The sequence below is a fragment of the Niabella sp. ZPM-14 genome, from assembly GCF_055693045.2.
Map to the genome: position 1 here is coordinate 576,717 of NZ_CM181148.1, position 54,337 is coordinate 631,053.

Annotated in this window: 71 protein-coding genes (1 of these 71 running past the window's edge); 16 read left to right on the forward strand and 55 right to left on the reverse strand. The window is 43.1% G+C overall.

What is annotated here, in order from left to right; all coding sequences use genetic code 11:
* On the forward strand, window positions 1-194 hold the end of the coding sequence (locus ACU37H_RS02170; protein WP_472702720.1) for a haloacid dehalogenase type II. 607 nt of this gene lie to the left of the window's left edge; 194 of the gene's 801 nt are visible here — the last part of the coding sequence; its start codon lies off the left edge, out of view; it ends in the stop codon at window positions 192-194.
* A 134-nt stretch (window positions 195-328) separates the two neighbouring features.
* On the opposite strand, the gene ACU37H_RS02175 is transcribed toward ACU37H_RS02170, so the two are convergent.
* On the reverse strand, window positions 329-1,078 hold the full coding sequence (locus tag ACU37H_RS02175; protein ID WP_472702721.1) for a hypothetical protein: 750 nt from the start codon (window positions 1,076-1,078) through the stop codon (window positions 329-331).
* 160 nt (window positions 1,079-1,238) lie between these two features.
* Between ACU37H_RS02175 and ACU37H_RS02180 the strand changes: the two genes are divergently transcribed.
* Window positions 1,239-1,700, forward strand: coding sequence for an NUDIX hydrolase (locus tag ACU37H_RS02180; RefSeq protein ID WP_472702722.1), 462 nt, complete (start codon window positions 1,239-1,241; stop codon window positions 1,698-1,700).
* Between the two features lie 313 nt (window positions 1,701-2,013).
* On the opposite strand, the gene ACU37H_RS02185 is transcribed toward ACU37H_RS02180, so the two are convergent.
* A complete protein-coding gene (locus tag ACU37H_RS02185; RefSeq protein ID WP_472702723.1) occupies window positions 2,014-2,613 on the reverse strand; it encodes an NAD(P)H-dependent oxidoreductase in 600 nt (199 codons plus the stop codon).
* A 61-nt stretch (window positions 2,614-2,674) separates the two neighbouring features.
* Complete coding sequence (locus ACU37H_RS02190) at window positions 2,675-3,673, reverse strand: MBL fold metallo-hydrolase (protein WP_472702724.1); 999 nt, start codon at window positions 3,671-3,673, stop codon at window positions 2,675-2,677.
* Between the two features lie 84 nt (window positions 3,674-3,757).
* Between ACU37H_RS02190 and ACU37H_RS02195 the strand changes: the two genes are divergently transcribed.
* Window positions 3,758-4,120 (forward strand): winged helix-turn-helix transcriptional regulator, encoded by a 363-nt coding sequence (locus ACU37H_RS02195; protein WP_472702725.1) that lies wholly within the window; start codon window positions 3,758-3,760, stop codon window positions 4,118-4,120.
* A 118-nt stretch (window positions 4,121-4,238) separates the two neighbouring features.
* Here ACU37H_RS02195 and arr read toward each other — a convergent pair whose 3' ends face one another.
* The 5 genes from arr to ACU37H_RS02220 all read right to left on the reverse strand — a co-directional run bounded on the left by arr (window position 4,239) and on the right by ACU37H_RS02220 (window position 9,586).
* Window positions 4,239-4,586 (reverse strand): NAD(+)--rifampin ADP-ribosyltransferase, encoded by a 348-nt coding sequence (gene arr, locus ACU37H_RS02200; protein WP_494407622.1) that lies wholly within the window; start codon window positions 4,584-4,586, stop codon window positions 4,239-4,241.
* 693 nt (window positions 4,587-5,279) lie between these two features.
* Window positions 5,280-5,885 (reverse strand): hypothetical protein, encoded by a 606-nt coding sequence (locus ACU37H_RS02205; protein ID WP_472702726.1) that lies wholly within the window; start codon window positions 5,883-5,885, stop codon window positions 5,280-5,282.
* 356 nt (window positions 5,886-6,241) lie between these two features.
* A complete protein-coding gene (locus ACU37H_RS02210) occupies window positions 6,242-6,796 on the reverse strand; it encodes a dihydrofolate reductase family protein (RefSeq protein ID WP_472702727.1) in 555 nt (184 codons plus the stop codon).
* A gap of 212 nt (window positions 6,797-7,008) precedes the next feature.
* Entirely contained in the window at window positions 7,009-8,088 is a 1,080-nt protein-coding gene (gene dinB / locus ACU37H_RS02215) for a DNA polymerase IV (protein WP_472702728.1), read from the reverse strand.
* 22 nt (window positions 8,089-8,110) lie between these two features.
* Window positions 8,111-9,586: an exonuclease domain-containing protein gene (locus ACU37H_RS02220; RefSeq protein ID WP_472702729.1), complete on the reverse strand. Its 1,476-nt coding sequence runs from the start codon at window positions 9,584-9,586 to the stop codon at window positions 8,111-8,113.
* 360 nt (window positions 9,587-9,946) lie between these two features.
* On the opposite strand from ACU37H_RS02220, the gene ACU37H_RS02225 reads away from it, so the two are divergent.
* Together ACU37H_RS02225 and ACU37H_RS02230 are read left to right on the forward strand one after the other, a co-directional pair.
* Window positions 9,947-10,951, forward strand: a complete 1,005-nt coding sequence (locus ACU37H_RS02225) for an aldo/keto reductase (RefSeq protein ID WP_472702730.1) — start codon at window positions 9,947-9,949, stop codon at window positions 10,949-10,951.
* Between the two features lie 8 nt (window positions 10,952-10,959).
* The gene (locus ACU37H_RS02230; RefSeq protein ID WP_472702731.1) at window positions 10,960-11,847 is read left to right on the forward strand and encodes a helix-turn-helix domain-containing protein; all 888 of its coding nucleotides are present in this window, start codon (window positions 10,960-10,962) and stop codon (window positions 11,845-11,847) included.
* Window positions 11,848-11,922: 75 nt separating this feature from the next.
* Here ACU37H_RS02230 and ACU37H_RS02235 read toward each other — a convergent pair whose 3' ends face one another.
* A complete protein-coding gene (locus ACU37H_RS02235) occupies window positions 11,923-12,990 on the reverse strand; it encodes a sensor histidine kinase (protein ID WP_472702732.1) in 1,068 nt (355 codons plus the stop codon).
* 405 nt (window positions 12,991-13,395) lie between these two features.
* On the opposite strand from ACU37H_RS02235, the gene ACU37H_RS02240 reads away from it, so the two are divergent.
* Both ACU37H_RS02240 and ACU37H_RS02245 read left to right on the forward strand, forming a co-directional pair.
* Entirely contained in the window at window positions 13,396-13,683 is a 288-nt protein-coding gene (locus ACU37H_RS02240; protein WP_472702733.1) for a helix-turn-helix domain-containing protein, read from the forward strand.
* Between the two features lie 10 nt (window positions 13,684-13,693).
* Window positions 13,694-13,819, forward strand: coding sequence for a hypothetical protein (locus ACU37H_RS02245; RefSeq protein WP_472702734.1), 126 nt, complete (start codon window positions 13,694-13,696; stop codon window positions 13,817-13,819).
* 253 nt (window positions 13,820-14,072) lie between these two features.
* On the opposite strand, the gene ACU37H_RS02250 is transcribed toward ACU37H_RS02245, so the two are convergent.
* Together ACU37H_RS02250 and ACU37H_RS02255 are read right to left on the reverse strand one after the other, a co-directional pair.
* Window positions 14,073-14,513, reverse strand: a complete 441-nt coding sequence (locus ACU37H_RS02250; RefSeq protein ID WP_472702735.1) for a hypothetical protein — start codon at window positions 14,511-14,513, stop codon at window positions 14,073-14,075.
* Window positions 14,514-14,752: 239 nt separating this feature from the next.
* Window positions 14,753-15,436, reverse strand: coding sequence for a hypothetical protein (locus tag ACU37H_RS02255; protein ID WP_472702736.1), 684 nt, complete (start codon window positions 15,434-15,436; stop codon window positions 14,753-14,755).
* A 765-nt stretch (window positions 15,437-16,201) separates the two neighbouring features.
* Between ACU37H_RS02255 and ACU37H_RS02260 the strand changes: the two genes are divergently transcribed.
* From ACU37H_RS02260 to ACU37H_RS02280, 5 genes are all read left to right on the forward strand, one after another.
* Window positions 16,202-16,498, forward strand: coding sequence for a hypothetical protein (locus ACU37H_RS02260; RefSeq protein ID WP_472702737.1), 297 nt, complete (start codon window positions 16,202-16,204; stop codon window positions 16,496-16,498).
* Complete coding sequence (locus tag ACU37H_RS02265) at window positions 16,499-17,272, forward strand: SOS response-associated peptidase (protein ID WP_472702738.1); 774 nt, start codon at window positions 16,499-16,501, stop codon at window positions 17,270-17,272.
* Entirely contained in the window at window positions 17,269-17,505 is a 237-nt protein-coding gene (locus tag ACU37H_RS02270) for a hypothetical protein (RefSeq protein WP_472702739.1), read from the forward strand. The genes ACU37H_RS02265 and ACU37H_RS02270 overlap by 4 nt, the downstream gene beginning before the upstream one ends.
* Before the next feature lie 149 nt (window positions 17,506-17,654).
* Complete coding sequence (locus ACU37H_RS02275) at window positions 17,655-17,882, forward strand: DUF6965 family protein (protein WP_472702740.1); 228 nt, start codon at window positions 17,655-17,657, stop codon at window positions 17,880-17,882.
* Between the two features lie 46 nt (window positions 17,883-17,928).
* The gene (locus tag ACU37H_RS02280; RefSeq protein ID WP_472702741.1) at window positions 17,929-18,144 is read left to right on the forward strand and encodes a hypothetical protein; all 216 of its coding nucleotides are present in this window, start codon (window positions 17,929-17,931) and stop codon (window positions 18,142-18,144) included.
* 410 nt (window positions 18,145-18,554) lie between these two features.
* Here ACU37H_RS02280 and ACU37H_RS02285 read toward each other — a convergent pair whose 3' ends face one another.
* From ACU37H_RS02285 to ACU37H_RS02385, 21 genes are all read right to left on the reverse strand, one after another.
* On the reverse strand, window positions 18,555-19,040 hold the full coding sequence (locus tag ACU37H_RS02285; RefSeq protein WP_472702742.1) for a hypothetical protein: 486 nt from the start codon (window positions 19,038-19,040) through the stop codon (window positions 18,555-18,557).
* 157 nt (window positions 19,041-19,197) lie between these two features.
* On the reverse strand, window positions 19,198-19,638 hold the full coding sequence (locus ACU37H_RS02290) for a lysozyme (protein ID WP_472702743.1): 441 nt from the start codon (window positions 19,636-19,638) through the stop codon (window positions 19,198-19,200).
* 5 nt (window positions 19,639-19,643) lie between these two features.
* Window positions 19,644-20,681, reverse strand: a complete 1,038-nt coding sequence (locus ACU37H_RS02295) for a hypothetical protein (RefSeq protein ID WP_472702744.1) — start codon at window positions 20,679-20,681, stop codon at window positions 19,644-19,646.
* The gene (locus ACU37H_RS02300; protein ID WP_472702745.1) at window positions 20,678-21,709 is read right to left on the reverse strand and encodes a hypothetical protein; all 1,032 of its coding nucleotides are present in this window, start codon (window positions 21,707-21,709) and stop codon (window positions 20,678-20,680) included. Before ACU37H_RS02300 ends, ACU37H_RS02295 begins: the two co-directional genes overlap by 4 nt.
* Complete coding sequence (locus ACU37H_RS02305; RefSeq protein WP_472702746.1) at window positions 21,706-23,613, reverse strand: hypothetical protein; 1,908 nt, start codon at window positions 23,611-23,613, stop codon at window positions 21,706-21,708. Before ACU37H_RS02305 ends, ACU37H_RS02300 begins: the two co-directional genes overlap by 4 nt.
* Window positions 23,614-23,618: 5 nt before the next feature.
* Window positions 23,619-24,239 (reverse strand): hypothetical protein, encoded by a 621-nt coding sequence (locus tag ACU37H_RS02310; protein ID WP_472702747.1) that lies wholly within the window; start codon window positions 24,237-24,239, stop codon window positions 23,619-23,621.
* A 5-nt stretch (window positions 24,240-24,244) separates the two neighbouring features.
* Window positions 24,245-24,748, reverse strand: coding sequence for a hypothetical protein (locus ACU37H_RS02315; RefSeq protein ID WP_472702748.1), 504 nt, complete (start codon window positions 24,746-24,748; stop codon window positions 24,245-24,247).
* 1 nt (window position 24,749) lies between these two features.
* Entirely contained in the window at window positions 24,750-25,052 is a 303-nt protein-coding gene (locus ACU37H_RS02320) for a hypothetical protein (RefSeq protein WP_472702749.1), read from the reverse strand.
* A gap of 19 nt (window positions 25,053-25,071) precedes the next feature.
* Entirely contained in the window at window positions 25,072-27,150 is a 2,079-nt protein-coding gene (locus ACU37H_RS02325; protein WP_472702750.1) for an SGNH/GDSL hydrolase family protein, read from the reverse strand.
* A 7-nt stretch (window positions 27,151-27,157) separates the two neighbouring features.
* Complete coding sequence (locus tag ACU37H_RS02330; protein ID WP_472702751.1) at window positions 27,158-27,682, reverse strand: hypothetical protein; 525 nt, start codon at window positions 27,680-27,682, stop codon at window positions 27,158-27,160.
* A 64-nt stretch (window positions 27,683-27,746) separates the two neighbouring features.
* Complete coding sequence (locus ACU37H_RS02335; protein WP_472702752.1) at window positions 27,747-30,398, reverse strand: phage tail family protein; 2,652 nt, start codon at window positions 30,396-30,398, stop codon at window positions 27,747-27,749.
* Window positions 30,398-34,621: a coiled-coil domain-containing protein gene (locus ACU37H_RS02340; RefSeq protein WP_472702753.1), complete on the reverse strand. Its 4,224-nt coding sequence runs from the start codon at window positions 34,619-34,621 to the stop codon at window positions 30,398-30,400. The genes ACU37H_RS02335 and ACU37H_RS02340 overlap by 1 nt, the downstream gene beginning before the upstream one ends.
* 196 nt (window positions 34,622-34,817) lie before the next feature.
* Window positions 34,818-35,297: a hypothetical protein gene (locus ACU37H_RS02345; RefSeq protein WP_472702754.1), complete on the reverse strand. Its 480-nt coding sequence runs from the start codon at window positions 35,295-35,297 to the stop codon at window positions 34,818-34,820.
* 58 nt (window positions 35,298-35,355) lie between these two features.
* Window positions 35,356-35,886 carry a hypothetical protein gene (locus ACU37H_RS02350; RefSeq protein WP_472702755.1) on the reverse strand — a complete coding sequence of 177 codons (531 nt, stop codon included), beginning with the start codon at window positions 35,884-35,886 and terminating at the stop codon, window positions 35,356-35,358.
* A gap of 1 nt (window position 35,887) precedes the next feature.
* Window positions 35,888-36,319: a hypothetical protein gene (locus ACU37H_RS02355; protein ID WP_472702756.1), complete on the reverse strand. Its 432-nt coding sequence runs from the start codon at window positions 36,317-36,319 to the stop codon at window positions 35,888-35,890.
* Window positions 36,316-36,789, reverse strand: coding sequence for a hypothetical protein (locus ACU37H_RS02360; RefSeq protein ID WP_472702757.1), 474 nt, complete (start codon window positions 36,787-36,789; stop codon window positions 36,316-36,318). The genes ACU37H_RS02355 and ACU37H_RS02360 overlap by 4 nt, the downstream gene beginning before the upstream one ends.
* Window positions 36,790-37,099: 310 nt before the next feature.
* Window positions 37,100-37,459 carry a hypothetical protein gene (locus tag ACU37H_RS02365; protein ID WP_472702758.1) on the reverse strand — a complete coding sequence of 120 codons (360 nt, stop codon included), beginning with the start codon at window positions 37,457-37,459 and terminating at the stop codon, window positions 37,100-37,102.
* Complete coding sequence (locus tag ACU37H_RS02370) at window positions 37,460-37,801, reverse strand: hypothetical protein (protein ID WP_472702759.1); 342 nt, start codon at window positions 37,799-37,801, stop codon at window positions 37,460-37,462.
* Window positions 37,801-38,889, reverse strand: coding sequence for a major capsid protein (locus ACU37H_RS02375; RefSeq protein ID WP_472702760.1), 1,089 nt, complete (start codon window positions 38,887-38,889; stop codon window positions 37,801-37,803). Before ACU37H_RS02375 ends, ACU37H_RS02370 begins: the two co-directional genes overlap by 1 nt.
* A gap of 21 nt (window positions 38,890-38,910) precedes the next feature.
* Complete coding sequence (locus tag ACU37H_RS02380) at window positions 38,911-39,309, reverse strand: hypothetical protein (RefSeq protein WP_472702761.1); 399 nt, start codon at window positions 39,307-39,309, stop codon at window positions 38,911-38,913.
* Window positions 39,310-39,327: 18 nt separating this feature from the next.
* Window positions 39,328-39,936, reverse strand: a complete 609-nt coding sequence (locus tag ACU37H_RS02385; RefSeq protein WP_472702762.1) for a hypothetical protein — start codon at window positions 39,934-39,936, stop codon at window positions 39,328-39,330.
* 238 nt (window positions 39,937-40,174) lie between these two features.
* Between ACU37H_RS02385 and ACU37H_RS02390 the strand changes: the two genes are divergently transcribed.
* Window positions 40,175-41,305 (forward strand): AbiH family protein, encoded by a 1,131-nt coding sequence (locus ACU37H_RS02390; protein WP_472702763.1) that lies wholly within the window; start codon window positions 40,175-40,177, stop codon window positions 41,303-41,305.
* A 711-nt stretch (window positions 41,306-42,016) separates the two neighbouring features.
* Here ACU37H_RS02390 and ACU37H_RS02395 read toward each other — a convergent pair.
* The 13 genes from ACU37H_RS02395 to ACU37H_RS02455 form a co-directional block, all read right to left on the reverse strand.
* Window positions 42,017-42,379: a helix-turn-helix domain-containing protein gene (locus ACU37H_RS02395; protein ID WP_472702764.1), complete on the reverse strand. Its 363-nt coding sequence runs from the start codon at window positions 42,377-42,379 to the stop codon at window positions 42,017-42,019.
* On the reverse strand, window positions 42,372-42,683 hold the full coding sequence (locus tag ACU37H_RS02400; RefSeq protein WP_472702765.1) for a hypothetical protein: 312 nt from the start codon (window positions 42,681-42,683) through the stop codon (window positions 42,372-42,374). Before ACU37H_RS02400 ends, ACU37H_RS02395 begins: the two co-directional genes overlap by 8 nt.
* Before the next feature lie 264 nt (window positions 42,684-42,947).
* Window positions 42,948-43,145, reverse strand: coding sequence for a hypothetical protein (locus tag ACU37H_RS02405; protein WP_472702766.1), 198 nt, complete (start codon window positions 43,143-43,145; stop codon window positions 42,948-42,950).
* Between the two features lie 189 nt (window positions 43,146-43,334).
* A complete protein-coding gene (locus tag ACU37H_RS02410; RefSeq protein WP_494407580.1) occupies window positions 43,335-43,667 on the reverse strand; it encodes a hypothetical protein in 333 nt (110 codons plus the stop codon).
* Between the two features lie 3 nt (window positions 43,668-43,670).
* Window positions 43,671-44,003: a hypothetical protein gene (locus ACU37H_RS02415; RefSeq protein WP_472702767.1), complete on the reverse strand. Its 333-nt coding sequence runs from the start codon at window positions 44,001-44,003 to the stop codon at window positions 43,671-43,673.
* Window positions 44,004-44,005: 2 nt separating this feature from the next.
* Window positions 44,006-44,275: a hypothetical protein gene (locus ACU37H_RS02420; RefSeq protein ID WP_472702768.1), complete on the reverse strand. Its 270-nt coding sequence runs from the start codon at window positions 44,273-44,275 to the stop codon at window positions 44,006-44,008.
* A 9-nt stretch (window positions 44,276-44,284) separates the two neighbouring features.
* Window positions 44,285-45,766, reverse strand: a complete 1,482-nt coding sequence (locus ACU37H_RS02425; RefSeq protein ID WP_472702769.1) for a phage portal protein — start codon at window positions 45,764-45,766, stop codon at window positions 44,285-44,287.
* 61 nt (window positions 45,767-45,827) lie between these two features.
* A complete protein-coding gene (locus ACU37H_RS02430) occupies window positions 45,828-46,133 on the reverse strand; it encodes a hypothetical protein (RefSeq protein ID WP_472702770.1) in 306 nt (101 codons plus the stop codon).
* A gap of 8 nt (window positions 46,134-46,141) precedes the next feature.
* Window positions 46,142-46,357: a hypothetical protein gene (locus ACU37H_RS02435; protein WP_472702771.1), complete on the reverse strand. Its 216-nt coding sequence runs from the start codon at window positions 46,355-46,357 to the stop codon at window positions 46,142-46,144.
* 2 nt (window positions 46,358-46,359) lie between these two features.
* Window positions 46,360-46,680: a hypothetical protein gene (locus ACU37H_RS02440; protein WP_472702772.1), complete on the reverse strand. Its 321-nt coding sequence runs from the start codon at window positions 46,678-46,680 to the stop codon at window positions 46,360-46,362.
* Window positions 46,681-46,704: 24 nt separating this feature from the next.
* A complete protein-coding gene (locus tag ACU37H_RS02445) occupies window positions 46,705-47,997 on the reverse strand; it encodes a PBSX family phage terminase large subunit (protein WP_472702773.1) in 1,293 nt (430 codons plus the stop codon).
* A 3-nt stretch (window positions 47,998-48,000) separates the two neighbouring features.
* Window positions 48,001-48,522 (reverse strand): terminase small subunit, encoded by a 522-nt coding sequence (locus tag ACU37H_RS02450; RefSeq protein ID WP_472702774.1) that lies wholly within the window; start codon window positions 48,520-48,522, stop codon window positions 48,001-48,003.
* Window positions 48,522-48,971, reverse strand: a complete 450-nt coding sequence (locus ACU37H_RS02455) for a hypothetical protein (RefSeq protein WP_472702775.1) — start codon at window positions 48,969-48,971, stop codon at window positions 48,522-48,524. The genes ACU37H_RS02450 and ACU37H_RS02455 overlap by 1 nt, the downstream gene beginning before the upstream one ends.
* Before the next feature lie 122 nt (window positions 48,972-49,093).
* Between ACU37H_RS02455 and ACU37H_RS02460 the strand changes: the two genes are divergently transcribed.
* Both ACU37H_RS02460 and ACU37H_RS02465 read left to right on the forward strand, forming a co-directional pair.
* Window positions 49,094-49,498 carry a hypothetical protein gene (locus tag ACU37H_RS02460; RefSeq protein ID WP_472703332.1) on the forward strand — a complete coding sequence of 135 codons (405 nt, stop codon included), beginning with the start codon at window positions 49,094-49,096 and terminating at the stop codon, window positions 49,496-49,498.
* On the forward strand, window positions 49,426-49,791 hold the full coding sequence (locus tag ACU37H_RS02465) for a helix-turn-helix domain-containing protein (RefSeq protein WP_472702776.1): 366 nt from the start codon (window positions 49,426-49,428) through the stop codon (window positions 49,789-49,791). The genes ACU37H_RS02460 and ACU37H_RS02465 overlap by 73 nt, the downstream gene beginning before the upstream one ends.
* Here the strand turns inward: ACU37H_RS02465 and ACU37H_RS02470 are convergent.
* From ACU37H_RS02470 to ACU37H_RS02505, 8 genes are all read right to left on the reverse strand, one after another.
* Entirely contained in the window at window positions 49,724-50,011 is a 288-nt protein-coding gene (locus ACU37H_RS02470; protein WP_472703333.1) for a hypothetical protein, read from the reverse strand. The two genes, ACU37H_RS02465 and ACU37H_RS02470, sit on opposite strands and share 68 nt — an antisense overlap.
* A 230-nt stretch (window positions 50,012-50,241) precedes the next feature.
* Window positions 50,242-50,490, reverse strand: coding sequence for a hypothetical protein (locus tag ACU37H_RS02475; protein WP_472702777.1), 249 nt, complete (start codon window positions 50,488-50,490; stop codon window positions 50,242-50,244).
* Window positions 50,487-50,789 carry a hypothetical protein gene (locus tag ACU37H_RS02480; RefSeq protein WP_472702778.1) on the reverse strand — a complete coding sequence of 101 codons (303 nt, stop codon included), beginning with the start codon at window positions 50,787-50,789 and terminating at the stop codon, window positions 50,487-50,489. The genes ACU37H_RS02475 and ACU37H_RS02480 overlap by 4 nt, the downstream gene beginning before the upstream one ends.
* A complete protein-coding gene (locus tag ACU37H_RS02485; protein ID WP_472702779.1) occupies window positions 50,786-51,247 on the reverse strand; it encodes a hypothetical protein in 462 nt (153 codons plus the stop codon). Before ACU37H_RS02485 ends, ACU37H_RS02480 begins: the two co-directional genes overlap by 4 nt.
* Window positions 51,244-51,495, reverse strand: coding sequence for a FaeA/PapI family transcriptional regulator (locus ACU37H_RS02490; RefSeq protein WP_472702780.1), 252 nt, complete (start codon window positions 51,493-51,495; stop codon window positions 51,244-51,246). Before ACU37H_RS02490 ends, ACU37H_RS02485 begins: the two co-directional genes overlap by 4 nt.
* Window positions 51,488-51,790 carry a hypothetical protein gene (locus ACU37H_RS02495; protein WP_472702781.1) on the reverse strand — a complete coding sequence of 101 codons (303 nt, stop codon included), beginning with the start codon at window positions 51,788-51,790 and terminating at the stop codon, window positions 51,488-51,490. The genes ACU37H_RS02490 and ACU37H_RS02495 overlap by 8 nt, the downstream gene beginning before the upstream one ends.
* 1 nt (window position 51,791) lies before the next feature.
* Window positions 51,792-52,193: a hypothetical protein gene (locus tag ACU37H_RS02500; RefSeq protein WP_472702782.1), complete on the reverse strand. Its 402-nt coding sequence runs from the start codon at window positions 52,191-52,193 to the stop codon at window positions 51,792-51,794.
* Window positions 52,194-52,630: 437 nt separating this feature from the next.
* The gene (locus tag ACU37H_RS02505; RefSeq protein ID WP_472702783.1) at window positions 52,631-53,311 is read right to left on the reverse strand and encodes a nucleoside triphosphate pyrophosphohydrolase family protein; all 681 of its coding nucleotides are present in this window, start codon (window positions 53,309-53,311) and stop codon (window positions 52,631-52,633) included.
* A 104-nt stretch (window positions 53,312-53,415) separates the two neighbouring features.
* Between ACU37H_RS02505 and ACU37H_RS02510 the strand changes: the two genes are divergently transcribed.
* Window positions 53,416-53,661: a helix-turn-helix domain-containing protein gene (locus ACU37H_RS02510; RefSeq protein WP_472702784.1), complete on the forward strand. Its 246-nt coding sequence runs from the start codon at window positions 53,416-53,418 to the stop codon at window positions 53,659-53,661.
* On the opposite strand, the gene ACU37H_RS02515 is transcribed toward ACU37H_RS02510, so the two are convergent.
* Both ACU37H_RS02515 and ACU37H_RS02520 read right to left on the reverse strand, forming a co-directional pair.
* A complete protein-coding gene (locus ACU37H_RS02515) occupies window positions 53,662-53,925 on the reverse strand; it encodes a hypothetical protein (RefSeq protein WP_472702785.1) in 264 nt (87 codons plus the stop codon).
* Window positions 53,926-53,934: 9 nt separating this feature from the next.
* Window positions 53,935-54,165: a hypothetical protein gene (locus ACU37H_RS02520; RefSeq protein WP_472702786.1), complete on the reverse strand. Its 231-nt coding sequence runs from the start codon at window positions 54,163-54,165 to the stop codon at window positions 53,935-53,937.
* Between the last annotated feature and the right edge of the window lie 172 nt (window positions 54,166-54,337).

Below are 54,337 nucleotides of genomic sequence, written 5' to 3' on the forward strand. Positions count from 1 at the left end.
TGAACGTTCGTCCGGACGAATGCATGCTGGTGGCCGCGCACGGATGGGACATCGCAGGCGCTTTGTGGGCTAACTGGAGAGGTGCTTTTATCAGCAGACCGGGCGCTCAGCTTTACCCTTTGGCTCCGTCCCCGGAGATGAGCGAGCCCAACCTGGCACTTATTGCAAAACGCCTCCTGGCGCTGAAACAATAAAAGCTCTTGCTTCCTGAATTTCGGGAAAATGCTTCTTAAACAATAGCAGAGAAATATCCGCAGGCTGCATGCCCGCAATAAGGAGGTGCTACCAATCGAATTTATTGAAACTATAACAGCTAGACGAAATCCTACTATCGATCCTCCAGCTGAGACAACGCTTCAATATGTTCCTTCAACGCACCCTCCTTTTTCTTAGCTGCACTTCCGGCGCCCGGCATCAAGACCCAGTTATCATTCGCCTGTTGAAACAAGAGGGCCTCTCCTTTCGCATTGGTGACTACATAGATATCCGGGCCATCGGTGCTTGTGTAGAAAGCAAAGTGATATTCCGTGTTCCCGATGATCTTGTCGGGCGTAATTTCTTCCGCGGGCTCCTGCTCTTCCGGCTCTTCTTCCTGCCTTGCAGTGGACCGGTCGTTCAGGTTGACTTTGCTTTCATCATAATCGGGAACCATCAGGCTGATCGTCCGCGACAAATCTCCGCTCAGCACATCTTCTTCCGTCGTATACTTATCCTTATACTTCTGAAGAATAGTGCCTCCGGAAGTTTGCTTGAACGTAAACCGGCCCCGGAGCTTCTTCCCATAAAGAATAAACGAAAAAGAAGTGTGCTTCATCTTTTCGATGATCTTTTGCTCCACCGCCTTTTTATCATCACCTTGCTTCAGGGCATAATGCCCCTGATCAAAAATGTTTTTCCTCGGGATCTTTTTGGAAGGCAGGTCTGAGATACGATTCACTTTCCTTGAATACCTGGGGTCTAAGGTGGGTGCATAATAGCTGCACCACCGGAAATATTCCTTTCCCACTTCGAGGCAGATATGAAATTCCTTTTGATTAGGCTGGTAAATAATAAAACGAGGCAATTCTTTTTTAGGCATATCTTTCTTTTTCGGGTTTCCTGCGGGGTGTCACAAGAAATGTTCCCGCTTTTTGTTTTACAATAATACTGCCAGTCACCAATGGTAAACATCCTGTGAAAGCTTTGGAAATAGTACTTTTGCTGAGGACCATCCATCTTTAACCAATTCATCACAAACAATGAAAACCAGTGCGGGCATATTGTTGTATAAGAAGCTCCAGCATGACATCTATTTCTTTCTCGTTCACCCAGGTGGCCCTTTCTGGAAGCACAAAGATCTCGGCGCCTGGTCCATTCCGAAGGGAGAGATCATGCCTGATGAAGATCCGTTGGAACGGGCTAAACTAGAATTCAGGGAAGAGACGGGTATGGAAGTGAGCGGCAGTTTTGCCGCCTTGGCTCCTGTTCAACTGAAAAGTGGAAAAAAAATTATGGCCTGGGCCGTTAAAGGTGATGTTGGTAATTCCGGGTTCAGCAGTAATCTTATTGACGTAGAATGGCCACCGAGATCGGGCAAATCGATCCGCATACCGGAAGTGGACCGGTGGGAATGGTTTGGTATTGAGGAAGCGCAACGGCGCATCAATCCGGCCCAGGTGCCCTTGCTCCTTGAAACGCTGCAACTGGCAAACACCATCTAAGCCTGGTCTTCCGTTGATACCTGCATTATTAATGCTACGATCCCGTTGGGACCAGTTAAAAGTATTCAGAAGACTGATCATTTAGTTCTGTTCACGCCTTGGAGCGCCAGCCTGACGAAAGCGATCCCGTCCGATTGATAAAGAGATACAAAAGACGCCTTCTGAGTGACCAGAAGGCGTCTTTACAATGAGTACCTTGCAATAAAATATTAGTTCTTGTTTCTCACTGCAATGGCTTCAGCATCCGCCCCTACCCTTGTATTTACAGCTCTTTTATCATTCTTAAGCTATAAACATAAGCGTTACATCTACCTTACACCGACTCAACAATATATTCAGCTGCTAAGCGGGCTTTGGCTTTCACCGACGGCTGATTGGCGTCCTCAGGATTTCTGTAACCGATGGCCACAGCGAACAATGTCTTGTAACCCTTCAGATCCAACACCTGATCGTACACTTCGTTTTGAATACCTTCCATCGGCGTACTGTCTATATTCATATTGGCACACGCAGACAAAAAATAGCCAAGAGACAGGTATACCTGGTGTTTCAGCCACGCCTTAATCTCCGTATCCCCTTTAGGTTTCAGAAACTGGTTGTAATAAGCTACCGCACCTTCGGGCAGATGTTCCCGGATCTGCTTTTCAAATATAGCGACGTCGTCGATCGCAGCAAAGACCACCAGGTGACTGGCATCATTGATCTTCGGCTCGTTGAAATAAGCCGCTTTGGCTAACTGGCGTTTGATATGATCGTCCGATACAAAAATGAATTTCCAGGGTTGGCTGTTGATGGACGAAGGACTTAACCTCAGGATCTCTTTCAATTCCCCCAGGTCTTTGTCCGAAACTTTCCTGTTTGCGTCGTATTTTTTGGTTGTGTATCTGCTTTGAGCGAGTTCTAAAAAATTCATATTTCTAAATGATTTGCTGTTCAATAATATGCTGTTGCTTTTTGCTAAAAATAGCCTTACGTTAAATAACGATCTTCCCCGGATTGGAAGATGGGTACATCGTCCAGTAATAATCTGTGCCTCTTTTATCGATAAAGCCCAGTCCCGGCCAGGGCAGATGACAAGACATGAATAAAGTGCCCTTTTCAGCACCTTCTTTGATCAATCGCCTTCTTGTCGCTACTGCCTGATCAAAATCATTGTCCCACTGCGTACCCCATTCAGGTTGAGCCACCAGGAAAGGTGCATGAAACGTATCGACAATATGTTTTAAAGATCTTCCCTCTGAATGGATTGTAAAAATAGTGTGACCGGGCGTATGACCTTCTGCCAATTCCGGCGTCAGGCAGGAAAACAGTGGCTGTCCATAATCAAAAAACTGTATACGGCGTTTGATCTTTGACAAGACATTCCTGGCAAAAGCCAGGCTAAATGCGGCACTGGCCTGATCGCCTTTGGATCGCGAAAAGTCCGGATTGTCAGACATCCAAAAATCATACTCCTTTTGCGCGATATGATAGGTTGCTTTCGGAAAGGCGATCTGATCATCAGCATTGAGGACGCCGCCGATATGATCGATGTGCGCATGCGTAATCACAATATCAGTAACGTCTTCCGGTTTCAGGCCGATCGCTTTCAAGGAGGCAGTTAGCTTTCCCGCATTCGCGCCTAGATGGTGACCGCTTCCGGTATCAAGTAAAATAACCTTATCCCCTTTTCGGATAAGCATGATGTTGATTCCTGTCTGAAACTGATCAACCGGAGCATGAAGCTGATGCAGTTCTTCGTTCAACACCGACGTTTCCGCTCCCGGCGCGAAAATCGGCTGAACCGATGGAAGCGATATGATGCCATCAAACAAAACATAGGTCTCTAACTGACCGATGAGTAGCTGCAGTGCAAAGAAGCCTCCCTCCTGCTCTAGATCATTGGGTATGTGTTTCAACTGATTTATCTCCGGAAATAATAAAAGGCCACCCGTTGCAAAAAATCCTGACTTTAAAATCTCCCGTCTGTTCATAATAAATGTACTATACTTTTTAGTGTTGCAAAACTAAGTATAGTATCTTATCTTTGCAAGAACGGATAAAATGGATAGTACCCGATGTATTGTATAGACGACAAGCAGTATCCCTGCAGCACCAGCCTGACAATGAAGTACATAGGCGGCAAATGGAAGGCCGTAATCCTGATTCACCTGATCGAAAAAAAACGATACAATGAATTGAGAAAGGAATGCCCGGTCATAACGGAACGCACCTTAAGCCTTCAATTGAAGGAAATGGAGGAAGACGGCTTGATCAAGCGAACGGTGTATACCAGTAAGCCTCCGTTGAAGGTTGAGTATGAGTTGACGCCTTTTGGGAAAACGTTAGTCCCGCTGCTTCAATCGATCGCGGACTGGGGAAGGAAGACAGCTGAGAGGAATAAGCGTATCAGGTTGGCTAAGACAACCCTGAACGCTTAATGAGATTGAATTAAGATGTCACGATCAAGATGCAATAGCATCAAAGGAATGTATGCCTGATTATTACCTGGTTCTATTGCCAATCAATTAAGTCAGGAATTGTGCTCAGCCAACCACGTTAATTAATGATTTCCCCTTTATTGTCCGCCAGTTTCTCCCGGAACTTTTGTAATTGTTGCGGTGTTTGCTTCACCCAATCGGGCACTTCGCCTATGATCTTCAATGGCGCTTCTGTGCGGTAGGAACGAGTTGGATTGCCCGGAAATTTTTTATTGGTGACATTCGGATCATTCTCAAAATCTCCGGTCGGCTCCACGATATAAACATGTTCACGCCCTTCCCCGCTGGCGAGCGCGGCCGCAAATCCGGCGCCGTTTACCATCGCCGTGAAGTAGATATGATTCATGGTCAGTTCCTGCTGGTAATTGGACCGGCGCCCTGCGGTCAGGAAATCCCCGATCTGCAGATCTGCTTTGGTGCCATGGTAAAACGGCCCCTGGTCGGACGGTTTTTTATCCGCGTATGACGCAGCTAATTCGTAATGATTGTTGGCAAGATCGGTCTCGCCCAACTCTTCATAACAACCGGCAATGCTTGTATACAGAGCAGTAAACGCACTACTTACGGAATCATCTTCTATTTTTAAGGCATATTGCAACGCGGTTTCCAGCCATTGCAATTTGTCAGCCGCGTTGGCCTGATGCCGGGCCACATAATGTGCAGCAATAAATCTTTCAAAATCGACGGTTGCTTCATTCCAGGCCTGAAGGAAAAGCTGAGCCGCCTCTTCCTGGTTACCTTTTTCTTCCATCGCCATACCTTCCAGGCAGCGTTTCACTACTGAGTTGCTTGGGTTAAATTCCATTTGAGCTATTTTGGGGTTAGACATTCGGGTGGCATCGGGCCAGTGCAAAAGTATTATATTTCTTTTATCAGTGGCGCCAGCCATCAGGAGGGGCGCATACTACTGTTAAACTTATTATTTTCATCACAGAGGCCTCAAAGAAAATACACAGGAAACACGAAAAATATCAGGCGCCCACAGGTTAGTATTCAGCTACCCGCAAGATCACTATGATCCGCGGTCTTGCCAGCTGCGAATTTCGAGAATATCACATCGGCATATGATACAATGCCGTCAATCGAATCGCCTCGTCTTTTATTCGATAATTTTCGCTTGTTTCAAAAATTCTTTTAGTCTGGCGATAGTCTTTTCGCTATCCGGCATCCCGCCGAAAAAGCCCGCTAAACGAGTAGACTCCGCTTCCCATATTAAGAACTTATCATCCACATCATATAAACTATATAAATACGTAACGCTACCAATATCTCCCTTTCGCTTTGCGTCTGCACGCGTCATGCTGATCTTAAAAATGTGGGGTTTGCCGCTTTGTTGGGCAATATCCCAAACATTTGGTTCGGTGCCCCTGTAAGCATCCAATGCAATCATGGCTTCTGTAGCTTTCGGGGACATTGTTTTGATTTGTTCGCTTACCATTCCGGTTCTTTTCAACGCTTGATATAGCGGCTCAATGAATGATGACGCTTCTTGCGATAGACTGGCTCGTATCGACCCGCCGGATATTTTTTCCAATTCTTCCTCGTGCCAAAAGAGCGCATCCTTTACAGGCGATGCAACCGGGGCGGATTTAAGAATTTTGAACTGAGGCCCTGCAAAATTCCTGTTATACACAGACATGACCAGTCCGAAAGCTATGACACAAATGAAGACCAACCCGATCAATGTCTGAATCTTACCTTTCATAGTTTGTTAGTTTTAGGTTTATGGATAAAATAAGTTTTAGCAGCAGTGTTATAGCAAAAAAAAATGCTTGCCGGAGAACGGGCGCCATCCCGGTTTAACGGTTGGCATTGTTACAATTGCCGCCCGCACCCGTTGATGTCGATTCGATCGAATATACAGGGTGACAAACATAGGAAAGTTCAAAAGAAATCGAACCCGCGGCATATTATGTTTACATGAATTTGACAGTTCGGGAGTGATTTTTTAACGCAACATCTAAATGAAACCGCTTATCCTTACCCAGCATTGCAACGAAACCACTTTTATCAGATGCAAGCGATTCGCCTAATAAGTTTGCAATGCGCATTAGCCGCAGCTTATGGCTTCACATAATGCAATGCTACGCATCCCGACCCAAGCACTTCCGATCCCGCGAGCTTCAGATGGGATGGCTTCGTCAAATCAATGTTCTCTGATAAGAATCGTCTACCCTGCCCCGCGAGGACCGGATGAATGACAAAATAAAATTCATCCACCAAGCCAAGCGCGATGAGTTGCGCAGGCAGATCCACGCCACCTATGGAAATCTTCTTGCCGGGGGACTGCTTGAGTTGAAGAAATGCTTCACGAAGGTTGCCACGGATCACTCTTGTGTTTCCATCAGCGCTGTGCAATGACCGCGAAAAGACCACTTTATCAATGGCACTAAACACCCGGGCAAATTCCAGCTCCGATTTTGTGCCGGACTGGCTCCTTGCCACATCAGGCCAGTAGGGAACCATTAGCTCGTAAGTTTTACGGCCATACACAAGCAGGTCTACATCCCGCATCAGGTCGGTAAAATATTGGTGGATCGTTTCGCTTCCATCAACCTTCATATGGTCACAGCAGCCATCTGCTGTAAGGTTAATACCATAGATCACTTTTCTCATAGAATCGGTTTTAGGGCAGGTATATTATTGATAATATCAACAGTAAATTAATTAAAATCCCGCATACGGGGAACAACAGGCCTAACTCAACTGTATAAATAATACACTATTTAGTGACTTTTTCATCAGCATACAAATGGGAAAAAGGTCCGTAATCTTATTTTCTATTTAAAGCGAAGATCGATGCATAGCAGGTTTATGCAAGACCCTAACTAGAATAATTTCAATTGACCATCGCCTTCCTTTTTCCCTTCAGCAGGCAATTCAAAATTCGAAAGCCCGATGCCCAGCAGCCGTACTCTTTTCAGCTCCAGTGGCGCTTTCTCGAGTATCTCGTAGGCTGCGTTGCAAATGCTTTCCTGATCGTCTACCAATACCGGGAGAGACAGGCTTCGTGTAATCAGTGTAAAGTCGTGAAACTTGAATTTAACCGTCACGGTCCGGCCTTTTAATCCATGACGTCTGAGCCGTTGTGTAAGCCGTTCTGCCAATATCTTCAACTCTGCCTGCATCGCTGCCGCCGTCGTCAGATCTTCCTGGTACGTGTCTTCCACGCTGACCGACTTCGTTTCGCGATGAGGCTGCACCGCACGGTTATCGATTCCGCGTACGATCTGATAATAAAACCTTCCCGGTTTCCCGAATTGCTGCACCATTTGTTCTTCAGACAAGGCCTTCAGATCAGCGCCGGTATGTAGCCCCATTGCTTTCATTTTTCCGGCAGTTACCTTTCCTACGCCGAAGAACTTTTCGACAGGCAGCTCTTCCATAAACCGTTCTATCCTGGACGGGCCGATGAACGTCAGACCATCCGGCTTGTTGATATCTGAAGCGATTTTGGCTACAAATTTGTTAACGGATACGCCCGCGGAAGCCGTCAGCTGAAGTTCGTCCCTGACAGCCTGTTTGATCAGTTTGGCAATGTCTAACGCTGAACCAATACCTTGTTTGTCCGTCGTTACATCGAGGTAGGCTTCGTCCAGCGAAAGAGGTTCGATGAGATCCGTATAACGGTGGAAGATTTCACGGATATGCCCGGACACTTGCTTGTAGGCATCAAAACGTGGATACACAAAGATCGCATCGGGACAAAGCCGCTGAGCCGTCCTGGACGGCATGGCAGAACGGACTCCGAACTTACGCGCTTCATAGCTGGCTGTGGCCACTACCCCGCCCCTGCCTTCAGGAGAGCCACCCACAACAATCGGTTTTCCGCGATACTCAGGAAAGTCCCGCTGCTCGACCGACGCATAGAAGGCGTCCATATCAATATGAATGATCTTGCGCTGCATCTTTATCTAAGCGACTTCTTGTTTAATACACTTCCACCTTATCGATCGCCACCACTTTCTTGGGGTATTTACAAATGAACGAGATGATCAATTGCATCACATAGTGTGTGCCGGCATAAGGCGTGAGGCTGTCCTTGATATCATCAAGGCCTTGTATGTCTGCATTGTTATCGATATAACCCATTCCGTAGAAGTTGCCATTCTCCACCCAGATGCAGCTTTTCTCACTGCTGGTCCTGCCTTTATCAATGATATAAAATGATCCCGTATCTTGTTGCAGAAAGGCAAGCGCCCGCTCTACCTTCCCATTATACAATGCGGGCGGCTGGTTTGCCGTACAGATGAGCTTATTACTCTTATCGATGAGGCTACACATTTCACAGGTCTTTAAACGGCAAAGCGATGCACAAAGACCGAAACGCCTGGCCAATTCTCTCATTTTATTAGTGGCGCCCTGGTGCGTGGAAAACACCTGCACAGGATCAGGCTCTTTGCCGAGCCCCGAGATCTTTAACCTCAGGTAACCGTCCTTATCTTCACTCACAAACAACCCATATCTGGCATCATACTTTTTAAGTGCATGATTATACCGGGGTGCTATCTTTTTTATTTCCAGGGATTCTAATATGAATGCCATCAACTCTGTACCGCAGGCTTCATAGCTGATGGCGGATACTTCACCCGTAAAACTCCCGCGCCGCTTAGTCGAAGTTTTTTGTTTGAAATGCTGCGCTACACGCTTTTTCAGGTTATTGGCTTTACCGATGTAGAGCACCTCCCCTGCGGCATTATAAAAATAATAAACACCCGGCCGGTTGGGCAACGCTTCAAAGTCGTCTATTAACGCATCGGGCACCACCTGTGTCACACCCCAACGCTTCTCCAGCATCATCGAAGCCATTCCAGCGACATCCCAATGCAACAACTTTTGAAACAACGCCACCGTAGCATCCGCATCACCGCCGGCTCTGTGCCTGCAGGCAACTTCGATTCCGAGCGCGCCACATAAGTTACCCAGGCTATAAGATAGCAGACCGGGTCTGACCACCCTGGCGAGCTGTATCGTGCATAGTTTAGCTGCCTGGTAGCGATACCCGGCATTCTCCAGGTGCTGCCTGACAAACGAATAATCAAACTGAACATTATGTGCCACGAAAATTCTGCCTTCAAGCATAGCATACACTTTCGAAGCAATGGTATCAAAGGGAGGACTGTTTTCGACCATAGCATCGTCAATGCCCGTCAACAGGGTAATGTAGGGCGGTATTCTTTGGTTCGGCTTCACCAGGCTTTCAAAACTATCGGTCACCGTGTTGCCATCGAAAACCCGTATAGCAATCTCCACAATGCTGCCTCCCGACGCGGCATTGCCTCCGGTTGTCTCTATATCTACAATTGCATATTCCATGATCGCGTTGCTAAATTTCCCTTTTTCGATTGTTCCTGATCGAGGTGTTCTTCCTGTCACATCCCAGCGGGGCTTAAATTTGTGATACAATCAGGCAAATTTACGACGATGATGGGAAACGGCTCATCAAAAAGCCAGACAGGGTGGAACATTCCCTCTACGCGGCTATTTATCAGGAACCTGTAAAAATGAGCCTTTCACCTTCCTGATTGTTTAGTGAAAAATAACAATGTAAAAAGATAAACCATTAGCCTGGTCATAGGTCTTCGGTCGTGTATAAGGCAACAGATTAAAATCTGCTCTGATACTACGCTGCCGTCCCGCTTCAGTAACATTAATCTTCTCGGACCTGAACTATTTTATAGCCTTATAAAAACGATTCCTTGATTTGCTTACAAGCTTCAGGGGTTTGCATACATGTGTGCGATGGGGCTTGCCGAACTTTGGGTTATGAAAATAAAACAAATAGCATTGGGCAACCAGGGTCTGGTAGTGCCCGCAATCGGTCTCGGCTGTATGGGCATGACCGGTTTTGAAGAGGGACATATGTACGGTCCTGCGGATGAGCAGGAAGCCATCGCAACGATTCAACGTTCGCTCGAGCTGGGTGGTAATTTTCTGGATACTGCCGATCTGTATGGGCCGCTCAAAAATGAGCAGCTCATTGCGAAGGCCATCAGCGGCAAACGCGATCAGTATATCCTGGCCACGAAGTTTGGCTGGGAAATCGATGACAACAACAAAGTGACCTGGGCCATTAATGGTAAAAAGGATTATGTAAAAAAGTCTATAGAGCGTTCGCTAAAGAATCTCAATACCGATTACATCGACCTGTATTACCTGCACCGCCTGGATAAAAATACACCGATCGAAGAAACGGTCGAAGCCATGGCCGCGCTGGTCAAAGAAGGTAAAGTTGGTTATATCGGCCTGTCGGAAGTTTCGTCTGAAACCGTGAAGCGGGCACATACCGTGCACCCGATCACCGCGGTGCAAAGTGAATATTCTTTATTTGAACGGACAGTGGAAGAACGCGGCGTATTAGCAACATTAAATGAACTGGGGATCGGGTTTGTCGCTTATTCTCCCCTGGGCCGCGGTTTCTTATCCGGGCAGATCAAAAGCATCGATGATTTGCCGGAGAACGATTTCCGGAGGGCGATTCCCCGTTTCCAGGGTGAGGTGTTTGATAAAAATATTGAATTGGTGAAAGCCATTGAAGCGATGGCTGAGGCCAGAAAGGTCACCCCTTCCCAGCTCGCCCTGGCCTGGATCATGAGCAAGGGGATTCTTCCTATCCCCGGAACGAAACGCAGAAAGTACCTGGAGCAAAACATTGCGGCTACAACCATCGAATTATCAGAAGCAGATGTTTCGACATTAGAAAGCATCGTGCCCTTGGGTACGGACACGGGTGCGCCTTATGATGAGTTCAGTATGGGGTTACTTGATTAATTTTGTTTATGAACTCAATCCATTCCATATCAGCCTTTCACCGGCTCCTGTCATTACCCGAACCCAGCCATCCGCTGGTCAGCGTGATCAATCTGGCGGATAGTGTTTTCCTGGAAGATGAGATCTGGAAAGGTTTCGTGAACCGCTTTTATTGCGTGGCACTGAAACGCGAAGCTAAAGGTAAGATCAGGTACGGACAGCAGCACTATGATTATGACAAGGGCGTATTGAGTTTTACCGCGCCTAACCAGGTGCAACAACTAGACCTGCAAAACGTTGAATGCGGCTCCGGTTATCTCCTGATCTTTCATCCCGACTTCCTGTTGCAGCATCACCTGGCCAACAGCATACATCACTACGGATTCTTCGATTACGCGGTTCATGAAGCGCTGCACCTGTCGGCCGAGGAAGAAGATGACCTAATCACGATCCTCCATAAAATTGATAAGGAATGCCGGCATATCGATAAGCATACGCAGGAGATCATTCTGACGCAGATCGAGAGCCTGCTCAAATACTCGGAGCGTTTTTATGAGCGGCAATTTCTGACCCGGAAGAATAATAATTCAGCGCTGCTGACCCGGTTCGAGCGGTTGATCGACGACTACTACAACAGCGACGTGCACGGCTTGCTCACGGTGCAATATATTGCTGCGCAGATGAACCTGTCGCCGAACTACCTGAGCGACCTGCTTCGCATTCATACCGGTCAGAACACTCAGCAACATATTCACGAAAAGCTCATTGCGAAAGCCAAGGAGAAGCTTTCCACGACCCGTCTCTCAATCAGCGAGATCGCCTATGCGCTGGGGTTTGAGCATGCGCAATCCTTTAGCACGCTTTTCAAAAAGAAAACGAATTTATCGCCACAGGAGTTTCGGCAGTCTTTTAATTGATGACTTGTTATAAGATGTGCAGGGAAGTGAGCAAAATGGAATTCTCCATCCAAATTAATGACTGCCGGCATCTTGCTATTCGCCCGCCGGTACACTATTAGGTATGGTGAAAGAGAATACGGAGCCAACCCCTTCTTCACTTTCAACGGAGATCGCTCCGCCATGCTGCTGTATGATCCCGGAGCTGATGTATAATCCAAGGCCGACACCTGATGATACTGCCGTTAAAGAATTACGTACCCGAAAATACCGCTCAAATATCTTCTCTTTAACTTCGTCCGGCATCCCGATACCAAAGTCCTGGACAGCAACTTTTAAAGTATCATCCGATTGAAGAGTGGTCACGATCACTTGTCCCCCTTTCGGAGAATACTTAACGGCGTTTGAAATCAAATTGGTGATCACTTGTCCTATTAATTTTCTATCCGCGTTGATCGGCCGCAGGTGGCCCGGGTTAAAAATAATAGTATGGTTTTGTGACACCAGCTGCAATATCTCTATTTGTTCTTTGATCAACATATCCAGATCAAATGGCTCCAGGTGAAGCAGGATTTCGCCAGCAGCCAGCTTAGTCGTATCGAGCAGGTTCCTGATCAGATCTATAAGCCGGTCTACCTGTTTGTCAAGCTTTGCCGCCAGCACAGTGCTCGCCTCATCTTGCAGGCATTCGAGCCGCTCCAGCAAAAGTTCCGAATACGCTTTTACACTGGTAACAGGTGTTTTCAGCTCGTGGCTGGCGATCGCAATGAATTCATCTTTTTGAACCTCTTGCATTTTGCGAATGGTGATGTCGCGGGCAATTGTCGACACCCCGATAACAGCACCCGAAGCATTTCTGACAGGCGACAGAAAGATTTCGAGATCAGCTTCTCTGCCATTTTTATGCAGCCTCACCGTTTCATACATGGGAACGGTCAACTCATGGATAATATCATTTACCTTTTCAATTAAGTCCTGCAGATCTTTTGGCAGCATAACCATTGACAATGGGCGCCCGATCACCTCATCGGCCCGGTATCCATATAAATTTTCTGCGCCCTTATTCCAGCTCGTAATGACCCGGTTCAAGTCGATTGTTACTATCGAGTCCTGGGAAGATTCGACAACTGATGCCAGCAGATATTGTTCTTTAGAATTCATCATACGTAAATTAATTGTCCCGCTGGATATCATCAGGCGATTTCGGGAAGCTAAATCGATCTGCCGCTGCGGAATGCAAACAAAACGCATCACAAATATTAAGCCATGATGCTCAGCTGCCCATATTTGTTCGTCTCGTTTTCGCATGATTTTCAAAATGTTGATGAAGCAGAACATCCGACCGTTATGATGCGTTTTGGAAAGTGTTGGTTCGATGGACCCGGCCGGCAGGTAAAAAGAATTGCACAAAAAAACGGCATCGCTTGTGTCCAAAATGGTGCCGCTTAATTTTTTTTGCGCTAAGGTAAGCGACCAGGTATCTGCGTCCGGGTTGCACACCACGAGCTGGTAGGTTTCTTCGCGCGGTCGCTCTGCAATAATGTGATATAATTAAATTAGATTTGCCCTATGATTACTACAATGAGTAACGCTATGCCAAACAGTAAAATACACGAAGGCCGCAACCTGAAACGTTTCCGCGAAATGCTGGGTATCAAACAAGACGCCCTGGCCGCCGACCTGGGCGATGATTGGAACCAGCAAAAGATTTCCCTGCTGGAACAAAAAGAAACCATTGACACTCCCCTGCTCCAACAGATCTCTGCTATACTAAAAGTGCCGGTGGAAGCTATTCAGAATTTTGATGAGGAACAGGCGGTGAATGTGATTGCAAATACATATTCCTTCCAAGATTAAAGATAATGCGGTGGCATCCGGATTTAGTTATCAGCCCTCTTTTAATCCGGTTGACAAGATGATTGAGTTGTACGAGCGTATGTTGCAACAGCAAAGGGAAATGATCGAGAAGCTGGAAAAGCTGATTAATAAATAATTTCAGGGCGTTCGTTACGCCCTTTTACTGGCTTTATCTTTTTGTGAGCATAGGTCGGACTGTAAGAATTAAATATAGTTGCCAGCATTTTTATCGACGATGAGGCGGCAATGTTTATTCCTCAGCCGCGTTTTGAATGAAAGCTAAATAGAATTCTACGTTTGAGCCTATTTGCTTATCCGGCCACTGATTGAAATAGCATGTTTACGATTCGTGCTTCCAATTTTTTCTTTGATCTAAAATATTTTCCGTTCTATTGTGAAATGGTCAGGGAACCGCCAGATTGTTTTCGTCCATTCAAAATGTAGCTGTCAAGCACATTGTATTTGTCAGATTTGTAATTACATTCTTCCTCCCTTATTTCAAAGTTTGACAGATTGTAAACTTGTCCAGTGCTCAACAACGTAATTTTATATTCATAGTTCCTGTTGATTTTTTCGGGCATAAAAATCATCAATTCTGTATCTCCGGCTGCCCTTCCACGCGCAGTTGTAAATAAACTGTCCATTCGATTAGTAAAATTTGAACCACCCGGAAAAGTTTCAACTGTAATACTGTCCACATCGCCAGCTGAAAAGTTGACAAGTTTTATTTCTTGAAGGTCGTCAAAGCCTGTACAGTATTTTTTTGTGCAACAATAGTTTGTTGCTACAAAAAATCCAACAATCAAAATGTAGAAGATCATTTTTTTCATAGTCGTTTTATTTAAGTTGTCAGTTTGTATTTGCGTTGCATATCTTGTTAGGAGTGAACTGTCGTCAATTTATTACGAGTAACGTTTTTCGGGCTTTTTGTCAGGGCCGGTTTCGTGGGATAAAGTTAGCAAATAAGGGCTAAACCTGAATACAAGCACAAAACTCAGGTTTGCATGTCACCCGCGAGGCAAAAGCGGGTTATGAAGCGTCTTTCCTTTCATACAGTTCTTTGTCCACTTCAAATTTTGTCGTAAACGGTTTGTTTTCCGTTAAAAAACGGCTGTTTTGCCAATTGTCTTTGATAGCCGTATTCTGTCATAAAAGGCCAGACGTCAAAGTTGCCTAACTTTTGAAATTCTAAATAAGATTTTTTTTGCTCGCTACGTTTGCTTCTATAATATTGTCCAAGTGTTAAAATAGAAATGACCAGTTCCTTAAATGAAAATCTTAATATAGGATTATTCGCGTGAAAGTATGGCCATTTATATTCCTGGTCTGAATGGAGAAATAAAATGCATCTTGCTATAACTTTTAAACTTTCATCAGGTAGTTTGTCAGAGTCCTTTAATTTATGGTTTCGTGTGTCATCATACAATCCCCAACTAAGTTCTAACATTGTTTGAATAATAGGGTCATCAAACTTTGCTTCATTTGCTCTGTAATATTGTTCAGGTAACCAACCATTGGTTACGTCGTCCATAACGTCGCTCTCAAAGTCATCATTAGAAATTAGTCCCACCGATAAGTGTCGCAAATGGAATGCAAGGTTCTTTCTTCGTTCTCTGTCAACCATAGTTAATATTCGTAGGGTGTTCGTTAAAGTGACGTACAACGTTTTGGGGCTTTCTGCCGTTTGGGAATTAGCATCCCGACCGCCAATAACCGTTGTTGATTGGAAATCTATTATTGAAGTTAAGTACAAAAGCTGATAGTTATTCTTCTGCCGGAACTGAGGCTACACCGGATAGCCATTTCAAATAACACCTCCCTGCTTTTCAAAATCATTAACAATTATCCGTGCCGCAAAACAACCTTGTTGGCCAGCGCACCTTTTGCCGGGCCGTTAAGGTCTGCAGTTTGAAGCTAACATCCGCCGCTGCGCAGCACATTTATCCGCGGGCCCAGCTCCTGTTGCGCTCATTGGAGGGTGTTGCTGATGGCCTTCATGCCGACCGTTTGCTCTGATCAAAAAAAAATCTGTGACAAAATTTTTGTGACAGTTTCAAATTGTCACAAAAATTTTGTCACAAATCCGGTTGATAATCAATCGCATAACGGGCGTCTGAAAAAACCGACCGGCTATCGGTCAGGCGGATCGCTCCTTGTTTATCTTTTTCTTTGAAGGCGTCATGTCCCTCAGCACCTCACTCTTAGCACCACAATACGTCACGACCTCTCCATTTTAACGGAACGTCATTGCACATTTCCCTGGTGAAGGCTGATTAAAGTTTGGACGATTTGAACAGAAAAAAATAGTAATTGACCGGCGCTAGAGCCAGCCGGGCGAGAAAAGGAATTAAACGAAAAAACGGCATCACTTGTATCAAATGATGCCGTTTAATTTCTGTCGGGAAGACAGGATTCGATAATAGCTTATTATAGTGATGTATATTAGATTCTCTAAACTTTATGCATTTTTTTGCCGATATTTTGGCCCATAAAGTCACTAAGGTAGTAAATTAGCCTTATGGACAAAATAAACCTTCGGAACCACGGCCACTTATATTTCGAGCTGGCTGACAGCGAATATGCCTACTACGCCAGTCTCAATTACGATTACGGAAAAGACATTGACGGCATTATGCCCACTGGCCTAATTCACGTTTACCTTTTGCACCCAAAAAAAGGATCGATCGTCACCATGCTTATTGAAGACCACGATACCGGCATGTACATTGTTGATGACGATTTTCCTGAGATTGATAGCGAGATTCTGGATGAGATTAACCAGCAGCTTTTGAAGCATATTCAAAACATCAAGTAAATGTGTTATTACAATTCCTATCATAGCCCGCAAACCTTACAGTTGGATGATATTGAAATAAGATCCGTTGAGTTCAATAGGCCCGTTGCCAGCGGATTCGACTACCCCGAATGGCCGGTTGTGTACAAAGGCATAAACGATGAGTATATTAACGGACTCATGGAATGGGGCTTTCTTCCGAATTATCTTAAAAACTATGATGACGTAAGTAATTTCAGAGGAGGCTACAAGGACACAAAAGGAAAGTATCACCCGCCGGTAACAACGCTGAACGCTATCGCCGAAGAACTCCAGGAAAAGCCGATGTTCAAGAACCATGTCGCCAACAGGTGCCTGGTGTTATCAAGCGGGTTCTATGAGTGGAAGCACGTGCCTAAAATTGGTAAGAATGGACAACCCCTCAAATCGACTGACAAAGTGCCTCATTTTATTTATTTAAAAGACCGGCCCTACTTTTTCATGGCCGGAATCTACAATATGTGGGTTGACTACCAGACAGATGATGTCGCTGTGACGTTCGCAATCTGTACAACGGCAGCGAACGCTTTAATGGCAGAGATCCACAACAGCAAAAAGCGAATGCCGCTGATATTGGACGATGACCTCTCTAAACTATGGCTTGGAGATCTGACGGATACACAAATAAAACAAATCGCTCATCATCAAGTCCGTGAACATGAAATGGATGCATACGTAGTAGACAAAAACTTCCGGACATCTAGTGACCCCAGCCGCCCAGCGCCTAACGAGAATCCTCTGAATCTACCATTATGAAAGAAATCCCAGTAAAGATTACATACGAAGGCAAGGAATATGACTTTGAGTTGTCTGACGTAGTCGGAGGCGGGGCCGAGCAGTATCATCTTATGAGAGAGCAGACAAAGAACGGAGTAAAGGGGATGTACTATGTTGGCTGCCTGATCAAAGTTGGCGAGACATGGCAGTTTTCAACTCAAAAAGGATATAATCAGGAAGTTGCTGACCAGTTGGTGAGGTATTTGGAATAAAAGAAAGCCCCGGCAAGACTACCGAAGCTTAACATCTAACTTTTTTATGAAAATCATTTGAATAAATAGCCCCCGGCAAGATTACCGGGGACAAGTTTTAAACTTTAATTTCCTATCACTAAATTAGCATTTTCAATTGTTTTTTCAAAATGAGACCATCGCAAGTAGAAATATCTCAGCTCGACAAATTCTTTTCAGGAATCAATATTCCGAAAACAGTCAAGATCGACGCGGCTACTACACACAATGATGCACCCAAGTTCGTGGCCGATAATATCGAGTTGCTCAAGAACAAAGAAATGAGCGACCTGGTAGCTAGTTGCAGGTTTGATATGCTGGTGGCGCTGAGGAAGGCGATTTTGGAGCCAGTAAAATGACGAGATATTGATTATAAATATTTGTATTCTTGTAAAAACAACCAACATGAACAGAGAAATAATTATCCATGATCTACCGGGTGTCATCCTGGCTATGCAAAAAGGATCGTTGTCAACTTATGAAGTAATGATAAATGGTAAGCACGAAGCCATGGTCACAAAAGGCATAGGCGGCTGGCGGATCTTCCCTATTGAAAATAGCGACATTAGCGAAAGTGTAAGTAGCAGAATTTTGGAAGCGGTTGTAAACGCTGAAGGTTAAAGGAAAAACCATCTTAGCATTATTATCGACGTCACGAATCCATTTTAGATTTACAAATCGGCGAACAATAATCTTCAATTACTTGTAAATTTTTCCGCATAGTCTTAACAACTTTGTGATCAATCTCATAATCATGATATCTGGAAGTATGAGCCGTATCTTTAAGTTGCTTATACCGCCACCCAATAGTACCGTGATGCTTTTTAACTAGAAATAACGTCATGCTATGCTTTGTATCTGTCTGTCTTTTATGCTTGTGAAAGTATGTTTCCAAGTCAGGGTATTCAACACCCGATTCTGTTAAAGGGAATAGCACAGAATTACAGTAATGCATGACACAATAAAAAGCAGTCGTAACAACCCAATCTGGGAATTTTTTACTCTCGAAAAGGTAGTCGCAGGCGTCTTTATTATGCTTGGCGTGCAATAGGTGGTTCATATTTATATCTATATCCGTCAGTAATAAGTTTGCCTATATTTATATCCTCAGAATGATAAGTTATTGCATAAGACCAATTAAAGGCATCATCATTATATTCTTCGCATAAATCGAAAGCCACGTCAAAAAGTCCTTCAATTTTATCGTCGGCGTAATCATCAATGTTCACGGTGATAATACTAGACACATCATCCCATGAAGTTATCTTAAGGTGAAATGATTTAATTTCAATGTTCAAGCTTTCAGCTTTCTTCTCCAGGGTTTTTGTTATTTTAGTAACGTTCTCAAATGCCCGCTTATAAAGAGCCTGCGCCATTTTCATTCGATCCGCCTCGGCATCGGCTCTACCTTTTTTATAAGCTTTTTCCGCCATTATATACATCTCTCCTTCGTCTTTAGAATAATTTGCGAAATCGATAAGACCGCCGCTAGTATCAATATAAAGATTCGAGAACATAAGTTATTGATTATTAGATAGGTATTTATTTTTCACACGCGACTATTTGCTTTAAAGACGTGTAAAAATAATAAAAAGAGAATAATTAGATAATAAATAAACAAAAAAACGTACCGTTTAGTTGCATAAAGCATAAAAACAGTGATGTTTAGTACACTTATGAAAAATATAATTTCGCCTCCCTCACCCGCCTGTTCAATAATATCGGTTTACCACCCGCATTGCGCCACATCTTAAATGCGTCCTCAATGGTGCGATCGCAAGGGTTTGCATTCACTCTTTTGACGACCGTGCTGCCAGCAAAGCCAGCAACGCCTATGTTATAACAAAGACTTACTAATGCGTCGAATTGATTTTGATTAATTTCCCTGGTAATTGCTTTATTAACCCCGTCCTCGTATTTTACGAGGGTATTTTTGAACAACTGTATTGCCCGGTCTTTTGTGATCGCCGGATCTGTGATTTTTACTTTTTGCCCATTTTCATACATGGTTGAGCCGATACCGATGGTCGGCACTCCAACACTATCGTAGTAAGGCTTCAATCTTAATCCTTCCTCGTTAATGAGGAAGTCAATCCCTTTTTGAGACGTTTTCATAATAATTAATTATACTGTCCTGAAATAAACATCCAACTGCGCCCTTTAACGTCGGTTACTTTAACACACACCTTCAACCCTTTTTGCGCCGGCACGCTGGATGCCGTGCTGATCATTTTCTGATTCCCCAAGCCCGAAACCATTTGCCACCATTGATACTCCACTTTACTTTTATCTTCTGCAGCGGTTCCGTTGTATGTGTAATAGGCCGACAAGGTGCCCCTGCTGCCTATAATCCTGATGTCCGATGCGTAAGGCAGATCAGGGATTGATCCGATTTTGTATTCGCGCTCGATGGTTTTGAAGTATGTCTCCCTGGCTTCATCCTTCATCCCGTTATCAATAAACATCGTAGCTAACCAGTTGTAGTCTGTTGAGTTCGTCTCAATACCTACACCGTAGCCCAGGCGCTTGCTTTGACTGCTGGTTCCAATTTTGCCTTTATTGACACCGTTCAACCAAATCGTAACCCCGTCTGTATCAAAACGTGCATGGATATAAGACAGCTCAAAGTAGTTCGGAAACGCTTTCGTTTTCAAAGCTGCAGCAGAGTTTCCGCCTCTTATGTTATCATCAGTAAAGGCGATGTAAGGAATACCCCACCCGCTCATTATAGCCTCGAAATTTGTTCCGGGCATTTTTCGAAAAACAATTGTGGCCTCGTGAGGTTCCGGGAATGGATTGTTATTGTCCCGCGTCAGCTTCTTATAATTGGCGTTTGGCTGGTTCAGAAAAATCACTTCTTCGTTATTTACAAACGGCATCGCTAAGGTAGGTTTTGAGACGCCCACATAAGGCAGATCAGGGCCTTTAATGCCTTTGATCATCACCACCCCGTTGGCGTCACCTATAACGTTCTGAGAGTTATAATAAGCGTCTACAAACGATTCAATGCCTTTATTATCCGGCTGCTCGATTACCGGATCGGCCTCAATGATCGGGCCGGGATCTATTACTGGCGGTTTCTCCGCAACCTCGTATTGCTTTAAAAAGCTCAGCACATCAGCTAGCGATATTTTTTCAGTGTCTATTGTCAATTTCATGACCAATTTGTTTTACGTTTTGATAAATTAATAAGCCCGGTGCCGGAATTATACGATAGGCTGTAGTTGTTATCGGAACACGTTACTGTTTGTATCCGGCCAGCTGGGAGTGTTAATGATATGTCCTGCCAGCTGAATGCGTCTGGAATGGCCGTGTAGTCAATATCTATGTTCAACTTACTACCTGATTGCTCCTGCGTCACTACTGCATGGTTCTTCACGTACACATATTCCAGGTATTCCCGGAGCGAGCAAAAGATTAGCGTGTCACCTAGCTGGGTTTTTAGAAGGTTAACCCAATTTAAAAAAGCTACCCTCCTATCATCCCCCTGGTTGAACTCGTGGCACCCGATGATTAAAAGATTAATCGATCCTGTTATTTTGTTAGTGTAAACTGAGAGATCATCCGTCAGCCAATCATTAACGAAGTCTCTTTTTACCACATAGAACCGCTGATCTGGAACAGTGTTTATGTTTCCGTCTGTGTATTCGGTGGGCCATTCGGTATAACCGTCCCAATTACCAGACTGACCGGCATTTTGTGTATCGGAGGCGATATAACCCAGGTTTTCGAAGGCTGCATGATACCCGGCGTAATTCGTCGGAACTACACCCGCGCCAAAGCGGTAACCGGTATCGTTTAGTACTTCATTGTGAACCCCCAACACGCTACTTTCATCGACATAAGGTTGATGCGTTGTTGAATGGTTCGATAAATCCCAGCCGTCAGCGATCATCTGCAGCAATGTGGCGGTCGGAACAGTATAATTTCCGTTCATAGCTAATGCCCCGGCAAATAGCCGGTTATTTCCGGCGCCATCCGTAAAAGTGATGCCCGAGGCTTTCAAAGCCTGCCAGCCACCATAGAGCGCATCATCCCAATCAATAATTACTACCTTTTGCTTATTGTATTTCATTGCGGGGATAGCCGCAGTAACAGGATCGCTGCTACTGAGCGTTACCTTGAGTAAGCTGGTTTGCGGCGCTCTCGCGCTCAATAATATCTTTCCTGGTTTTACTGGTATCATGGTTTAGGCACGGAGCTTTCCTCAATGATTAATGTCTCAACGAAGTTGTTGTAAAAATCAACCGCCTGTAGAGTGATGTCAATGTTTCCGCTGCTCGGTTGCTTATTGTTAAATATTGAATATAGTACGCTGGAAAACTCATTCTCTCCGCTTGTGCCCCACGTCTGATAGTTGGGTTTGACCTTGTTTTCTCCCGCAACCGTAATGCTCGCCTTTTGACTTGCGTTACTATTACTCCACGACCCGACATAAATTTGATAGTACTTTCCAGTGGTAAGATTACTCAACCTGAGCGTTGCGCCTCCTGATTGGAACTCCCAACCTGTATTGATAATTTCTGTAGCGTATAGTGGTGATGTTGGGCTTCCTACGCTCGCCGTACCGCCATTAAAAGCAGATTGTTGGCTAATACCTATCGCTCCGGTTCCTAAAGAGGGATTCACATTCACAGGGCCAGTTTGATCAAATCTAACGTTACTCCATGGTGCAGCAGCGTCGTTGCCAAACTGATGCCTTAGATTTACGTACCACCTTCTTTCAACCACATAACCACTATCCGCATCGGTAGTAATAGTTGTCGAAGCTACCGGACTGTCTATTGCGCCTGATTTAGTAAATCCGGCTGTCACCTCATATGGCGTGGAAGGCGTTAAACCCGACTTCGATAAAGGTGTACCGGTTTCAGCTTCAGCAACATCATTCACCGTCCAGTTAACTATCGCCCCATCCGGCACATTGGTTATGGGTAGGCTAAAAGAAGTCGAGTTTTTTGTTGCTGTTCCAAATTCGGGTGTAGGTAACTGTTCGGGTGAGTTTCCTTCAATACCTCTACTTGCAAGTTGTTTCGTTAGCCAAACTTCCAAATTCACCCCCATTGCCTGGCTGCCGTCCGGCGCAAGTATAGGCGCATCGTTTTCGTCGACCATTGGATAGTATAGTTCCAGATCATTTTGATTTATGCCATCCAGGAACAAATAAGCTGCAGATAAATCTGATTGTACGATAATGTTTTCTGGTTTATTTTTAATATCAGACCACTCCCCTGTTCTACCCACCTGACTAACGGTCAACTTCTGTACGCCCTCCTGGGTTAAACTCGCAGCGCCGTTCTCGTCGATTTCTACCAACAGGCTAAATTCACCTAAATCTACCTGGTAAGCTTGCCCTTCGCTATCAGTGAGGGATAATATATTGGTCGCAGCATTGTAATTGACGTCATTGATATGGATATCGTTAGTCACTAATCCGGAAAGGTCAACATTTCTGCTTTGCTGAACCCCGTTTTCGCCAGTGTACCTGATGGTAAGCACATTGTTAGATAAAACAGCAGAATCTAAGGAGGTTAGCGTTTCCTGTTCGATCTTTTTTGCCAGCTCCGTCGCCACAGCGGTAGAAACGGGCTTATTAGCATCGGAAGTATTGTCGACGTTAGCCAGGGATATATCGGCTTTGTTCAGCAACACCGCGCCAGTTTTCCCGTTTACGCTACTCACAGCGCCCGAACCTCCACCGATAGCCGTAGGTGTTATTTGAAAGTCTAAGGCCTCCCCTGCGGTAATCGACACGTTAATATCAACTCCGGGTATATTATTGACAATATTGGAGTTGGCCGGAACCACTTTAAAGAATCCCTCAAATGCCGTGGTCTTGAAACCATCAGGAGAGGTGAATGTTAACCTCAACGAATAATCTCCGGTCGGAAATTCGTAAATAAAGGGATCAATCCTTTTCTCGGTTCCGCTCACCTCAACTAACTCCAACGTCTTAAAATTGGTGATGTTGAGGTAAAGGATCTCAGCAACAATTTCCCAACCCGACATATCGTCTTCACTGATGATATTAACCAAAGGGAAGCTGTCGCCCTTATGAATGTCCGGAATTCTTCCTACGCTGTATCTTGCCATTGGTTTTAAAATTTAACGTAAACACCACCCTCGTATCCGGTCCGGCCAGTTTTGACGTCGGTCATGATCTTCGCACCTACACCCACATTTTTAAGATAAATGCCGGCACCAACGCCCGCCTGCTTCATTGTGTTGTAAGACCCGGTAACGAAAGGCGTAAACGTTCTCTTGCGCTCTACTACAGTTTCTTTATAAACCGGCGTGAACTCATAGCCCAATCCTTGAAGTTTGTTATACTGGACAGTTGAATTGACTTTCAGTCGCCCTACTGTATCGTTATCGAAAAGGGTATTTGAATACTTATTTTTTGTTGCAAATTGGCTGATGATCGCTGACGTATCAACTTCTCTCATGACCTCCCTTATACTGTCTTTTCCAGGCAACCACCTTATAATTTCTTTTGTAGGCAGGTTCGGGTTATCCGGGGTTAAATCTTTCGGCTCTGGGATTTCTGAATGATCAGGCTGCAAGACTTCAAACGGAATGCTATCCACGATCGTCGCTCCTTTAACGTACTTGGTCTCTTTAATCACTTTACTTTGCGAACGACCCATAAAGAAGCCGATAATCCAGGCAACAACTATTGCCAGGAGCCAAAGCCAGTTTTTTTGTATAAATGGTCTCATCTTGATTATTTTATTACACCTAAATCTTGCAGGTATTTTTTGTATTTTTTCTCCGACTTCTCTCCTGTCGCTTTTCTCCACTCAGAAAATGTCAGATACCTGACTTCTCCTGAACTATAAACCGGAGGAGCTTTGTAAATCACGACAGGCTTGTCAACCCCAACGCCATTACTGACGAAAACTGAATCGCGATAAACCGTATCGACGCGGGTTTTAATGACGGGCACTTTCTTTACAACCACTTTAACTTCGGTCTTCATGGTTTTTTTTGGCGGCCGGGCATCAGGTTTACTCGCAGCCTCCATACCCTTTACTATGTCCGCATTACTCTCGGCCGTTTGAATAAGATCTTTTGCCTGCTCAATAGTCATTGCTGTGTCCGGTTGGCCTTTGTCTTTAACCGGAAAGTGCTGTCCATTACCTACGCCGGGTGGAAATATCGAGTTGACCAAAAGTCCTATAAGCGTTATTATAGGGATAACCAGTACTTGAACTAATGCTTTTTTCATATCAATTCTTATTTATGATAGAGTCTAACTTTTCCTTTGTTTCCGCAATTTGCGGTGCGACCTGTTTCAGCGCTGGCACTACTATGGTTTGCCATTCCTTCAGTTCTTTTTTTAATTCGTGTATTTCAATGTCTTTTTTTGCTATCAATGCATCCTTGTCTTTATCTCTATTATTAAGGGTAACCCAAGTGCTGCCTATCGAGAATATCATTATTACAAATGCTAATGCAAGTGGATTCCTTTGCGCCCAATTGCCGGTTTTTATTGCTACATCTACCCCTTCTTTTATTCGCCTCACTTGCATTCATTTTTATTTTTCACTTTTATAAAGCTCCTATCTTATCAAACTCTGACACCCATCCGGCATCCAGAATTAATGTATATCCGAAATCATTGGGGTGTAAACCGTCTAAGGTTGTTATGTCCAGGTTTTCGTCATTAATGCGCGCAAACCTATACTGATCAACAAACCGCCATTTATTCATTTTTGCGACTGTTAGTATGGCTTTTTCATAATCCAAAAGTGTGTGACCTTGTGTGTTGGCAGATGTGGATGTGTAACCGTCGTTGTCTCGCCCTAATGCATTAGTGCAGATTACGATTGCGTCAGGAGAGATAACTTCCAGCCTATCTGCATATGATCTCAATGCCCCATAGTAGGTTAGGTTACCGGTATTGTTATTGTAATCATCAATAGTGCCTATTGGAATGTTGCGTTTGAAATCGTTCGTGATTGTGTCCAGGATAAATACAGCATCACTGACGGCTATCCAAGAAGACATTTTTGATTCAGCGATAGAAGATGCGTCGCCTATCGTTAACGCCCCTAATGAGTTACCCGAATAAGCATACTTGGTGTAAGAATCGAATTCAAAAATCTCCTGTAATAGCGTTTGAATGCCCCTGGCATTATCCCCGCTGCCTCCGTAAGGGTTTCCGTCCTGCCACCATATAGAATGACCGGTAACCACGAGATTTTTATGAATAACTTTTTTGCCAGTAGCTACTATGCTTCCCTTTAAAAAAGGCTGTGAGAGATCGAGAAGCTGGAGCGGCACAGTCAAATGTGAGCACACCCTAATTTTCGTGACGCCGGCCGGAATGACAATATTAGTACCCGATGTTGAGTCAGCAAGCTGCGGCAATAATTGAGTTGTTACACTTTCGTCTTCATTATATCCCCATGCGGGATATGCAGCGTTATTACCACTTATGTTGTTGTTGCCGAATAGCCTGTAAACACCACCTTCAACCACGGGGACGAAACCGGAAGTCCGCCAGTTTGCCGAAGTAGCGAATACGCCCGCATTGTTTAGATAGCCGTTTGAAATCGACAGCGGTATAGAATAATAGTCGAAAATATCGTCTGGAGCAACGAGCTTAGTTTTGCCGACCTCAGTTATACCTACCTCATAATCCACAACATTGAATTCCAGCAGGAGATCAAATGCTGATTGAGAAACGGGGAATGTAGTATCATTCAAATCGGACGACGTTGAAACAGACGGAGCAGCGTACCCGTTGGCTGACGTGAACAATGCCGCCGGGGAAACGCGTTTAAATGCGAATGGCTTATTGGCTCGGATCTGCACCCACATATCCCCGGTATATAATACCGGATCAATATTTAACTTATGCGACGCCGTAGTAGCGGCTATACCGGTTACTGTTTGTCTATGTGACAGGATTAATTCGCCGCCTGGTGACTTTCCTTTGAACAGCTTTATATCTATCTCGGTTACTGGATTTGATGAACTCTGCATGAACGTGAATGTTACTTCGTTAAATTTCTTAGGCACTACGCCAATAGCAGCGCTTACCCCGTGAACGCTCCCTAATGTACCATTACCTGCTGTGGCAGTGGTCGTCTTCTGAATCTCCCCAGTGCTGTATAAAGCTTTGCTGAACATTACATCCTGCGCAACGACCCGATCCGTAACGTAATCAGACACTGATTTGCCGGTCTCCGCTTTGTCAGTGCTTTCCGCATCCAAGCTTTCACTAAGTTCTAACCCGTTCTTAATACTCTTGCTCCATGTGTCTGTTGAGGAATTATAAACCAAAAATGGAAAAATCTGATTACTCTCAGCCTCCGTGATCGTAATTGAAGGCGCTGCGCTACCATTAGCCAGTTTCAGGTTCGAAAATACCAAGTCACCGGTTTGGCTGGTTGCCCTCATTGCCTGGTAAGTCACGTTATCTGTCGGAGCCGTTGTTGTGTCGGTAGTAAAAAGGGGCTTCAAGCTATCTCCTGGGTCGCCTTTATCTCCTTTAAAAATAGTGGCCGGAGCTAAAAAAGTGCTGCCTGTTGCTGGCAAATCATTATTGTCGACAATAACTTTTAATTGTTCTAGTTCGACTCCGCCAGGCAAAACTGGTATATCTTTGGTTGTACTTGCCATTATAGTTTTAGTTTACGAACAACGGTTCATTCTCGACCTCTAAGGTCTCCCCGTTTATTTTGAAGTAAAAAAGATCGTTTGTCGGAAGATCAGTTCGGCTAAATCTGCACGTGAGCACTAGATTAAACCCAAAAGCAAGAAGAGTTGAACCTTTTATTTTTCGTGGCCTGTTCGGGTCAGTCATATTGGTGTAAAAGACCTCTGTCACAGCATCCAGTTCGCTACATTTTAAGACTCTCCAACCGGGTTTATCAAACGCCTCCTTTAAAAGATTATACCTACGCCAGAATTGATCATATGTCGTGGCCACAATGAAGCATTGAAGCGTTATCGGCTTGTCCTTGTACTTTGGATTTGCAAGGTCATATTCAAGCCCATCCTCGTCTAGCCAATCATGAGAATAAACCTCTTTTCGCTCCGCCCACCGTAGAATATCATTGCTTCCACCGCCCACTACCACACCATATTCTATAAACATATCCTTGTCATCCAAAAAATACATACCTTGGGCTATGTTAGAAATGGTACTCATCAATGCAAATTATTTTGGTATCTATCTATAAGAGATGTTTATTTCATAACGATGTAAAAAGTTGTTACGATAACTTGTTTCGCCCAGTCATCATAATCCACATATCCCCTTCCGTAATGTCATTTACGTCAACCTCGAAATAATTTTCTGTTATATTGAATACTATGGGGTATCCGTTCGCGTTCTGAGAGCTTCCCATAACCACCATAGGGCAATAATCCAGATGTCCGAGGTTGTGATTGAATCGGAATATGTCGGCACCGGTATCTATGTTGCTAATGGTTGGGTTGAGATTTGAATTTTTGAACATATTCGTCATAGTGAGGGCGAACGAAGGGCCGATCACTATTCTCACGTGTATAAGAACGCCTGGAGCATTCCAATACTCTCCAACTCTCTGACCAAAAACATGACCACCAAAAGATCTAAGTGCGTAACCATTTGTTAAACCTGTATTGGCAGTTATGTGCAATCCCGTCGCGTTATTTCCATACACCTGGATATGTTGTCCAAACCGGCCTTCCGTGTCTGTTCTGACCGAAAGCATTGGCGCGTTTTCATTTTCATTTATTCTAACATAACCTCCATTGCCGTTCAGGTTTTCGAACTTTAGAGAAGTTTCACCATCTGCATTGGTAAGGGAGTTTTCGCCGAGTATTAATCCCCCTATAGCTCCCTTAATCGCGAACAGACCGTCGTCATCGAGGATCACGGCCCCGTCAATCGTCCGTAACATTCCACCAGTTACCACACCAGAAATGAAGGCGTCGACTAGCTCAGCGTTCTCGGCATGTAGCACGCTATTATCCAAATCGAAATACGTTAACGTGTCCGCACTTTGAATTCTACCCGTAGTGATATTGTCGCCAACGATAGTTGTAACTCCGGACACCATGTCAAGAGATCGGTGACCTTCGGAATCAACTTCGTAAATAACACCTGCCAACAGATGAAAATAACCCGGTTCGTCATTTGGCTGAATTTGATCAGTTGAAATAACCCATTCGCCTGTCAATGCATTTTTTGACAATTTAGCGTACAGGTAATAATACTTCGTTGGATCTAAGTCGGCTGTCGTTGAAAAAGAAGCCATATCCCATATGTATCCAAGATCGATAGAAAGTTCCATGTGAATTAAAGCCCCTGGCGTAATTTCTACATGGTTGGGGTTTCCTTCCTTGTTCAACACGAATACAACGCCGTTCAGCTTGAAGTTAGAGGCTCTTGACCCAATGAGTAGTGCTATGTCCGGATCAAATAATATGTCGTTTACTAATCTCCGTTGTCTATCATAGAAGTTTCTGAAGGAAGTGATCCTTTTCGGGTTCAATGCCTTGGCTTGGTCAACTACAAACTTGGTTTCTTTGTAATCGATGTTATCTTTTGATATCTTTGATATCGATGGAATGTTGCTTATCTCCAACGTGTAATCCCAGGGGCGTTGCAGGTCTCTTTCGACTTTGTTGATCCGGATATCGTTATCTATACCCATAGAGCCATCAGTGATGTGAGCCTGCATGTGTATCGTAGGATTTATGCCGTTATCCCTTAAATAAAGTGGATCACAAACAATATTGTATTGAACCCTGTTAGCCGGGTTTGCGTTGTTATCGTAATATTCCTGTCCTTTTTCCAGTAATTCATTTTCAGCGGCTGTAACATATGACTCTGGCATCGCAATATCATAAATGAAATACTTGTCTCCGACTGCTGGCTTGAATGATTCGCTGGGCACGGTAATGGCCTTTTCGTCTTGATTTTGAGAAAGAACAAATTTCTTAGTAGCGTGATCATAGCTAACTTCAAACTCCCACCCGGCCAGTATCCCTGTCGTGAATGTAACTTTAGGAACCAAATCAAGACCATGGTCGTTGATGTCAAAGTCCAGGGTTGTGTCAAAAAAGGTGAATTCGTCCCCTACGGCTGTAACCGTGCCTTCTCTTTTCGGGAAAACCTCTTCAAATACCTGGTCTGCTTCAATTATCTCCGGGGAGGGAACTATTGGATCTATGTAATCACCTTGGGTCACGGGCATTAGCAATCGCTTCCCTCTATAATCTTCTGGAAGGTTTTTATCCGATCCATACACGAAAAGGCGATTAAACGGATTGCTCGCGTCTTTATTGACCCGTTGAATTGAGTAAAGGCCTTTGCCTTTGCCGTACTCAAAATATAGGATGGTAGGCACCACCCGGTTTCCGAAATTTATTTGAGTTCCATCAAACCAGTACTCCATCTTGTATTGATCGGCCAGGCGCTGCAAGGCTTCCATACAACTTATAGAATCGAAGTCAAAAAGGGCTACCTCAGTCGCATCTACGGTGCCCACAGTCCACGTCTCACCCCTCCGGGCCATATTAGTGCAGATTAACGAGATTAAATTTGCCGCATTGTCCATTACAGTAAACTTAATCTCGGTCGGATTGTTCGACGCGTCCAATCCTTTGAAGCGACATTTGGTGAGATTATAAAATGAAGCCTCGAACTTTAATGAATAGTCATAATGGAACCGGCTGCGCTTAGTAGGTTCGCTTAAAATGTTTAACGAATACCATCGACCATTATAATCTATCTTATCCCCTACCTGAAAGTCGAAATAGTGATTTAGGAAAAACGTGCAGTTTATGACATCCTCGCCCATAACTCCTGCGGTATGTTTTCCTTCAGGTTTTATGGTCGCTATGACGACCCCGCCTCTATAAATGCTTAACTCCATTATATTGCCCCTCCTGCGCGCTGCACATCAGTAACGCTTTTTATTTTTTGGTCTAAAGATTGTAAGTAGGCCATTGATCTATATGTATTCCTTTCAATTTTGGTTAAAGTGTCCAGGCTCTTGAATGCCAAGTCAATTTTGGTTTTGTTGCTGTTGATCATTTCAAGCTGCATCCCTTTAGTAGTCGCCCCCAAAATGTCCGCCTGCTCTTGGGTTATTGACTTAATCCCGGACGAAATTGATTGAGGGGAATTAGTGCCATTTGTGGGGCTGAAAAGGTCAAAGCCGTATTGCTTGCCTTGCTCCTTTGCTGCTTCGAGAAAATCAAAAAACGCTTGTGGCGCTTGACCGGCGTTCTGATAGAACCGTGTTAGATCATCTATCCAGCTTTGATCACCTCCTAATTGATAACTTTCCTTCATTTCCTTCTGAAGATTCTCTACTAACGGCTCGAAAATGGCAGCGTAAGCGGCTTGGGAAATCAATTCCTCTATAATCTGTGAGACTGTTTTTTTAAAGACATTTGCCGCGTCTTCACCAGCTTTGAAAGCTTCAACTAACGCGCTACGCAACTTATCACCGATATCTACAATAACGTCATCAATGATTTTCACTATCTCCTGGTAAGCGTCCTCATAGGCTTCCGCCTGGTTTATGATGTTTTGCAGGATAACTTTACCTTTGTCATCTATTAAATTGTTAGCTATTAATTGCTTAGCCAGTTCGACATTAAGAACTTTAGCGCCGTCAGCTGTTTGCATTATCAACTCGGGCCATTCCTGCATAATACCACCCCAGACATCTTTTTTCTTTTTCCCCCCAAATAATCCTGAGAAAAAACCAACCACACCCCCAACTACAGCCCCCACAACAGTACCGATCACGGGCACTACGCTTCCGATAACAGCTCCGGCTGCGGCTCCAGACAGCGCATTGCTGCCCACCTTAGCCCAATCAACTTTGTTCCGTTGTCCAAGTTTAGCTTGTATCTTATCAATGTCTTTTAACGCATCTTGGTACGCCTTGAAGGAGCTATCCCTTAAAGCTACCGCATCCTTCATGTCTTGAGCGAAATCCGTAGATATGCTCAGGCGGTTCATTTCTTGCCGTATTTTCAGTTCTTCCAGCGTTGCGTCAATCATTGCATACTGGAAGTTCATTCGATCTAATTCATATTGCTTTTCAGCAGCTCGTCTTTGAGCGGCTGAACTTACAATTGTGTCGATGGTTTGAAGTACAAATTGAGCCGCTGCAGCTATAGCATCAAACGACGTGACACCTTCTGTTTTAATTTTTTGAAACGTAGAAATCAAGCCTCCCATCTGGGAGCCAATCCCTGATAATAATGATCCTAAGTCAGTCAAGGCGCCACCATCACCTCCCAACTCTTGCAGTGACTGACCTAAATCAGAAACCGATGGAGCTAAACTCGCTATCGCATCAAGCTTTTTGTTGAACGCATCTAACTCTTTTCCGGCTTTAGCAACTTCAAGGGCGCGAAGTTTCGCTTTAAGAGCATCGAGTACCACACCCGTCTTTATTCCTGCTTTTTCCGCTTCTTTAAGTTCCTCCTTTGTTTCGGATATTTCCTTATTGATTTGCTCAAGTTCTCGTCGATCTGGAGACTTATTAAGTAAAGTTTTGGTGAACTCAAGTTTTCCCGTCAGAAACTCTCGTTGTTGATGGGTTAATGTAGAGTTTTGAAGCAGATACTCAATATCTTCTATCTGCTGCTTTACAGATTCCGTCGTAATCAGAACGATATCATCGAACATCTCCCTTGTGCGTGTGATCGCATCCAGGTTATCGGCATCAACATTTGCCAACTCATTGTTTCTCGCATTCTCAATCCCGGCTATTAAATCATACCGACCTTCCGCCTCTGCTTTCCTTATTTCTTCATTGTAACGTTCAGTTATCGATAGTCTTTGCTGTTGGAACGACTGATACTCTCCCAATGCATCTGCCAGCCATTTGGTTTGATCAGACTTCGACTGAGCGTTCGCGTCAGCCAACAGGCCGGTTAGTTGTGAAAACAATGCAGATTCAGCGGGGTTCAATGAACCCTTTGCTTCTAGTTTATCGTACTCAGCCTGAACTCTTGACAGATACGTAGAATATTTCGCCGTTAGCCCTTTGTAAAGATCATCGGCGGCCTCTTGTCCATACTGTTTTTTGAAGTCCTCGTAGTCCTCATAAAGTTTCTTCTGTTCTTCCAGTTGTTTGATAAGAATCTCCCCAGCCTCTTTATCATTTGCGAGAGTTTGCGCATATGCTCTACCACTCTCGATATCGGCAAGGGCTTTTTGTTGTTGCTTAGGGGTTAATTTAATTTTATTATTAGGGTCGTCATTAAACTTTTTAACTTTATCGATCAGGTCGTTGAAATAATTATCGATCTTTTTTTGTTCACTTTCCTCATCTGGTCCGAATTGAATCGCGTATTTATCTTTAGCCCCAGCAATTTCCTTTAACAACTCGGCCAAGCGCTGAATGTCTTTAAAGGTGCTTTTCCCAGAATTTTTTATTCCGTCGAAGTTGAACCCCTTTGATAGTTTATCGAACTCGGATTCAAGCTCCTTGCTGGATGCCAAATATCGATACATAGAAGCGAAACCTTCTGAAAGAGTATCCGTTTTGTTTACAAATCCCTGATCTAAAAAATCCTTCTTATACTGTTCGGCATTTTTTTTCCAATTGTCCCCAAACGGCAATTTGGCAAGAAAGTCATTAACTTTTACCAGCCCTTTATCGAAGCCCGAAAGAAAATCTATAGGCGCCTTTGCTTGGTTAATTATATTTTCTTTTGCCGCCTCTATTGCTAGTTCCATCGCAGCAAATGATTTCGCTCTTAGTTCTAAAGCCTTGATGAACCGAGGGCCGCTATCTATTATAAACTTTTCTGCTTCCGAATAGCTATTTGCCTTACCAATCGAATCACCAAATGCTTTATTATAGTCATTTACTATTTTTTCTTTTTCCTTAAAGCTTTTACCAGATTTATTAACTCGATCTGTTAAATCAGTCAATTGCACTTTTTGTCTAACAAAGCCGTCAACAGCCTTCTCGGTGATATTGACCATGTCTTTTTGTGCCTGTAGAATAGGATCTACGTTCTCTTTGAAAATCTTTAATGATTTTACGAGCTCTATTATTCCTTCAGCAAGGAAACCGATTAAACCAGCTAAACCTAAACCCGGTAAAAAGTTAGCAATATTCTTGAGACCGCTCCACAGGCCGTCAAAAGCTTTTTTTATACCACCGGTATAATTCCCTACTTTACGTCGGTGATCTCCAATAGCTTCACCTGACTTTATTAAGGCTTCGTTCGTCTCTTTCAGCTCTTTGGTAATTTCTTTACCTGCGCCAGATTTTCTGGCCTCTTTACCAAGCGCATTGTATTGTTGGGTCAATATCGCCGCCCTTGCCTTGAGCTGATCCACGCTTCCGGCAGCGGAAAACATTTCCTGCTTTTGTAGTTGTATGGCTTTATTCGTTTCGGAAATTTTCGCTTTAAGTTCCGCCTCACCAGCTACTAGTTGCGATGAAGATTTACCAGCCGCCTTTTTTTCTATTTGCAGCTCAGCTAGTTTATTCTTATATCCTGCGAGCCGCTTTTCATTATCTTCGAGCGAGCTTTCGTGAAATAGCCATTGATTGGCCTCGTCAGCTACACTCTTAGATAGTTCTTCTGACGCTTGAGCAAGCTGCTTCTTTTGAGTCTGCTGTCTCTTATAAGCTGATGATACATTATCTATTGCGACGGCCTCATCTTTAGCACCACTTGAAGTAGAGTCCAATGGAGGCTGGTTGTTTTTTTCAAATGGACTTCCAGCATCCTTGACCCTTTTTTGATAATCTGCCAGGCTTTCCTTTTGTTTCGCGGCCGCCCTTTCGCGCTCCTTGTTGATACGCTGCTCCTGCTGGTATTGAAGAATCGCAGTTTTTACGTCCAATTGTCTTGCCCTGGCGAGCTCGGTCATATTTTTGGACTCAATTAACGCAGCCTTTGCCACTTCAGCCCTTGCTTTTGCCTCCTTAACGGTCTCGATAAGGACGGATTTATTAACCGTTAACGAAATTGGCTTAATCTTGAGTATCTGCTTATTCGCGTTATTAACCAAGTCGCGGATTGTCATATCCACAACCTTTGCGTCTTTCTTTATCCCGGACGTGTTAATCCCGGAATCCCACCATAATCCACCGTCTATTTGTGAAGCCATTAGCTATTTCTTTGCATTAAGGAATGTGCCATCTTCTCAGATGGCGTTCGGGAGTCTTTTTCTTGTGAATAGTCGGGAATTGTAGCCAGAAGCATGACGATGTTCGCCCAGCTCCGTTCATACATTATTTCATCCCACGTCATTCTGAAATACTTCATAATGCCGCCTATCCTTTCCCAGGTGCTATAATTCTCACCTAGTCCATGGGGTTCGTCTCGATCCTTATGCCTTTCATCAAGACTATACCATTCAAAAAAGGGTTTATATTCATCTGTCTGAACCCCGCCTCCCATATCTTTTGATAGTCGTCATTATCTAAATCATTTTCAACCAGATCTAACAGCCACTCAGAAGGCTCCTCTCGCGCAGGCGTAAGTAGCACGGCGATACAATACACCACATCTTTAAAGTGCCTAGCCATCATCTTGTGGTACACCTGCATTATCGAGTCTTCATTATGGAATGGCGATTCATCTAATTCAGCCAATCGGTTGATGATGCGGTACTGCTGCGCACCCTTCAATGGGTATACTTGAAACTGATACTTAACATTTTTAGGTTTACGCCAAAACTGCCATTTAGGTATGGTTTCCCGGCCTATCAGGGAGACAGTAACGGCCCTCTCAAGCAACATTTCCGTCTCCTGTTTGTCGATATACTCTTTCTTTATATCCATGGTAAAAAAAAGAGCGGCGACATTATCACCGCCCTATAGGGTTAATTTTGGTTTACAATTACGCTACTGGCGGCTGAGTTTCGATCACATCCTCAAATCCGGTATCAACGGCCGTTGCAGTCGCGGTGATTTGCCATTCAGGAAGTCCAGATTTTTGCTGAATGCTGTTTTCAACAAAAGAAATGCTGGCATTGAAAATCTCGGTAGTCTTGTTGAACTTGTCGGTCAACTTAACGTATAGTTTTTTGTTTTGCGCCGATTTTGGTGGCGAGTATTTCGCGCCTACCGCGGGTGGCCCAGCAGAAGCGGCTGTATAAGTACCACCTTCAAGTAATGCCTTCAATTCGAAGTCATTTGAGTAAGTAGTCCATTGGAAAGCCCTGGCGCCAGGTGTTGAGTTTAGGCGCTCCAGAGGCGTATCCTGCTCTTCAATAGGAATGTCTGTGAAAGTGTCCTCAGCCTTGCTGTAGACTGCCGTATCAACCTTAGTGAAAGGCACCTCTTTTAATTCTGCCGGTGCAGTGTTGTTGGTAGTGGCTGTTCCCACTTCTATTTTTTTAAGTCCGTAAAACGGTTTCCAAGTAGCCATTTTAATTAAGTTTTATGTTTTGGTTCTGATTAAGGTTTACTGAGAAAATATTAACTCTTTGATTGTATAATGAATAGGGTTTGCCCTCTTCGGAGAGTATTCGGACGATACCTAAGTCGGTGGATACGGTTTCTGTGGTTGCATCCTCTAAAAGCGGCTTTATTGCTAAAAGAATCTGATCCATGGAGGTGATGTCCCGATTGCCTGAGAGCAAATCTGGAACGTAAATATTGACATTAACGGTTCCTTCCTGAACCTGTGCAAAACCCTGTTGTAGAATATTGATGACAATGAACTTTTGTTTTGCGGCCATTACCGCATCCAGCTCCTTTAAATTAGGCTCGTCGATATAGATTCTACTCACCAATGACGTAACCGACGGGACGTTAATTAACGCTCTTACTTCTTCTATAGCTCTCAACGGTGTGATCATTTCCTTTTCCTGTTTATATCCTTCATTAACTGAGCAATCCTTGTTTTTAGGAATGCTGAACCTTCCTTTGATCCGCCTGTCAACACATCGCGCCCTTTTGCCTCTACATATGCCGCATATCCCATCGCCGCTGTAACCACCAGGAGGTAACCTTCTTTAATAGAAAAGTCTCCAACTTCGTTTGCCAGTGTTTTGCCAACTGCCGCGCCATCAAACAGAGAAAACTCATTCGGTCTCGCGTCGTTTGGATAGTATTCAAAGATGTTCTTGCCATCTTTAAACAGGATACACCCCTCTGAATTTCTCAAATTTGCCGTCCGGTTCTGGTAGGTGTCAAGTGATCTGATATAATCAACCGTTTCTTTTCCGGCAATTTTGAAAATGTCTTCCAGCGCCTTCTCGTGTTGATCAAACCGCCGTTGGATAAATTCATCCGCCCTTACGACCGGTTTCATGGGTTTTAGTGGCATAATACGTAAGCGTTTAATAGACCCTTATTGTACTGCTTTACCACCCCGGTAAATGTTAGCCCCGAGCTTGCGTCTTGAACGCTTAATTCGGTTTCAAGAGGGATAATCGGCGCGTCCAAATCCATGTAAAAAACGAACTTCGGGGCTGTGAAAGAACCATCGGTGCCACGCTGAACGAATTGCGATACCTTGGCATCATACCTACCCACTACAGTGACAGTTTGAGAAGAGGTAGGATTAGGCATACCTGTATCCGGATTGTAATCCCCTCCGGAAATAACCTGGTAAGTCCCTATATCGTCTCTTGGTATCATCTTTCTAGTAAGTGAGACACATCAGTGATCTTGGCAACGCCGCTATATTTCTCAATCAAAGAGCTGCATCCGCTATCAGCCGCCCATCCTTTTATTTTGCCTCGCAAATAAGGAGATGCCGAGTCGTATGTGATCGACATACCGCCTTCTGTTATAGACTTAATGCCTGTTGTAGCATTAACGCCTTTCAAACCTTCATCGATTAAGGCACCGTAGAAAGAACAGTTGATAGGGTTCGATTTTGACTGCACCCAAAGACCTAAAGGATCTATTCCACGCACCATAAGAACAGAAGCTATACGCTCATCGCTCACATTGCCGTCAAGTAAAATCCTAAAGGCCTCCAGGTTGGTCATCTATTTTTCTTTAATAAGCTCTTTTGCGAGCAAATCTTTTATTCGATCAGCAGTAAAGCTTTTTGGTACATCTTGCCCTTCTTCGTAGGAAATACTGAAATTATCCTTATCATTAAAGCCCGATGCAACAACGTACTGTTTAGCTTTCTTGCTTTCTTTTGCTTTTTCCTCATCTTTAGGAGTAGTAATCAAGCCGTAAATAGTAGCGATCTGCTTTTCAGTATAGCCTTTCTCATCGGCAGCTAGTGCTGCCGTAATTTCCTCCTGCGTTTTACCTTCTGTATGAAGAGCGGCGTAATGGTCAGCAGCCGCTTGCAACTCTTCTTTTTTAAGTTGTGCCATTATGCTTGTACAGTTTTAGTGTCAAGAGTTACGATTTTGGTCGCGCTATTAATGACAGGAATTACTTTTGCCTGAGCTTTAGTGTGCTCGGTAAAGAAAGGATCTTGATCCCTGTAGAATGATGTGAGCGTATAGCTATCTGCTGTGCCATATAGAATCCCCTGCACCGGCCTTTGGGCTTCGGTTAACATTGACCATTGCAAATCACCTACATTAGATGTCGGAGTAAATACAATCGTCCCATCTTTCCAGGGCGTTTTTATAGTACGTACACCATCGATCTCATACATAGTTTGGCGGTCTACGACAATAACATCATCAAGCTGAAACTTGTCTTTAAGCACGTTTTTAGCGGCTTCTAAATTTAAACTTGGAATATTAGCCACACCTCCTACAAAACCACTCATGAATCCAAAATAAGCTCGAGCGGCGTCGTTGCCGTAAATGCCCTGCAAGGCCGTCTTGTCTATCCACATCACCCGGTTATTCGGTTGCAGCTTCATTGCATTCTCGATATCCTCTAACGGTTTTGCAGTAGCAGTACTAGACCACAATACACCTACACCTATTTTGTTTTCGGTTTTATATCCATAGTCTATCCTAAGACCTACTCCTACATTATCGGTGTCCATTAAGGCAATGCCGTTTGATAAACCGCTGAGGAAAGTATCTTCCAGTCTCTCATTAACTCCTGCAATTACCCGAGGTAAGTCTTGAAGCAATAGCCCTCTCACGTCTTCAACTGATCGCGCACGATTGATCATTAAAAGAACATTGTCCAATTGCTCTTCATCCAGCCATAGATGTTGCCCAACCTTAGGGATTTTACCGCCTGCAGATGCTACTGAGTCACGGCTTTTAAGGGGCAAAGAGGAGTTGGTAGACACATAGTCTGCCATGATTAATGCATTATCCTTGCTTTTGCTTTCCCATCTCCCGGTTAATGATTCAGTAACAGTTAGGTGCTGTTTATGCAAGTAGCCCGGTTTTGCCTCCTGCCCGTTGAATAGTTCCGAAATGTCGGTTGTTTGTTGCGCAAATATGTCCTTATTGACATATTCTATAAATTGTGTTTGTTCTGCTGCCATTTTCTTTGTTTTGGTAGTTTATTAGTCTTTGTCGGCCCTAAATGACACTCTTGGCAGCACGGTTTTGATGGCTGACAGAATATCGACATAATCATGATAGGCCGCCTTGTGGTTGACTTCTCCCGCGGTAAGGATACCTACTGTAGGAAGGCTTGTCAGGGTTGTCTTGTTGCAAATACCCTCAAAGGTGTGCCCGGTTGGAAGCGCTACGAATTTAGTTCCGTCGTTTCCCAGGGGTTTATACTCTCCTGAGGACGTCTCCCTGATAATTGGATTTCCAGCATAAATGATTTTATCCGAAAAACCAGTGACATTAAGTGTTTTGCCGCCGCGTACAGTCAGAATACAGTCGCGGATGATTATATTATCTCTTGACGTGTTGACTTGCACTTCGGCTGTATTTAAATCTGCTACTGCCATTTTGCTTTTTTTAGCTTGTTAATAGATGTTTGATACCAGCTTTTTTGCTAGTGCTTTACTTTCGTCGTCGGACATTTTCTTAGAGCTGTGTCCTCCAACGATTACACCACCGGTCTTTAAACTATCTTTCGCCTGATCTGCTAAAGCTGTTTTCTCGGCTTCCAGGAATGAATCGAAATCCTCATCATCCTTGAAGGTCAACCGATCAAATTTTGCCAACTCTCGCTCTTTTAGTTTTTCGTCCTTACCTGAAAACAATTGGGCATATGCCGATTTGCGGCCATTCACAATCTTTTCTGTTTTCAGAGCTTGCACTTCACCCATGAGGGCTTTAGCCCATTCTGGAGTATCATCCGGCTTTGGTTCCGATGATGGTTCGGGATTTGGAGTTGGTTCAGATTTTGGTGTGGGAGTTTTTGCTTTTCTTTGAGCCTCGGCTAATGCATCGTCTTGCTTGGCGATATCAGCAAAAGGAAAATAAGAATCGAACTCTTCCACCTTAGCATCTATTTCGCTTTCGTCTGTAACTTTCGCTGCAATTCTCGCCGAAATCTCGTCAAGCCTTGTTTTGCGAATGTTTAAAGCCGGGTATTTAGCCTTTATAGCTGCTGCAACTTTTTCATTCATGCTTTATGATTTGTTTTAAAGAACTTACTAGCTAAAAACAGCTAGTTTCGGTTGTGGACATAAAATTGGCTTAAAGCGAATGGGTGTAAAACCGCACGGGTAGAATTATTGCAATAGTTATAGGATAGGCTTTTGTATGCAGAATTTACCGGTCTACCTTCGTACTGGTAATCGGTTAATTGTTTTCCCTTTTCAGAAATGGAAGGGGTTTTTTATTTTTGGGTAAAAACGATTGTTTATGAACCGAATTATTCTGGCCGGCAACGGCTTCGATCTGGCCCATGGATTAAAAACCGCTTATTCTCACTTCATCGAGGGGTATTTAACAAACATCAAGAAGTTGTTTGATTCTGGCCAACTTCCAAATGACGCGATAGCCGGGATGGAATTTCTTCCTCAAACTTATAAATATCACCATTATATTTTCAATATCCTTAAAACAGCTAAGCTCGAAGACATGGTATCCATACTCAAAAATAATTATGGATCAACCAGCTTAGCTCGTCACACAAACGACGTTTCAGGACGATTAAGCAGCGTAATAAGAAACAAACTATTTTTTTCGTGTCTGACCAACTACAAAACGACTGGGTGGGCTGGAATAGAACAGGAGTATTATCGGACGCTTATTGGAATCGCCAAAGGGAATAGTCCTGTCGATACGTTAAATAAATCTTTACAGGAAATAATTGAAATGCTCTCAGATTATTTAAAGAAGAATAACAATGCCGCGCGTTTGAACACCATCGAAAGAATCATTTTCAAAGATTTCGATCCATATCACTTTTCCATGGAGAGTCGATCTCATTTCGATGAATTGCTCGTCACGGACTCAATGAGGTATGAGCCAGAAAGTATACTTTTATTGAGCTTCAATTACACAGACACAGCATTGCTATACACTGGTAACGATAAGATAACATCTATCAATATACACGGCAAACTGTATGGGGAAGATAATCCCATAATCTTCGGTTTCGGTGACGAGATGGACGACGACTACAAGATGCTTGAGAGGAAAAACGACAATAGATACCTCGACCACGTGAAAAGCGTAAACTATCAAAGGAACGATAATTACACTCAACTGCTAAACTTCATGTCATTGGGGCCGTACCAGCTCGTCAATATGGGACACTCGTTTGGGTTAAGTGATCGAGTAATGCTCAATATGCTCGTAGAAAATGAGTTTTGCAAGTCTATTTTATTATACCATTACAGGCATGACAAGAAGGGTTCTACCTACGAGGGAACAGATTATAAAAAGATGGTTCAAAGTCTCTCGAGGCATTTCAATGATAAGGCTAAGATGCGGCGCCTGGTAGTTCCTTACGATATAAACGATCGCATGCCGCAATACGATGATTAAGTTAGGTAGTTGTATTTTTTACGTCTCCAAATGAGATTTAAAGCAAATGCGAACGAAAAGTATCCGTAGGCTATGTGCGCCATTATCGACAAGGTGCGAAATGTCCTATTCTTAAGGTGTTCCCTGAATATGGGATAGCTCCGGTTCATCAAATAACCCACAAAGCGCAGGCTTCCAATTATCTGCTTATAATCCACGAGGATATAACCTTTTCTTACTTTCTTGTGGCTGAGTAAATATTCAACCTCCGACAACCAGACTATCGGCTCTTTATCTGCTTTCCATTGGTTGCACTCTCGGCAGCACTGCAATATGTTTTCTCCATTTACCCCCGTTCTGCTGCGCGGCACAAAGTGATCCCTCGTGCATTTGTTCGTGTCGCTGAACGTCCTGCGACAATAGCAACAATGAGTGTGTTGGATCCTCATAAACAGCATATTTAATAAGACAAAAAGCCCGATTCATCCGGATCGTCCGGTTTGTTCAGGTCCTTTAACACCCAAAAGAAAAACGCAGCAGAAAATAATACGTTTATCCAAATAATGGCAAAAGTTTTAAAGTTGGATCATCTTTCACCCAGAAAGCCCGTATCTCGCGGGCAGCCGTTTTTCTGGGTCAGATACTGTTACATAACTTTTGATTTAAGGTGATAATATCTTTCACCGGAAAACCCCGCGCGAGGCGGGGCACATAACTAAATATTCATGGCAACTATTTTTTATGAGATGCTATAGCTTCATCAACCAGCACCTCTATTTCAAATTTTGATTTACGCTTCTGCTTCTTAATCCACTCTAATACATCCGACTTGTCGAATAGCACTTTTCCGCCCATCTTGAAAGATGGTATATCTCCCGCCGCAGCCTTCACATACACAGTATGCACATTAAAGCCTATTAATCTGGCTGCCTCTTTAGCGCTAATATTCTCTGGTTGATCTTCTGTTGGTTCTTTGGGCTGGGTTTTAACCGGCATTAGTTCTTTCAGTGACTTAACCTCTGAAATCAACTGAATTACTAATAATTTTAACTCCTGAACCTCGTTAGGTAATTCATCAAAAGATGGTTTATTCATAGTCAAAAATTGTGTCTGAAAAACTAGAATCTGCAAAATCAGTAGCCCCATACTTTAACAACTCATCTTTCGACTTAAAAACCCTAAAAGATGGCAAAGTAATTATCTTCTTATTTGCTCCCTTATCGCCATTATAATAACGGGGGCAACACAACTCGATTTCCTCACACCAGAAACGCCCTTTATTTTGACCTATCACAAGTTCATACACACACCCCTCTACTATCATTGTATTCCAAAAGAAAAAAACTATATCTCCAGGCATTACATCTGGGTTCTCCATTTCAATTTCTAATTGTGGCATAATTAATATTTTAAACAAATGTATTTACATTATCCATACATTCCAAATATTTTCTGTATTTTATTTTTCCATACATTTGCACTATGGATAAAACATCGACAATACAGATGAGGATTAGCGAAAAGTTAAAAGAGGAAATGACAAAACGAGCTAAAGAACTTAACATGAGTTTGTCAGCTTATATCGTTTACCTTGCGCAAAAAGATTTAAAGAAGCTGTAAAAATCCCCACGTAGAAGCGCAGGGACAAATAATGAAAAAACCTCTATGAATTTATAAATGCGGCAATTTTCCTTGCTGCATCACGAGTAATTTTTATCTGTAAACAATTTTCCGAATCGGGTATGTCGGCTTGAATTACTAACCGTCCGTCCACATCACCAACATATATCGCTCCTTTTTTTCGCTCAGCCTCTGCTACAATCTTTTCGGCAGAACCTGTCAAAATTAGCATTGATGTCATATATTTTGTTTTTATTGACTTAATTCATACTTCTATTTGTCGAACTTGAAGTATTCGGATATTGATTTGATGAAAACCGAAGGCTCCACGTATTGATCACCTTCTTTGATCTCCTTATAAGAAAATCTTCCGTTTTCCTCCTATATCAAATTTGTTGTCAATGACCATCATGAATCATGAGTTAAGACTTTATTGCCTAGTCTTGGAATTATTATCATCTGTATAACTACAGTCGGAATCAACTATTAATCGAGAACCATTAATAGACTGATCGTAGACACGCTTTGGCACGTAAACATCTTCTATAACAGCCTCACCTTTATAAGTACCGGAAATTCGCAATATGTAATCTTCATCATCTGTAACCACATAAGGTATAAGTATCGTAGTCTTACCTGTGTATATTGGCATCAGCATTACATACTCTTTTTCTGGCTTATAAATGCGATCAATTACAACCCCCTCTTTCAGTCTATTGCAGGATACTGCTATGATTATTAAAAATAACAGAGTAAATCTCATAACCTAATTCTTATATCGTTCCACCGCATTCACCAGGTGAACGCGAATCAACCTGAGTGTCCGAATGTGGTCGGGCTCCTTGAAATGTCTTGAAATAGCTTCTATTGCGCCGGTAACATCCCGGTTGAAAATAGCGATATGAAACTGCTCAGATGATCTTTGAGGGACACCAACGGCCCGGAAATAGCTGCGATAATCGACTTTACTGCGGAATTGCTGTTCATTTAACGGCGTGTCCTCCATCTTGTAGGTGTCGCCTATATTTGCGCTGCTTTTTGTTTCTCTCGCAATTACCGGAGCGTATATAGGACGGTGAGTGATCGGTGGTGTGGTCATGCTTACTTTTTATTGGTTCTTTTGTGGGTGCCTTTACGAACGTAGTGCATTCCGTAAATCTTAGGCGGAATGCCGGGATCGTGAAACTGATATCCTGCAAATGGGTTTAATTTGGTTACGGGGCTCGTAGTTTCTGTAATAGCGGCTTGTTTATCCTTTTGGGATTGAGATGTTTGATTGGTTGGCGTCGGATTGCTTTCTGCAGGGGTTGCGATTTGACCGCTGGCCATAAGCGCCGCTGCTACACCAATGAGTGCTACTGCTTTTTTCATATTGTGTGTTTATTGATTTTGATTATTGCCCTCAGCTTCAAATACCTCTCGCTTTTCTTCATTTTTCTCGATCTCGGGATCCGGAGGTGCAGCCGCTTGCTTTTCTGCCATTATCTTTTTATACTCGGTCAGTGAGTCCTCAAAGAATGGGTTTAGCTTGCAGGCGGTTTCCAGGGAAATCATGTCAGCAGTGTACAGGTCAATTAGCATCTGTACCCGTTCTTTGTCCTCACCCATCATATAAGGAATGACTTTGATGTCGATTTCTACATTATTCAGATCGTCTTTCCATGATGGATTAAGAATCGCCAGAATCGCCTTAATGATATTGTAACGGCGAGTGAAGTAGATATCAAAATCCTCCATCTTATTCATTACCTCCAAGTGAGCATCCATGAACAGGGTTTTAACACCCTCGCCAGACGCAGCATTGCCCATGCCTTTCATTTCTTCAAATGAGGTTTTCGGAGTTCGGGTCAAGGAATATATCTTATCCTCATTCCGGTTGAATTCAGCCTCTAAGCTGTCGGTCGCATTATTCCATGCTATATAGTCCAGTTCGCCTTTTTCCCCTTCTATCTGAACAAAGTCTTCAATTTTATTCGATACGGTAGCGTTCTTAGCTACGAGAATGGGAAGGGCGTGCCTGTCGTTGATATCTCCGTGATTGGAAGCTAAAGTATCCTGCCGGTCACATATCCTCTGCACCTTGTAATATTCGGTATGAGGCTGCCAACCATATGTAATGGGGATTTTACCCAACTCCTTTACGTAGGCATCCATAGCTTCGACATCTTCACTAGCGTCAATCTCCCAATCTTTCGTTTTAACGAGCCGAGAATATCCGTCGCTTGTCCATGTTTCCAGGTATTCCGTTTTCTTGCCCTCTAGATCAGTAATGATAAACCCGCGAGAAAAGGCTTTCAAATCGCCCATCCGATCATAAAAAGGATAAAGCACATCCCCCTCATCTGGCCGAAAAACAATAGTCTTTATTTTGGAATCAGTATCGAATCCGTATTTATTATGGCTATCAGCACCGGTCACAAACCAGTATTCGGCAACCTCGTAGAATGAAAACTTAGTTCTCGCAACCTGCCGGTTGATGCTATCTATCTTTACATCTTTGTTTACCTGGTTGATGGCATTAATAATAGCCTTAGCGCTATTGTTTTCCGATGCGGTAGTAACCTGCAAGGGGTTGCCAAACATGAACGAAACTCGCTTATCGACAATATCACCTTGATAGCTGAATGGTATCCGGTTTACTTCCTTTAGTTCGGTACTTTTCTTTTCAATATCCTGCTCATCTTTGGTGATCTTAGTAACCTCCCTCTTCTTACGCAGGACAGGATCAGTAACCGCATGCAGATTTGGATCGAGGGATTTTTTCGCCTCTTCGATCATTTCGTTCGTTACCTTCCGTTGTGATTGTAAGTATTTAACCCGCTTGTTTAAGTCGGTCTCGCTAATTATTTCCTCAATCTGCATGACTGCAAGTTGAGAAATAGGTTAAAGGGTAGCGAAAATGAAGTTATAAATATTGAAGTATTTATAGGATATGTAACTCAACCGTTGTAATAGGTGGTGCTCCGGATTCGTCAATTATATCATTTACACGTATTTCAGCCTTGGGCTGACCCTCAACATTAATTGTCAATACTTGTTTTCGATTAGCAACGGATCTATCAATAAGAACTTTTTCTATTTCTTCACGACTACTTTTTTCTAACTCCTTCTTAAAGTATGCTAACCAAAAAGCTTTGAAGCACACATCAATCTTCACATTCACTTCTGATAAATGGTTTGCTGTAGCGTCCGAAATCGCAGACATAAGATCAGTTATTTTAGATGGCATTTCAAATCTCATTTTATTTCCTCCAAATATTGTTTTAGATAGTCGATCCAGATTTCCTGGGCGCGGGCCTTGGCGTCATCGATAGTGTCGCTTTGATCAGCGTACTTTGATTTAAAATACACTAAGAATTTGGAATCTTGCCTTATGATAGCAAAGAAATTAGCCTTAATAGAGTTGATTCCATTCTCTTTCCATTCAATCAGCTTTATGGTGTATTGTGTCATGGTTAAATAATGTATTTTTCTAAATTCTTTTCAATTGTGTTTAAGTTTTCCCCTAAAAGAACCTTCATTTCCAATATATCAACAGAATATAAAAAAACCTTTAAAAAATCCTTCTTAATTACAAACTTATACACCATCCCCCGATCGTATTGTGGTTTAAATCTATCTGTAAACTCATCAATTAAAACAATGTCGCCGATTTGAGGCCTGAAACCCAAATCGATGACATCCGAAAACCCTACACCTTCTTCGGCATAGTATTTTTTGTAGTCAGAATCGTCTAAAAAATCGGCTGGATCGTGTAATTCAAATACTACTTTCATATCTTTTTTTACTTTTCAAATATACTAAAACCCTCCTGCAAACACTTTGGAGAGGTCTTGCGTTTTGATGCCTATTTTTTTTACGACATACCTTAATGGGTCAATCGCATGGTTCCAGGCATCCACCGGCACACCAGCCTTTTTGTCGCTCCATTGGTAATTTCGCAGCTCCTTTTTCACATTAACACTTTCGGAGGTAACAATGATTTCGTACTGCTGAAGTTGTGAAATACCAGCGGTAACACTCCCTGCACCTTTTTCGCACTCTTCGATATTAAGTCCTTTCTTTTTAAGATCGGCTATTAACCTTGGTTCCGCTGCATCTGCTATTATTTTATCATTAGGCCGCTTTAATCGGCTTCTATTCATTAGATACAACCCATCTGTACTAAGCTGGCCCCGTTCGTAGTATTCCTCATGTACATAAACCTTCATTCGCTTATTGTCAACCGCTACACGTATCAACGTATCAGGATCAAGACTAAACCCGTAGTCCTGCCCGTAAGCGTAAGGCAATGAATTATCGAACTCTCCTTCCCTCCAGTTGGTGAGTATAGCCCCCTCTGGCGTATCTGTCCACCTGCCTATTACTTTGGTCGCGTATTTGGTTAATTGAAACTTTGCTTTATCAAAAACGCCGTTAACCGTTACCTCTTTAATGCTCTTTTCTTTGATCTCATTAATAACCTGCAGGAATTGATCTGAAAGGTTGTCGATATTATCTAAGTAGGTCGTGTGAATGTGTAATACATCTGGATGAGTGCTGATCTGAACATCTACTCCGTCGATTGTTACGATCTTATGAGTGTTCTCAATGTATTTTTTATAAATGAAGTGTTCCGCGTGGGTCGGGTTAAGTAGCAGCATTACCCGTAATTGCATATTCTTTTGCCTGATGGACAATACAAGTTTCTCGTAATCGTCCTCACTTTCCCACTCCTCCATCTCATCACCCACGAAAGTAGTAAGACCCTGTATTGACTTTAGATTGGCTGTCTGGTTACCTGATGATGTTTTTATGCCTCGAAAGAGGATTTTGGAATCAGATACGCAGTTTAGTATCTCATTGTTGGTAATTGTGAAGTATTTACCAAACCCCTCTAAATCGATCTTCTCTTTAAATTCAGGAATGATAGAAATACCGGCTGCAGTCATTGTGTACCTGCTGAATAATATTTTATGTCCCTGCTCGAATGATAGCCTGGAAATAAAAACAGATCCGTTAAAAGACTTGCCAGACCCTCTCCCCCCTGTAAGTAGGATAATAAATTTCTTTGTAGTGTATAGTGGAATGTATGGCGGCTGAACGGTGATCATTCATTATTTAGTTGCCTCTTTTACCCATTTATCAATCGGTACTGACCCTTTAATAGTCATTTCGCCTTGAGTTGGCGCATCTAACCCTAACATCTTAGCAGCCCTCTCCATGGCTTGAATCTTATTATAAACCTTCACTTTCTTCGTGGTTCCTAAAACCATACCGCTATCAGGTTCAACGACATCAAATGTTTCCAATGACGCAATAGCTGCCGCTTCATCGTCTCCTATGTCGTGAATGTTCTTTAACCCACCATCCACAGTATACATCTTTCTAATATCCAGGAAAGCCAACCTTTCAAGCTCCTTGAGTATACGATCTTTGGTAATATTGTGCTTATCGGCTAGGTCTTTTTTTATATTTTGGAGGAAATTTTGAATTTCAGGTTTATTAAGGTTTTCGTGCCCTATTGATCCAGCAGTCCTTTCACTATATCCCGCACGAATAGCAGCCTGAGTAGCATTAAAGTCTATCAGGTACTCTTCGCAAAATCTTTGCTGTTTTTCTGTTAATTCATTAGCCATCACATATCAAATAACGTCGTCTGACAAGACTGGTATCCCAGGATATTAAAGGTCTCATCAACGACTTTTCTTAAATCGGAATCTTTGAAGCTCAAATGAACCCTTACCGCCTTAAATGCTTCTGAGAAGTTTGGAGGTTGCATTCCTAACGCTTCACTCATTTTCTTCGTAAATCCATCAGTGAAGGCAAAGTCTTTCACATCTTCCCGGTAGGCGTCAGGATAAATCAATTTGAAGCCCAATCCAATAAATAACCAACGATCCTCCAGCCTTATTTCCGTGTATTTAGCCTCAAACCTTTCTTTTAAAGTGCTGATACTATCGATACTATTAGCCGGCTTTCGCTTCGCTATTTTCCCCATTACGTCGGCATATTGCACCGGCGCCACACGCTGCATAAGCCGTAGACTATTGGTTAAATCGCTTCTTCTTAATGCTCCGTAGCTCAAAGTTTAAAGTTTGATACAAATATAATAAATACTCTTCAATATATTTTTCATATTTTATAGACTATTTTTTATAATTACTTTTGACTATTGGTGAGGATCGATCAAGCGGTTACTTTTGTGTCTTGTTGCCGGACGTTTACGATACAAAAGACCTTGTGCCGTTCTTAGGGATTAGCAAGGCGGAGTTTGAGCAGAAACCGACCAAGGAGTTAGCAATGCTGTTCATGCGCGCCGGGTTCGTCCACGACACAGAAAAAAAGCAAAAAGACATAGCACTTCCCCTTTATTATGTCGGGATGCAGATGGCGTTGAAGTGCAACATGGAAGTACATAAATGGGCAACGCTGTTCGCCCGGGTATTGATCATCCTGAGAAAAAATAAAAACTATCAAACTGAACTCCAGGTGTTGGACGAGGTCATCCCTCGGTACGACTACCTGGCTAAATACCATAAATGGGAGGACAGAAGAAAAAAGGTACTGCAGTTAATCAGCAAAAGATCTGGACTAAAAGGATCTTTGAGCTAATAGCAGAGTACAATTTATTAACAGGAACAACCGCCAAGGACGCCTTCGAGCTCCTCGGTATTGGGTATTCCGCATACGGGCAGTTAAAGGCCGGATCTCGGTCTTTTACGGTCGAACAAGTCATAGCGGCTTCAAAAAACTTCGGAGTAAGCGCGGATTGGATCCTCGGTTTAAAGGAGGATCGGAGCGCAGTCAGCGCCCCTTACTCCCCGGAATTTGAAAGGTTTATGCGCCTACGTTCAACAAGTGCCTCGCCCAATCTTCCTGACTCGGAAGAGGCAAGCTCTGGTTAGCGGCACGTAGAAGCTTGAATTTCTCTTTTTGGCGCTTGTACCACGGTAAACCTTCAACATCGTTGTATTCTCGTTCAAATTCAATTTCCGAGAAATATGCTTTTTCACCGCTTTTCGGATGAGGCACACTTAGCTCGATCCAATTTTTCTTATAGTCTGTTACGACCCACCCGTAAGCATCGAATGACGGTATATACAGAAGTTTTGAAATATATTTCATCTTATTATTTTGAGTTTTATGGGGTCCAACCTCGGTACACCTTCTCTATATAATATAATGATTTTCTTCGAATTAACCAAATTTATAACAAAAAAACTTTATAAGTTATTTTCAAGGGTTATCTTCTTTTATTCAAGCCCTGACGCTACCTACCCGCAATTTTTGGAACCTCTCCCGGTTTTTTTGGATAATTTTCGGCCAACCCCCACCGCTTAACCAAATGAAGGCGGTTAATTATTTCCGGCTACCATCTTAACTCCGATAAACTCGACCCAACCGTATGTCTCGATCCCAAACGTTGGCACGTAACCATATGCCGCACAAGCGCTTTTTATTACCTCTTTATTTTCGATCCTGACGGGAAACCCATCATTTTTTACGCATTCGTCGCCCCGATCCATTCGGGCCAGTAATCGACCGAATTCTACGCCGTGCGTGAAGCTATGTGATTGGTCGGTGAAGGGAATTAGTAAGTTCATTTTATTTCGATTGGATTGTTAAGAAACTCCTGCTTCTGTGCTTCCAAATCTGCACCCGTCCTCCATGTAGCGTTTATGCAAGCGAAGTCGATTACTTCATCGGCGACGGCTTCCAGGATCGGGGCGAGGGGTTGACACCTTTTATTGAGTAAGTGATCTATAAATCGCCACTTGTCGTAGTCGCCAGCACTTGACTCACCACTATCTATCCTGTCTTGAAGTCTTTTTAATTCCCTTGCCAACCACTTCTTGCTGACAACCAGCGCATCCGATGGGTTTATCTTAACAGGCTTACTCATACTTCCAAATTTTTAGGGTCGGTGATTGATGATTTTTTAATGTTGATCTGTCCCCATTCGCCAAACTCCTGCTCTGCATTCTCCGCCGCTTTTTCCAGAGCCTTGTTTGCTCTCTGCAATGCAAACTCGTTGGCGCGGGAGTTGAGATATGCTACAATTCTAAAAACCGCCGTACCATCATTTGCATATGGATGTGGCATATTTTTGTTAATGTCGTCCACCGTAAAGCACTGCTCGCCGCCTTCCAGCTTCGCCTTTTCTTCTGCTTGCTTCGCCGCGTGGTAGGCTTCCGCGTACTCCTGCATTGCGGCAAGAACGAATTCGGAAGTTTCTGGCGCATCCTCTACTGATTTTAGCCACGTTTTATACGGATATTTTTCAGTGATCGCTTTATATTGCTTGTCCAGAATCATCTTTGCGTCCACATCTTTTACTTTTTGCAATAATTCGTTATTCATTGGTTTTGTTTTTGAAGCTCATAAAATGAGTTTGAAAGCCGCATAGGTGCTGCTTTAGAATGGATGCCGGATTTGATCCAAATGGTGCCTCTGGTGTATGTCCTAATTAACCCTTTTTTACTAAGTTTACCCATGATGGCTCCAACCTGCCTGTTGCTTAAACCGAATCTATCCGCTATTGAATGAGTTACCGCTCCATTCCATTCCCTTGTTTTTAAATATTCTATTATTTCGTCTTGCTTACTCATTGATCTCAATTTGTGAGTTAAGAAATTCCTGTTTTGCTTCTTCTATATAGTTTACTCTTTCTGACTTTGGGATCATACCTACCACACACACCGTTTTCACAGATTCCATAAACGCCACCTCACACACCTTTGATAAGGGGGTGGAGATTTCAACTATTTTGTCGATAAGCTCAAATCGACCTTGATCATTGGCCAGTTCAAATTTTAAATGCAGCTCCTTTAATGTATTTTTCACAGCCTCCAGCCAATCAAGATCAACCACAATAGAGCGCTGAATATTTATTTGCTTGCTCATTTTACTTCTGTTTAAGTTTGAAAATTCCAGCTGCAACAAGTTCTTCGACCGACCAATGTAGGTATGGCAGGGCGTAGCCGCGAGAGCGTAGAAAATCCACACACACCCATGTGACCCAATTGTGCTTTACCTTAACTATTAATTGATCTCTAATTTCTCTAAAGTCATCTCTTGTTACTGGCAGTTCCCAATCCATATATTTTGCCACCTCAATAGCATCTTCGTCCGTTATTTGGGATAAGGGTGTTACCTCAAGATAATTATGTTTACTTTTTCCGTGTACAATATCGCCCGTAACCTGTGAGTATACTTTACCCATAATAGGATGTTGGCAGACAGATACCATTTGTCCCCAATACAAGGCAAATATTCTTTCTCTAATTTCTGGTGTTATCTCTTTCATTTTAATAGTGATTAAGTGATTTATATTTAATAACCAGAGGAATGAATAAAAGCCAAAGAGTTGTTTTTAATTGTGTTTCTTGATGCACTTTTTTGCCATTTTTACCGTCGGTACTTTTGTACACCTCCACTATCTGTTGAGTTATTCGTATCATATCATTTCTTTTTAAATAAAATAATTGGATTGCGGTACACTTGTTCTTCGGCGGCTTGCCAGGCTTGCAAATCTTTTTCAAAACATTCATACGCTGTTGGCGATGCACCGTATTCGGTTAACTAAGTCAAACTTCCCTCCAAGTGCTTTTATTATGTAATCTGGTGTCTGTAATAAATCGTTCGTCTTCATATCTCATATTTTATAAACGTCCCGCCAGTTGTAACCGTGGCGATCTTTAATAGTGTGATAGGCGACTTGTAAAGCGTGACGCAGTGATATAGTCACCATTTTTTACCTCCCTGCTTGATCCTGTTCTCAATCTTATGATCCGCCCGGTTAGCATTATAATCTAACTTTTCAACTATCGCGCCTCCTAAGTCATAACCCCATCGTCCGGCATAATCGCAAATTCGAATAACCGCGTCCGCAAGCTCCACTTCAGCCATAAGTCTGTGAGGTAGCTTATCATCCATTAAGCCCTTTCTTTCTCCCTCCATTGCTTCAGATATTTCGGAGTGAACAAGGCAAAGCATTTCGCCTTTATTACGGTCTAATAATTCACCTGTTTCAATATCGGTGTGCCATCCAGCCTTTGTTGAGGCTCCGAAACAGATTTCGACTAAAGCATTTACGGCTTGTGTCATATCCCCAACTTTGAACGGATTTTCCCTCGGCTGTGCGTCAGGTTGTTCAATGGTTGTATTCAGCTTAATAAATTCTTCGGCTGGGATGACGTCATAGCCGTAAAATCCGAGAGAAGCTGTCCCGCAAAGCCCATATTCCAATGAATAACAGGCTCTATCTCCTAAACTATCCCATCCATCGTTCTCATACATCTTCTGACCCCCTGTCCACCACTCTCTATCGGCAATCCTCAACACCTGCTGAGCTAGCTCCCTTGTAGGGCAATGAACGACCGTATTGTTTGATTCACGGCCAGGACCGTAGTTTAATTGTTTCATGTGGTTGACTTTATCTATTGATAAATAGTAGCTTTTAGGCTACAAATATACACTACTTTTTAATACAATGTAGCTTTTGAGCTACTTTTATTTATCTTTGTATTATGATTGATATTTTAGCGCCAGAAATGGGTGAATTGAAAGAACAAATACCGACGAATATTAAAAAAGCGAGAGGCGTTGCTAAACTTAGCCAGCAGGGGTTGGCTGATAAGTTAGGCGTAACCCGGGAAGTGATAGCTAAGATTGAAAGAACTAAAAAACCGCAAAACATCACAGTGGACACCCTCGAAAAAATAGCCGACGCCTGCGGGGTGTCTGTCTTCGACCTGGTGAAGCCGAAGGGTTAATCAGGTAACCTTTTTTGCATTCAAACTTTCTATCCTGCTGATCATGTCAACACACCTTTTAGCACCCTCGTAATCTTCTGTGTCTACGTAATACTTCATTGTTAATTGGAGCATTGCGATTGTTATATTTGAACTATTCTCTAACATTTCCAAACATTCCTTTTTCACTTTTTGCGAATCCTTTTGAACTTCTTTGCACATCCAGAAGTAAATAACTATAACCGCCATTTGTAGTATCGCAAGAGAAACAAGCATGTTTTCCATTTTAATCAATTAATAATTTTCGACAGCCATGTTTTTCATTTTTACCTGATAAACAGACTTTTCGTCCAACAGGATATTAATATCAACTTCACCCCTTAACATCGCCTTCCTTAATGGGAGTGATGAACCAGTGGATTTAAGAAATGTCATCAGAATGGATAGAACACTATCTCCGCCGGTAACAGTAAACATCCTTTCCTTTACAATCTCCCCCCTGTATATCATTTGTGCTGTGTACATGATTTCCATTTTTTTAAATTCTTTGCCCAAAATCTTATAGCCCCTATTCGTAAAGAGTAATGGTCAATAAAAGACAGAATAATCCGATTAACCCGTGGTCTCTTTTCCGGATGATCCATCATGTAATTATATAGCTTAGCAACTCGCTTAATCTGAGCTTCGGTTGCTTGTT

Bases quoted from the DNA above. Each gene is read 5' to 3' on its own strand.
- ACU37H_RS02175 (WP_472702721.1), bottom strand. From the start codon at position 1,078: ATGCCTAAAAAAGAATTGCCTCGTTTTATTATTTACCAGCCTAATCAA.
- ACU37H_RS02180 (WP_472702722.1), top strand. From the start codon at position 1,239: ATGAAAACCAGTGCGGGCATATTGTTGTATAAGAAGCTCCAGCATGAC.
- ACU37H_RS02185 (WP_472702723.1), bottom strand. From the start codon at position 2,613: ATGAATTTTTTAGAACTCGCTCAAAGCAGATACACAACCAAAAAATAC.
- ACU37H_RS02190 (WP_472702724.1), bottom strand. From the start codon at position 3,673: ATGAACAGACGGGAGATTTTAAAGTCAGGATTTTTTGCAACGGGTGGC.
- ACU37H_RS02195 (WP_472702725.1), top strand. From the start codon at position 3,758: ATGTATTGTATAGACGACAAGCAGTATCCCTGCAGCACCAGCCTGACA.
- ACU37H_RS02205 (WP_472702726.1), bottom strand. From the start codon at position 5,885: ATGAAAGGTAAGATTCAGACATTGATCGGGTTGGTCTTCATTTGTGTC.
- ACU37H_RS02210 (WP_472702727.1), bottom strand. From the start codon at position 6,796: ATGAGAAAAGTGATCTATGGTATTAACCTTACAGCAGATGGCTGCTGT.
- dinB (WP_472702728.1), bottom strand. From the start codon at position 8,088: ATGCAGCGCAAGATCATTCATATTGATATGGACGCCTTCTATGCGTCG.
- ACU37H_RS02225 (WP_472702730.1), top strand. From the start codon at position 9,947: ATGAAAATAAAACAAATAGCATTGGGCAACCAGGGTCTGGTAGTGCCC.
- ACU37H_RS02230 (WP_472702731.1), top strand. From the start codon at position 10,960: ATGAACTCAATCCATTCCATATCAGCCTTTCACCGGCTCCTGTCATTA.
- ACU37H_RS02235 (WP_472702732.1), bottom strand. From the start codon at position 12,990: ATGATGAATTCTAAAGAACAATATCTGCTGGCATCAGTTGTCGAATCT.
- ACU37H_RS02240 (WP_472702733.1), top strand. From the start codon at position 13,396: ATGATTACTACAATGAGTAACGCTATGCCAAACAGTAAAATACACGAA.
- ACU37H_RS02250 (WP_472702735.1), bottom strand. From the start codon at position 14,513: ATGAAAAAAATGATCTTCTACATTTTGATTGTTGGATTTTTTGTAGCA.
- ACU37H_RS02260 (WP_472702737.1), top strand. From the start codon at position 16,202: ATGGACAAAATAAACCTTCGGAACCACGGCCACTTATATTTCGAGCTG.
- ACU37H_RS02265 (WP_472702738.1), top strand. From the start codon at position 16,499: ATGTGTTATTACAATTCCTATCATAGCCCGCAAACCTTACAGTTGGAT.
- ACU37H_RS02270 (WP_472702739.1), top strand. From the start codon at position 17,269: ATGAAAGAAATCCCAGTAAAGATTACATACGAAGGCAAGGAATATGAC.
- ACU37H_RS02275 (WP_472702740.1), top strand. From the start codon at position 17,655: ATGAGACCATCGCAAGTAGAAATATCTCAGCTCGACAAATTCTTTTCA.
- ACU37H_RS02280 (WP_472702741.1), top strand. From the start codon at position 17,929: ATGAACAGAGAAATAATTATCCATGATCTACCGGGTGTCATCCTGGCT.
- ACU37H_RS02285 (WP_472702742.1), bottom strand. From the start codon at position 19,040: ATGTTCTCGAATCTTTATATTGATACTAGCGGCGGTCTTATCGATTTC.
- ACU37H_RS02290 (WP_472702743.1), bottom strand. From the start codon at position 19,638: ATGAAAACGTCTCAAAAAGGGATTGACTTCCTCATTAACGAGGAAGGA.
- ACU37H_RS02295 (WP_472702744.1), bottom strand. From the start codon at position 20,681: ATGAAATTGACAATAGACACTGAAAAAATATCGCTAGCTGATGTGCTG.
- ACU37H_RS02300 (WP_472702745.1), bottom strand. From the start codon at position 21,709: ATGATACCAGTAAAACCAGGAAAGATATTATTGAGCGCGAGAGCGCCG.
- ACU37H_RS02305 (WP_472702746.1), bottom strand. From the start codon at position 23,613: ATGGCAAGATACAGCGTAGGAAGAATTCCGGACATTCATAAGGGCGAC.
- ACU37H_RS02310 (WP_472702747.1), bottom strand. From the start codon at position 24,239: ATGAGACCATTTATACAAAAAAACTGGCTTTGGCTCCTGGCAATAGTT.
- ACU37H_RS02315 (WP_472702748.1), bottom strand. From the start codon at position 24,748: ATGAAAAAAGCATTAGTTCAAGTACTGGTTATCCCTATAATAACGCTT.
- ACU37H_RS02320 (WP_472702749.1), bottom strand. From the start codon at position 25,052: ATGCAAGTGAGGCGAATAAAAGAAGGGGTAGATGTAGCAATAAAAACC.
- ACU37H_RS02325 (WP_472702750.1), bottom strand. From the start codon at position 27,150: ATGGCAAGTACAACCAAAGATATACCAGTTTTGCCTGGCGGAGTCGAA.
- ACU37H_RS02330 (WP_472702751.1), bottom strand. From the start codon at position 27,682: ATGAGTACCATTTCTAACATAGCCCAAGGTATGTATTTTTTGGATGAC.
- ACU37H_RS02335 (WP_472702752.1), bottom strand. From the start codon at position 30,398: ATGGAGTTAAGCATTTATAGAGGCGGGGTCGTCATAGCGACCATAAAA.
- ACU37H_RS02340 (WP_472702753.1), bottom strand. From the start codon at position 34,621: ATGGCTTCACAAATAGACGGTGGATTATGGTGGGATTCCGGGATTAAC.
- ACU37H_RS02345 (WP_472702754.1), bottom strand. From the start codon at position 35,297: ATGGATATAAAGAAAGAGTATATCGACAAACAGGAGACGGAAATGTTG.
- ACU37H_RS02350 (WP_472702755.1), bottom strand. From the start codon at position 35,886: ATGGCTACTTGGAAACCGTTTTACGGACTTAAAAAAATAGAAGTGGGA.
- ACU37H_RS02355 (WP_472702756.1), bottom strand. From the start codon at position 36,319: ATGATCACACCGTTGAGAGCTATAGAAGAAGTAAGAGCGTTAATTAAC.
- ACU37H_RS02360 (WP_472702757.1), bottom strand. From the start codon at position 36,789: ATGCCACTAAAACCCATGAAACCGGTCGTAAGGGCGGATGAATTTATC.
- ACU37H_RS02365 (WP_472702758.1), bottom strand. From the start codon at position 37,459: ATGACCAACCTGGAGGCCTTTAGGATTTTACTTGACGGCAATGTGAGC.
- ACU37H_RS02370 (WP_472702759.1), bottom strand. From the start codon at position 37,801: ATGGCACAACTTAAAAAAGAAGAGTTGCAAGCGGCTGCTGACCATTAC.
- ACU37H_RS02375 (WP_472702760.1), bottom strand. From the start codon at position 38,889: ATGGCAGCAGAACAAACACAATTTATAGAATATGTCAATAAGGACATA.
- ACU37H_RS02380 (WP_472702761.1), bottom strand. From the start codon at position 39,309: ATGGCAGTAGCAGATTTAAATACAGCCGAAGTGCAAGTCAACACGTCA.
- ACU37H_RS02385 (WP_472702762.1), bottom strand. From the start codon at position 39,936: ATGAATGAAAAAGTTGCAGCAGCTATAAAGGCTAAATACCCGGCTTTA.
- ACU37H_RS02390 (WP_472702763.1), top strand. From the start codon at position 40,175: ATGAACCGAATTATTCTGGCCGGCAACGGCTTCGATCTGGCCCATGGA.
- ACU37H_RS02395 (WP_472702764.1), bottom strand. From the start codon at position 42,379: ATGAATAAACCATCTTTTGATGAATTACCTAACGAGGTTCAGGAGTTA.
- ACU37H_RS02400 (WP_472702765.1), bottom strand. From the start codon at position 42,683: ATGCCACAATTAGAAATTGAAATGGAGAACCCAGATGTAATGCCTGGA.
- ACU37H_RS02405 (WP_472702766.1), bottom strand. From the start codon at position 43,145: ATGACATCAATGCTAATTTTGACAGGTTCTGCCGAAAAGATTGTAGCA.
- ACU37H_RS02410 (WP_494407580.1), bottom strand. From the start codon at position 43,667: ATGAGATTTACTCTGTTATTTTTAATAATCATAGCAGTATCCTGCAAT.
- ACU37H_RS02415 (WP_472702767.1), bottom strand. From the start codon at position 44,003: ATGACCACACCACCGATCACTCACCGTCCTATATACGCTCCGGTAATT.
- ACU37H_RS02420 (WP_472702768.1), bottom strand. From the start codon at position 44,275: ATGAAAAAAGCAGTAGCACTCATTGGTGTAGCAGCGGCGCTTATGGCC.
- ACU37H_RS02425 (WP_472702769.1), bottom strand. From the start codon at position 45,766: ATGCAGATTGAGGAAATAATTAGCGAGACCGACTTAAACAAGCGGGTT.
- ACU37H_RS02430 (WP_472702770.1), bottom strand. From the start codon at position 46,133: ATGCCATCTAAAATAACTGATCTTATGTCTGCGATTTCGGACGCTACA.
- ACU37H_RS02435 (WP_472702771.1), bottom strand. From the start codon at position 46,357: ATGACACAATACACCATAAAGCTGATTGAATGGAAAGAGAATGGAATC.
- ACU37H_RS02440 (WP_472702772.1), bottom strand. From the start codon at position 46,680: ATGAAAGTAGTATTTGAATTACACGATCCAGCCGATTTTTTAGACGAT.
- ACU37H_RS02445 (WP_472702773.1), bottom strand. From the start codon at position 47,997: ATGATCACCGTTCAGCCGCCATACATTCCACTATACACTACAAAGAAA.
- ACU37H_RS02450 (WP_472702774.1), bottom strand. From the start codon at position 48,522: ATGGCTAATGAATTAACAGAAAAACAGCAAAGATTTTGCGAAGAGTAC.
- ACU37H_RS02465 (WP_472702776.1), top strand. From the start codon at position 49,426: ATGGGAGGACAGAAGAAAAAAGGTACTGCAGTTAATCAGCAAAAGATC.
- ACU37H_RS02470 (WP_472703333.1), bottom strand. From the start codon at position 50,011: ATGAAATATATTTCAAAACTTCTGTATATACCGTCATTCGATGCTTAC.
- ACU37H_RS02475 (WP_472702777.1), bottom strand. From the start codon at position 50,490: ATGAACTTACTAATTCCCTTCACCGACCAATCACATAGCTTCACGCAC.
- ACU37H_RS02480 (WP_472702778.1), bottom strand. From the start codon at position 50,789: ATGAGTAAGCCTGTTAAGATAAACCCATCGGATGCGCTGGTTGTCAGC.
- ACU37H_RS02485 (WP_472702779.1), bottom strand. From the start codon at position 51,247: ATGAATAACGAATTATTGCAAAAAGTAAAAGATGTGGACGCAAAGATG.
- ACU37H_RS02490 (WP_472702780.1), bottom strand. From the start codon at position 51,495: ATGAGTAAGCAAGACGAAATAATAGAATATTTAAAAACAAGGGAATGG.
- ACU37H_RS02495 (WP_472702781.1), bottom strand. From the start codon at position 51,790: ATGAGCAAGCAAATAAATATTCAGCGCTCTATTGTGGTTGATCTTGAT.
- ACU37H_RS02500 (WP_472702782.1), bottom strand. From the start codon at position 52,193: ATGAAAGAGATAACACCAGAAATTAGAGAAAGAATATTTGCCTTGTAT.
- ACU37H_RS02505 (WP_472702783.1), bottom strand. From the start codon at position 53,311: ATGAAACAATTAAACTACGGTCCTGGCCGTGAATCAAACAATACGGTC.
- ACU37H_RS02510 (WP_472702784.1), top strand. From the start codon at position 53,416: ATGATTGATATTTTAGCGCCAGAAATGGGTGAATTGAAAGAACAAATA.
- ACU37H_RS02515 (WP_472702785.1), bottom strand. From the start codon at position 53,925: ATGGAAAACATGCTTGTTTCTCTTGCGATACTACAAATGGCGGTTATA.
- ACU37H_RS02520 (WP_472702786.1), bottom strand. From the start codon at position 54,165: ATGTACACAGCACAAATGATATACAGGGGGGAGATTGTAAAGGAAAGG.